This window comes from Rhizobium anhuiense (genome assembly GCF_003985145.1).
GTDB classification, from domain to species: Bacteria; Pseudomonadota; Alphaproteobacteria; order Rhizobiales; family Rhizobiaceae; genus Rhizobium; species Rhizobium anhuiense.
Window position 1 is genome coordinate 1 of sequence record NZ_ML133544.1, and the last position, 57671, is coordinate 57671.

The window sequence follows — 57671 nt, forward strand, 5'->3', positions numbered from 1 at the left end:
TGATCAACGGCGTGAAGTGGGCCTATAACCCTGAGGGCTCGTTGACGGGTATCACCGACGCTCCAAATGTGCCGGTAGAAAAAGCACTGGAGCCGATCGTCGAACGCGGCCCGAAACTACACCAAGCTGGCGAAGCCGGTTACCGCTGAGGACCTGAAACACCTTCCTTGGGCGCGGACGCCACGCGTGCGTTCGGCCCGGAAAACGCTGAGCTGACAGCCGTCGCTCACCATTTGGCAGGACCATCTGGCGCTCGTGAAAGACGACGGTTTGGTGCTGATGATTTCGATAAACGACTATGAGGACAAAAATGCGCTTGATCATTCTCGGAACCGGAGGATGGGCAAACACCCATGCCATGAATTTTTCCGAAATCGCCGACGTAAAAATTGTTGCTGCCGTCGATACGGACGAGGTCCGGCTGCGGGCCTTTGCGCTCAGGCATGATATCCCACTTACTTTCACGGCACTTGATGACGCCCTTGCCTGGGGAGAGTTTGACGCCGTGACCAATGTCACGCCGGATCGCGCGCATTATTCCACGACAATGAAGATACTCGGCGCCGGCAAACATGTCCTCTGCGAGAAGCCGCTGGCGGTTAACTACCGCGAAGCTAAAGAGATGGCCGACGCTGCTGCTGCGTCCGGCAAGGTTGCGATGGTAAACCTTACCTATCGCAATGTTGCGCCGCTGCAAGCAGCGCGCAAGATGGTGCTGGACGGACGCCTCGGCGCGATCCGCCACTTCGAAGCGTCCTATCTCCAGAGCTGGCTGGTCTCAAAGGCGTGGGGCGACTGGACCAAGGAATCGCAATGGCTGTGGCGGCTGTCGACAAAGCACGGATCCAATGGCGTGCTGGGCGATGTCGGTATTCATATTCTCGACTTCGCGGTTTTTGCCGCCGGAAGTGACGTCAAGGCAGCCGCATCGCATCTCAAGGTGTTCGACAAGAGCCCTGGAAATCGGATCGGGGAGTACGAGCTCGATGCAAATGACAGTTTCCTGATGATGGCTGAACTCGAAAACGGTGCCGCCGGTGTCATCCACGCAACGCGCTGGGCGACTGGTCATCTGAACGAATTGCGCCTGCGCCTGCATGGAGACAAGGGCGCGCTGGAGGTGGTGCACACGCCGGAAGGTTCGACGCTCAGGGCCTGTGAAGGTCCCGATGCCGACAAGGCAATCTGGCGTAAGATCGAGGTCGAACCGGTCATCACCAATTTCCAGCGATTTGCAAATGCCGTGCAAAAGGGGCAGCCGGATGAGCCTGGTTTCGGCCACGCCGCCAAGCTGCAATTCGTTCTTGATCACGCAGTGAAGACGGCAGGCGTTCTGGCTGAACTGTAAGCGAAGGCGCCGAGCTAGTGCCCACTTTTGCTGGTTGCTCGTCGTCTTAAGGCGACAGCACCGGCTGCGCGGCCTCGTTGGAACCGGCGCCGACAGCTCGCACAAATTCCTCGAAGGGGAAGTTGCAAAGGGACGTCGGCCGTCAGACTCGCCGGTTAAGCTCGTCTTCGCTAATCCCAAAGTGGTCGAGGATGATACCCACGTTTCGGCGATGAGACTTGAAATAGACGTCGAAGAGATCGCCGATCAGGGGAACCGTTCCGCCGGCGGCGTCGATCCCCAGATTGACGGCCATACGGGCGAGCTTGTGGGTGGGAATACCGAGGCGTCTCGCCTCATCGATGATGAAAAGGCCGATCAGGGATCCGGCAATGTCGCCGACGGCCGGGATAAGGCCGAGAATTGAGTCCGCGCCGATACGCACGCCGATGACAGGCAATCGGACTGCGGTATCCATCAGCCGCGCTATGCTGACAGCGCGCCGAATTCGTCCAAGTTCGATAGACGTCAGGTGTTTCGCGCTGGCGGAAGCTGGCATCAGCAGCCTTTTGGCGCGCGCGATCGCGCCGCCCCCTCGAGTAGGGGCGTGGGAGCGATTTGGTCGCATCGCCGCGAAATAGTCCGACGCAACGAAGGGCCGGCGCCATCATGATTTTCCATTGCCGTGAAACGCTGCAAACCCGATAAGGTTCGCCCGCGAAAGCAACGATCATCTCTCGTCGGGAACCACGACCAGTTTGCCGACGAAGTTCTTCGCCATGAAATCGGTCTGCGCGCGATGGAATTCCGACAGTGGATAGACGCCGCCGACGAGAGGCCGGATTTTCCGGCTTTCGATATAGCCGACGATCCGACGGAAGTCGGCGCGGCTGCCCTGGCTCGAGCCATGCAGTTCCAGCTGCTTCAGATACATGGTCCGCAAATCGAGCTGGACGACCGGGCCGGCGATGGCGCCAGCCGTCGAGTAGCGGCCTTCTGGACGCAGGATCTTCAGCAGGTCGTTGAACAGCGGTCCGCCGACGAGATCGGCGACCACATCGATCGGCTGGCCGTGGCTGGCGGCATGGACGGCTTCGACCAGGTCGCCCTTGCCGCGGGTCACCACCGCCTCGGCGCCGATATCGAGCATCGCCCCCTCCTTGCCGGGACCTGCGACGGCGATCGGGATCGCGCCGCGAGCGCGCGCGAGCTGGATGATCGCCGAGCCGACGCCGCCTGAAGCGCCGGTCACGAGCACGCGTTCGCCGGCCGACAGCCTTGCCCGTTCCAGCATGCGCTCGCCAGTCAGATAGGCGCAGCAGAAAGTGGCGAGTTCGATGTCGGTCAGATCGGTTGCGACGACATGGGCATTCTCAGCCGGCAGCGCCATATATTCGGCATAACCGCCGTCGCGGCCATGGCCCATGTAATCGATGTCGGCGAGGCTGTCGTCGTCCCGGTTGTAGATCGAAAAGTCGACCATGACGCGTTCACCGATACGTTTGGGATCAACGCCGGCGCCGACGGCGACGATATGACCGACCGTATCGGTGCCCTGGATGCGTGGAAACGTCAGCGTGTTGCCTTGCCTTCGCCACGTGGAGACCGCCGATGGATCGTCCTCGGTGCCGTAGGCGCCCTGGCGCACCCAGACGTCGGTATTGTTCATGCCGCAGGCCGTGACACGGATCAGAACCTCGCCATCGGCGGGCGTCGGGACGGGCACGTCCCTGTCATAGACGAGCTTGTCCAGACCGCCATGGTCGGTGAGCAAGACGGCTGCCATCTTTTCGGGGATCGTCATACCGATCTGCTCCTCAGATATTCTTGAAGACAGTTTCGATGGCGTCCGCTGCGGCCTTGACCACAATGTCGGCCTCCTCGCGCGTCAGGCAAAGCGGCGGGGCGAAGCCGAGGATATCGCCTTGCGGCATGGCGCGGCCGATGACGCCGCGTTCGAGCAGGGCGGATGCGACCTGAGGGCCGATCTTGCGGCCGGCATCGAAGAACGTGCTGTCGTCCTTGTCCTCGACGAATTCGATGGCCGCCATCAGCCCGTCACCGCGGACTTCGCCGACGTTGCGGTGGCCGCCGACCGCCTTTTCCAGTTCCGAACGGAAATAGGCGCCGGTCGTGCCGGCATTCTCGACAATGCCGAGTTCGTCGATCAGTTCGAGATTGGCAATGCCTGCCGCAGCACAGGTCGGATGGGCGGAATAGGTCCAGCCGTGACCGATCGCCCCCAGTTGATCGGACCCCTGTATCAGGACTTGCCACATCTTGTTCGAGACGATCGTGCCCGAAAGGGGAGCGTAGGCCGAGGTCAGCCCCTTGGCGATGGTGATCAGGTCCGGCTTCATGCCGTAATGGTCCGAGCCGAACATCGTGCCGAGACGGCCGAAGCCGGTGACCACTTCATCCGCGACGAGCAGGATGTCATATTTGTCGAGCACGGCCTGGATCTTCTGCCAGTAGCCGTTCGGCGGAGGCACGATGCCGCCGGTCCCAAGGATGGGTTCGCCGATGAAGGCGGCGATCGTTTCCGGGCCTTCGGTGATGATCATCTCCTCGAGCTTGTCGGCGCAATATTGCGAGAACTGCTCTTCGCTCATCGACCGGTCAGGGCGGCGGAAATAATAGGGCGCTTCGGTGTGCAGCACCGGTGCGCGCGGCAGGTCGAAGGCGTTGTGAAAGAGCGCCAGGCCGGTGAGGCTGCCGGTCATGACGCCGGAGCCGTGATAACCGCGCCAGCGCGAGATGATCTTCTTCTTGTCCGGACGGCCGAGGATGTTGTTGTAGTACCAGATGAGCTTGATGTTGGTCTCGTTGGCATCCGAGCCCGACAGACCGAAATAGACGCGGCTCATGCCGGCGGGCGCGCGGTCGATGATCATCTTCGACAGCGTAATCGAAGCTTCCGTGCCGTGGCCGACATAGGCGTGGTAATAGGCGAGGTTCTTCGCCTGCTCCGCGATCGCGTCGGCGATCTTCTGGCGGCCGTAGCCGACATTGACGCAATAGAGGCCGGCAAAGGCGTCGAGGCTTTTGCGGCCCGTCGTGTCGGTGATGTAGACGCCTTCGCCGCCGGCGATGACACGGGTCGGCGTCTCGCCGCGGGCATGCGCGCCCATATGGGTCGATGGGTGGAAGAAATGATCGCGGTCCCAGGCGGTGAGTTCGTTGCTTCTGTCGAGCATGTCGTAGCCTCTTTCTTGAAATGGAGCGGCTCAGGCGGCCGTGTCGATGCAGAGATATTTGAGCTCGGTGAAGGCCTCGAGCCCGTGGCGGGAGCCCTCGCGGCCGAGGCCGGACTGCTTCCAGCCGCCGAAGGGAATAGGCCCGCCGGTGATCTTGACGCGGTTGATCGCCACCATGCCGTATTCCAGCGCGCGGCCGAGCCGCAGCTGGCGGGCGCCATTTTCCGTGACGACATAGGCGACCAGACCACATTCGGTATCGTTGGCGCGGGCGATGACCTCTTCCTCCGTGTCGAAGGTGGCAACCGCCGCCACCGGCCCGAAGGTCTCCTCGCGCATGACCAGCGCATCCGCCGGCACGTCGGTCAGCAGCGTCGGCTCGTAAAAGAGCCGGCCTGTCGTGTGGCGTTTGCCGCCGGTGACCAGCTGTGCGCCACGCGCCAGCGCGTCGGAGACCTGCTCCTCGACCTTGGCGACGGCGCGTTCATGCATCAGCGGCCCGATCTCGGCGCCATCCTCGAGCCCCGCACCGAGCTTCAGTTCGGCAATGCGGTCTGCAAAGGCTTTGGTGAAGGCATCGGCGATGCGCCGCTGGACGAAAATGCGGTTGGCGGCGAGGCAATCCTGGCCTGACGTGGCAAACTTGGCGTTGACGGCGATCTCGACCGCCTTTGATATGTCGGCGTCATCGAAGATGATCAGCGGGGCGTGGCCGCCGAGTTCCATCACCAGCCGCTTCAGGGTCGGCGCGCACTGGGCGGCGATCAGACGTCCGATGCCGGTGGAGCCAGTGAAGCTCATGGCACGCAGGCGGATGTCGGCGCACATCCGCCCGACGATCGTTGCGGCGTGGCCGGTGACGACATTGAAGACGCCGGCCGGAATACCGGCGCGTTCGCCGAGCTCGGCAAGGGCAAGTGCTGAAAGCGGCGTCTCGGAGGAGGGGTGAGCAACGACCGCGCAACCGGCGGCGAGCGCGGCCGCAGCCTTTCGGGTGAGCATGGCAGAGGGAAAATTCCAGGGCGTGACGATGCCGACGACGCCGAGCGCCTCGCGGCGAACGATCATTTCCGCGTCGGGCAGGTGGCTGGTGACGCTCTCGGCGTTCAGCCGCTTGCCTTCCTCGGCATACCATTCGACGAAGGAGGCGGCGTAATCGATCTCGCCGCGTGATTCCGCGAGCGGTTTGCCCTGTTCGAGCGTCATGATCAGGGCCAGATCCTCCCTGGCCGCGAGCATCAGCTCAAACCATTTGCGCAGGATCGCCGCGCGGCTCTGCGGCAGCATTGCGCGCCAGGCGGCGAAAGCTTGCGACGCTGCATCGATTGCCACCGCCGTCTCGTCTGCGCCAAGGCTTGCCACCCAGGCCAGCGTCGCCGACGAGGCGGGATCGGTGACCTCGAAGCTTTTCCCTGATTTGCCGGCGACCCATCGGCCGCCGACATAGGCCAGATCGCGCAGGAGATGACGGTCGGCGAGCCGAGCCAGCGCGTCATGGTAGGCGGGGCGGGCAAAAACAGCGCTCATGTCCAATCTCCTCGTGGCGGTTGACGTCAGTCTTCCACGGGAGCTGGCGAGAGATTGTCTGTTGGCGGATGCAAAAAGAGAGAGATGGTCTAAAGAACGGCGGCCTGGCAGAGAGATTGTCTACGACGCGGTCTCTTCGCCGGCCGCAGTGAACGAAGAGATCGGAAGGACTGTTTCCTCCTTCACCGTCTTGGTGACGATGTAGGTGAAGTAGCGGTCGATGCCGAGTTCGCGGTCGAGAAGCCCGTCGACCAGCCGCTGATAGGCGTCGATATCGGGTGCGATGATCTTCAGGATGTAATCGACGCCGCCGCCGACCGACCAGCAGGCGACGATCTCCGGGATTGCGCTGATGGCGCGTTCGAAGCGTTCGAAATCCGCCTGGCGATGATTGGCGAGCGTCACTTCCATCATCACGCTGGCGACCGGCGCGATGCGTCGTGGCGCGACGCGTGCGTGATAACCGGTGATAACACCGGCCTTTTCGAGTTTGCGCAGCCGCATCCAGCAGGGCGTCGGCGACAGTCCGGCCTTTTCGGCCAGCGCCAGCTTGGTGATGCGGCCGTCGCGCTGGACGGCGTCGAGAATGCGCAGGTCGATGGCGTCGAGCTTCATGGTGCTTTCTTTAGAAAGAAATCATTTCAAACGCAGGGAAAAGACAATGGAAGCGCATTTTGGCATTGTCAATTGAACTGATTTTCAGCAGTGTTGAAATCATGACAAAGTGGCGCCCCGATCCCTCGCAACTCCGCCGGCCGGCCTATCTCTCGCTTGCCGAGCAGATCGCAAACGCGATCACAGACGGCAAGCTCTCCGACGGCACGCAATTGCCGCCGCACCGCAAGATGGCGGATGATCTGCATCTCTCGGTGCAGACGGTCAGCCGCGCCTATGACGAGCTGATCCGGCGGGGGCTGATATCAGGCGAGATTGGACGCGGCAGCTTCGTCCAGACGCGCCCGCGCGAGCCGGAACCGCCCTACCTGCCGGAACGGCTGGGCGAGCTGATCGATCTGTCGATCCTGAAACCGGTCTGCGAGCAGATCCATCTGGAAAGGCTGCGGCAGGCCTTCGGCTGGCTTTCGGAAAACCTGCCCTCCAGTTCGGCCCTTTCCTTCAGGCCGAACATGGTGTTTCCGCGCCACCGTACCGTCGCCACGGAATGGCTGGCGCGCTGCGGGCTGGAGGTATCGCCGCTGAACATCAGCCTGACGAACGGTGCGACGTCGGGCATGACGGTGGCGCTGATGAGCGTTGCCCCGCCCGGCTCGACGATTGCGACCGAAGCGATCAGCCACCATACGCTGGTTCCGCTCGCCACCTATCTCGGTCTGCATCTCGAAGGGCTGGCGATCGATGAGGAGGGCATGATCCCCGAGGCGCTGGATGAAGCCTGTCGGAAGGGACCGATCCGGGCAATTTTCCTGCAGCCCTCGGTGATCAATCCGATGGCGGCGCTGATGAGCGCGGAGCGCAGGCAGGCGCTCGCCACCGTCGCCGCCAAGCATGATATCGCGATCATCGAAAACGATATTCTCGGCCCGATGGTCGAGAACCGCGCGCCGCCGATGGCAGCCTTTGCGCCGGAGCGGACACTGTACGTCACGAGTTTCACCAAGATCACCGTTCCGGGTCTGCGGATCGGCTATCTCACCGCGCCCGACCGCTATGTCGCCGCCGTCGCCAACCGGCATCTCGTGTCCAACTGGATGGCGACGCCTGCCATGGCCGAGATCGCCACCCGCTGGGTCGGCGATGGCACGGCAATGGAACTCGTCAACTGGCAGCGCCGTGCGCTTTTGAGCCGGCACGCGATCGCGGCGGAGATGTTGGCCGGGCTTCCCTACCGGGCGCATCCGCAAAGCCTGCACGTCTGGCTGCCGCTCTCCGGCAATCATACGGAGGATGGGTTCGTATCGCAGGCAAGACTGCGCGGGGTGGCGATCGCGCCCGGCAAATCCTTCCATACCACCGATCAGGGCTGGACGCCGGCTGTGCGCATCTCGCTTGGTTCGACGACGGAAAGCGAGTTGCGGACCGGGCTTGGGATCGTCGCCTCATTGGCGCAAGGCAATCCGGAAGAGCTGCTGCTTGCGATCTGACGCAACTGCCTTGCGTTTGGGCATACGCAGAATAATTGTCATGATATTATTTTACGAATTGACATGATTTTGGTGGGCAGTCATCGTTAGGACATTGCTTGTCTCAACAGGGAGAGACATGAATGCTTCCGCCCATCATCCGCATCGACAACATCGTCAAGAAATACGGCCCACTGACCGTACTCGACAGCCTGTCGATGAATGTCATGCCGGGCGAGAAGCTGGCGCTGATCGGGCCGTCGGGCTCCGGCAAGACGACGATCCTGCGCATTCTGATGACGCTGGAGACGATCAGCGGCGGCCATATCGAGGTCGACGGCGAACAGCTCTACCATATGCCCGGCAGCAGTGGGCTGGTGCCGGCCGATGAGCGGCATCTGCACCGCATGCGCGAAAAGATCGGCATGGTCTTTCAACATTTCAATCTGTTCCCGCACAAATGCGTGCTCGACAATGTGACGCTGGCGCCGATGCTGACCAAGGGCATCAAGCGGCCGCAGGCCGAAAAACGGGCTATGGAGCTTCTCGACATGGTCGGCCTGGCCGACAAGGCGAGAAGTGTTCCGGCGCAGCTTTCTGGCGGGCAGAAGCAGCGCGTTGCTATTGCCCGAGCGCTGGCGCTGTCGCCGAAGATCATGCTGTTCGACGAGGTGACCTCGGCGCTCGACCCGGAGCTGGTCGAGGAGGTGCTGAACGTCATGCGGCGGCTGGCGTCCGAGACCGATATGACCATGCTTCTCGTCACCCATGAAATGGGCTTTGCCCATGATTTCGCCGACCGTGTCCTGTTCTTCGACCGCGGCAAGATCGTCGAGGAAGGCAAGCCGGGCGACATCTTTCGCAATCCGACGCAGGAGAGGACGCAGACCTTCCTGCGCAAGATCATTGCGGCGGGGCACCGCGTCTGAGCTCAGACATTGCCCGCAAGAACAAACTCAAGGAAAATCAGAGGAGTTGGGAACGATGAAAGCAGGATATTTTTTGAGCGCCGCCAGCCTGTCGGTGCTTCTGGTTGCAGCAGCTGCCCCGGCCTCGGCTGCCGATGACAAGCTCGAGCAGCTGAAGGAGCAGGGCTTTGCGCGTATTGCCATTGCCAACGAACCGCCGTTCACCGCCGTCGGCGCCGATGGCAAGGTGTCCGGCGCCGCACCCGATGTGGCGCGCGCCATCTTCGAAAAGCTCGGCGTCAAGGAAGTCGTCGCCTCGATTTCGGAATATGGCGCGATGATCCCCGGCCTGCAGGCCGGCCGCCACGATGCGATCACCGCGGGCCTCTTCATGAAGCCCGAGCGTTGCGCCGCCGTCGCCTATTCCGAACCGATCCTCTGCGACGCCGAAGCTTTCGCTCTCAAGAAGGGCAATCCGCTGAAACTGACCAGCTACAAGGACATCGCCGACAATCCGGACGCCAAGATCGGCGCGCCGGGCGGCGGGACCGAGGAGAAGCTGGCGCTTGAGGCCGGCGTGCCGCGCGACCGCGTCATCGTTGTTCCGGATGGCCAGAGCGGCATCAAGATGCTGCAGGACGGCCGCATCGACGTCTACTCGCTGCCGGTCCTGTCGATCCATGACCTGATGGCCAAGGCGAACGATCCGAACCTCGAAACCGTCGCTCCGGTCGTCAATGCGCCGGTCTATTGCGATGGCGCTGCATTCCGCAAGCAGGACGTCGCCCTGCGCGACGCCTTCGACGTCGAGCTGAAGAAGCTGAAGGAATCGGGCGAATTCGCCAAGATCATCGAGCCCTACGGCTTCTCGGCCAAGGCCGCGATGTCGACGAGCCGCGAAAAGCTCTGCGCCGCGGCGAAGTAATCGTGGCAGCCGGCCATGCCATCGGCATGGCCGGGTTGTCCCCGAACGATCTCCTAAAGCGTGTTGCGCTTTAGGTCCTTGTTTTTACGCATGTCGTCATCGCAAAACCGCTGCACAGTTTTGCGCGGCATGCTCTAGGAAGTGAGTTGCCGATGTCGGTATGGTCCGGCTATCTGACACTGATCCTTGAGGGCGCCCTGGTGACGCTCGAACTGACGGTCATGGGGTCTGCGCTGGCACTGGTGATGGCCTTCCTGGCGGGCCTCGGCCGGCTGTCGCGCTTCTTCGCCGTGCGGGCTCTGGCGACGGCCTATATCGAATTCTTCCGCGGCACCTCGATCTTCGTCCAGCTTTTCTGGGTCTATTTTGTGCTGCCTTTTGCGGGTTTGACCCTGACGCCGCTGCAGGCGGGCGTGCTGGCGCTCGGGCTGAATGTCGGTGCCTATGCGGCGGAGGTGGTGCGCGGCGCCGTCAAGGCCGTCGGGCGCGAACAGTCGGAAGCCTGCATCGCGCTTAACCTGTCGCGATACCAGCGCATGCGCCACGTCATCCTGCCGCAGGCGCTGCCGCTGATGCTGCCGACCTTCTGCAACAATGCGATCGAACTTCTCAAAGGCACGGCCGTCGTGTCGCTGATCTCGCTGACGGATATGACGTTCCAGGCGCAGGTCGTGCGGGCGCAGACCGGCAATACGCTGGTGCCCTTCGCGACGATCCTCATCCTCTATTTTCTCATGGCCTCGGCGATCTCCGCGACGATGCGCTGGCTGGAGCGGCGTATGGCGCGCAGCCTCGACGGCATAAGGACCTGATCGGATGGAATGGGATTGGGACTTCGTCTGGCAGATCATGCCGACCCTTCTCGAAGGGTTCCAGATCACCATTCTCGCGACCATCCTCGGCGCTGCCGTCGCGATGATCGTTGGCCTGGCTCTTGCGATTGCCCGGCGATCACCGGTCGCCGGCGTGTCCCGCACGGTCGGCTTCGTCTCGGAATTCATCCGCGGCACGCCGCTGCTGGTGCAGCTCTATTTCATCTTCTACGTGCTGCCCGATATCGGCATTCGGCTGGCGCCGCTGGTCGCAGGCGTGATCGGTATGGGCATTCACTATGCGACCTATACCGCCGAGGTCTATCGCGCCGGCATCGAGAATGTGCCGCGCGGACAATGGGAGGCGGCCAAGGCCACAAATCTGACGACGCGCCAGGCATGGATCCACGTGGTCCTGCCGCAGGCGATCCCGCCGATGATCCCGGCACTCGCCAATTATTTCATCGCCATGTTCAAGGAGACGCCGCTGCTTTCGGCGATCACCGTGCTCGAACTGATGAACCAGGCCAAGAGCATCGCCAACAGCAACTACCGCTACATCGAACCGATGACGCTGGTCGGCGTCTTCTTCCTCGTCATCAGCCTGATCTCCGTAGTGGGATTGCGCTGGCTTGAGGAACGCTACGCCAGGATGGATGACTGACCATGACCGTAGAGATTGAGATCATCCCTGCCGGCAGGCTGCCGCGACTGGAGAATCGGCCGCTGGAAAAGCGCATCGGCCTGATCATCCTCGCGACCGACCACACGACGGAAGTCGACTTCCAGCGCATGGTCGCCAGCGATCGCCTCGGCGTCTATGTCAGCCGCATCCACTACGCCAATCCGGTCACGGCCGAAAACCTCCTGAGGATGCAGCCGTCGCTGACGCAAGGCGCGGCACTGATCCTGCCGGACGAGGCGCTCGATGCCATCGTCTATTCCTGCACCTCCGCCTCGGTGGTGATCGGCGATCGCAACATCGAGGCGGCGATCCATGCGGCCAAGCCCGGGATTCCCGTCGTGACGCCGACGGCGGCCGCCGTGAAAGGTCTGAAAGCGCTTGGCGCCAGACGGATCTCGGTGCTGACGCCCTATACGGTCGAGACCAGTCGGCCGATGGCGGACTATTTTTCGGATCTCGGTTTTGCGATTGACCGCTTCACCTGTCTCGGCCTGACCGATGATCGCGAGATGGCGCGGATCGCACCGGAGGAGATCCTTGCCTTTGCGCGCCAGGCGCTGGCGCCGCAATCGGACGCGCTGTTCATCTCCTGTACGGCGGTGCGCGCAGCCCAGGTCGCTGCCCGCATCGAAAGTGAGACCGGCAAGCCGGTGGTGACCAGCAATCTGGCGACGGCCTGGTCCTGTCTGAGGCTTTGCGGCGATGATCGGGCGCGGCCCGAACTCGGTCAGTTGATGACCAAGTCCTATTGGGAAGGCTGAGATCATGGTGAGCACCTTGCCCGTTTCGCTGGAGGACATCCGTGCGGCGGCGCGACGGATTGCCGGCCGCGTGACCACCACTCCGATGGTGCAGTCCGCGTCGCTTGGCGAATTGGCCGGCGTGCCAGTGCATCTCAAGCTCGAACATCATCAGACGACCGGCAGCTTCAAGCTCCGTGGGGCGACCAATGCGGTGCTGTCCTTGTCGCCGGCGCAGCGCTTACGTGGCGTCGTCGCAGCCTCGACCGGAAATCACGGCCGTGCGCTTGCCTATGCGGCAAAGGCCGAAGGTGCCGTTGCGACCATCTGCATGTCGCGGCTGGTGCCGGAGAACAAGGTTTCGGAGATCCGCCGTCTCGGCGCCGATGTCCGCATCGTCGGCGTATCGCAGGACGAGGCGCAGCAGGAAGTCGACCGGTTGGTCCGCGAGGAAGGGTTGGTGATGGTGCCGCCCTTCGACCATCCCGATGTCGTGGCCGGGCAGGGGACGCTGGGGCTTGAAATCATCGACGACTTGCCGGAGGCGGCGAGCGTGCTGGTGCCGCTCTCAGGCGGCGGCCTTGCGGCGGGGGTTGCGGCCGCGGTCAAAGCCATCAGTCCGACGACCAAAGTGATCGGCCTGACCATGGAGAAGGGTGCCGCGATGAAGGCAAGCCTCGATGCCGGGCAGCCGGTGCAGGTCGAGGAAGTGGCGAGCCTTGCCGACTCGCTCGGCGGCGGCATTGGTCTCGACAACCGCGTCACCTTTGCCATGTGCCGCGAACTTCTCGACGACGTCATCCTGCTGACCGAGACGGAAATCGCCGCCGGCATGCGCCATGTCTATGCCTGCGAACGCCAGGTCGTCGAAGGCGCGGGCGCGGTCGGTATCGCCGCGCTGCTTGCCGGAAAAATCAGGGGCAGCGGTCCCATCGTCGCGATCTTGTCCGGGGCGAATGTCGACATGGGTCAGCACCTGCGGGTGATCAACGGGACGCAGCCGCTCTACGGCGAGGAGGGGCCATGAGCCGGATGATCATTCTTACGGAAGCGGAACTGAGGAAGGTCATCGGGCTTGATCGAGATGCGGTCGCCTGCGTCGAGGAGGCTTTCGCAGCGCTTGCGACCAAGGCCGTCGCCATGCCCCCGATCCTGCGGCTCGACATTCCGGAATATCGGGGCGAAGTCGATGTGAAGACGGCCTATGTGCCCGGCATCGAGGGCTTCGCGATCAAGATCAGCCCCGGTTTCTTCGACAACCCCCAGATCGGCCTGCCGAGCACCAACGGCATGATGGTGCTGCTGTCGAGCCGGACCGGACTGGTGCAGGCACTGCTGCTGGACAACGGCTATCTCACCGACGTGCGCACCGCAGCAGCCGGCGCTGTCGCGGCGCAACATCTGTCGCGCCAAAATGCGTCCGTGGCCACGATCTTCGGCGCCGGTATGCAGGCGCGGCTGCAGCTCGAAGCGCTGACGCTGGTGCGGCCGATCCGCGAAGCAAGGATATGGGCGCGCGATGCCGCCAAGGCGCAAGCCACGGCTGCGGAATTGGCCGGAAAACTCGGCTTTCCCGTAATCGCGACATCGGACGCCAGGGGAGCAGTGACCGGCGTCGACCTCATCGTCACCACCACGCCGTCGGAAATGCCGATCATCAAGGCGGGGTGGCTGGAACCCGGACAGCATCTGACGGCCATGGGCTCGGATGCCGAACACAAGAACGAGATCGATCCGGCCGCCATCGCCGGTGCCGGCCTCTACGTCGCCGACAGCCTGAAGCAGACACGGCGCCTCGGCGAGCTGCATCATGCAATCGATGCCGGCCTAGTCGCGGCCGATGCGGTCTTCGCCGAACTCGGCCAGATCGTCGCCGGCCGGGCGCCGGGGCGGACGAGCAACGACCAGATCACCATTGCGGACCTGACCGGGACCGGCATTCAGGACACCGCCATCGCCACCCTCGCCTTTGCCCGAGCCGGCGCGGCGAAGGCCGGGACCACGTTCGAAAGCTGACCGGCGCGGCGCCGGAAAAGAAGGGAAGAGACATGACCCAGCCCAACCTCAAATTCTCGCTCGGCGAATATGCCGCGCGGCTGGAAAAGACACGGCGTGCCATGGAGGCGAAGGGCGTCGACCTGCTGATCGTCAGCGACCCGTCGAACATGGCCTGGCTCACCGGCTATGATGGCTGGTCCTTCTATGTGCACCAGGCGGTGATCGTGCCGCCACAGGGAGAGCCGATCTGGTTCGGCCGCGGCCAGGATGCCAACGGCGCCAAGTTCACCGCCTATCTGAAGCATGACAACATCATTGGCTATCCCGATCACTATGTGCAATCGACCGAACGCCATCCGATGGATTATCTCTCGGGCATCTTGACCGAACGCGGCTTCGGCAAGCTGACGATCGGCGTCGAGATGGACAATTACTGGTTCTCGGCGGCGGCCTTCGCGGCGCTGCAGAAGCACCTGCCGAATGCGCGCTTCGTCGATACGACCGCCCTCGTCAACTGGCAGCGCGCGGTCAAGAGCGAGACCGAAATCAAGTATATGCGCAATGCCGCCCGCATCGTCGAGGCGATGCATGCCCGCATCTTCGACAAGATCGAGGTCGGCATGCGCAAATGCGATCTGGTCGCGGAAATCTATGATGCCGGCACCCGCGGCGTCGACGGCATCGGCGGCGATTATCCGGCGATCGTGCCGCTGCTGCCGTCTGGCGTCGAAGCATCCGCACCGCATCTGACCTGGGACGACCGGCCGATGAAGACGGGCGAGGGCACCTTCTTCGAGATCGCCGGCTGCTACAACCGTTATCACCTGCCGCTGTCGCGCACCGTCTTCCTCGGCAAGCCGACGCAGGCCTTTCTCGATGCCGAAAAGGCGACGCTGGAGGGCATGGAGGCCGGTCTTGCGGTCGCCAGACCCGGCAATAGCTGCGAGGATATCGCCAACGCCTTCTTCGCGGTGCTGAAAAAATACGGCATCGTCAAGGACAACCGCACCGGTTACCCGATCGGCCTTTCCTATCCGCCGGACTGGGGCGAGCGCACCATGAGCCTGCGACCGGGCGACCGGACGGAACTGAAGCCCGGCATGACCTTCCATTTCATGACCGGCCTCTGGCTCGACGACATGGGCTTCGAGACGACCGAGAGCATCCTCATCACCGAGAGCGGTGTCGAGTGCTTCGCGAACGTGCCGCGCAGGCTGATGGTCAAGGATTGAGGCTGCGATGACAGAGATTGGCTTGCGACCGTCGCCGATCAGCGCGACGGTCAATTTCGCCGCCGAGGGCGTCCAGCACGGCTTCCTGCGGTTGCCCTACAGCCGCGACGATTCCGCCTGGGGATCGGTGATGGTGCCGATAACGGTCATCAGGAACGGCAAGGGGTCAACGGCTCTTCTGACCGGCGGCAATCACGGCGACGAGTATGAAGGACCGATCGCGCTCTTCGATCTTGCCCGCACGCTGAAAGCCGAGGAGGTGAGCGGCACTGTCATCATCGTGCCGGCCATGAATTATCCGGCATTCCAGGCGGGAACCAGGACCTCGCCGATCGACAGGGGCAACATGAACCGCAGCTTCCCGGGCCGGCCGGACGGCACGGTGACGGAGAAAATCGCCGACTATTTCCAGCGGGTGCTTCTGCCGATGGCGGATCTCGTCCTCGACTTCCATTCCGGCGGCAAGACGCTCGATTTTCTGCCGTTCTGCGCGGCTCACATCCTGGCGAACAAGCAACAGGAGAAAAAGGCCTTCGAATTGGTGACGGCCTTTGCAGCTCCCTATTCGATGAAGATGCTCGAGATCGACGCGATCGGCATGTACGACACCGCGGCCGAGGAGATGGGCAAGATCTTCATCACCACGGAACTCGGCGGCGGCGGCACCGCCACGGCCAAAAGTGCGGCGATTGCCAAACGCGGCACCATCAACGTGCTGCGCCATGCGGGGATCGTCGCGGGCGCCGTCGAGACCGGCCCGACGAGCTGGCTCGATATGCCGGACGGCCGCTGCTTCTCTTTCGCAGAGGAGGGCGGGTTGATCGAGCCTGTCATTGATCTCGGTGAAGCCGTGGCCGAAGACGCCGTCGTCGCGCGCATCCATCCGATCGGCCGGACCGGAATGGCGCCCCGCGAGATCCGCGCCGGCATGAACGGCATTCTCTGTGCCCGGCATTTCCCGGGGCTGGTCAAAGCAGGCGACTGCGTTGCCGTCGTGGCGATCGTTACGGACTGAGGTGGGAAGGGCCCGGCCCTTCCCTTTGCCGCGGACGCGTCAGGCCGCTTTCTGCGTTCTTGACGGGCTGGCGGCCGCGTCGATCTGAAAGCGGCTGACGACCCCTTCCAATGTCTGCGTCTGGCTGCCGAGCGCTCGGCAGGCCGAGGCGGTTTCGACGGCCATGGCGGCGTTGCGTTGGGTGACCTGATCCAGAGCGTTGACGGAGGCGTTGATCTCGCCGATCGCCACCGCCTGCTCGGAGGACACCGAGACGATGCGGGCGATCAGACCAGCAACCTGCTCGACCTGTCCTTCGATTTCCAGAAGCGCCTTGCCGGTGCGGTTGACGAGCTGCACCCCGGTGGAGACCTGAGACGAGGAGGTGGAAATCAGCGCTCTGATCTCCTTGGCGGCGTTGGCCGAGCGCATGGCGAGTTCGCGCACTTCCTGGGCAACGACGGCGAAACCCTTGCCCGCGTCGCCCGCGCGGGCCGCCTCGACCCCGGCATTGAGCGCCAGAAGATTGGTCTGGAAGGCGATTTCATCGATGACATTGACGATGTCGCCGATCTGGGAGGACGAACCTTCGATCCGTTCCATGGCGGCGATCGCTTCGCGAACGACGGCCGCCGAATGTTCGGCGCTGGTGCGGGTCTCGGTCATCATGCCGGTTGCCTTGCCGGCATGATCGGAGGCGTCTTTCGCCTTGGCATTCATCTCGTCGAGCGCGGCTGTGGCCTCTTCGAGCATCGCGGCCTGCTGTTCCGTGCGCGAGGCAAGGCTGTCGGCGGCATCGGTGATGCCGGCCGAGGAACTGCCCACTTGCTTGGAGGTCTGGGCGATCTCGGCCATCGAAGCGCAAAGCGCATCCATGCTGTCGTTGAACTTTGCGCGCAAAGTTTCGTAGGCCGTGGCGAAGGGCGTCGTGATGCGGCAATCGAGATTGCCGTTCGATAGCTGTTCCAGGCCGTATGTCAGCTGGGCGATCACCGTTTCGCGGATCTGTTCCTCAGCGGCCTTTTCGGCCAGCTGGCTGCGCTCGCGCTCGAATTCCGCGTCGCGAAGTGCGGTCTCGCGCTTCTGCGCGTCCTGCCGTTCGAGCGCATTGCGGCGGAATACCGCGACGGCCTTGGACATGGCGCCGATCTCGTCGGAACGGTTGGCATAGGGAACTTCGGTCGAAAAATCGCCTTCGGCGAGGTTGCCCATATAGGCCTTCATACCGTCGAGCGGCACGATGGCGCGACGGCGCAGGAGATAGAGGCCGATCAGCAGCAGGCCGAACGAGCCGAAACCCGCAGCACCGGCATAGATCGTCCAGGTGACGATTTCCGAAGCGGCATTGCGCTCCTCGCCCTTCAGGAAGGCGTCGGAATTGGCAACGAGTTTCTCGACCGCATCCTGATGCGAATGGAAGGCAACGCGCAACTGCTCGATCGCACCATGCGCCTTGTCTTCATCCTTGGCATTCAAGGCGGGGATGATCTCGCGGTTCATCACCCCCCAGAATGCATCGCCCTTGGCGATGACATCGTTTTCAAGCTCGTCCTTCAACACCTGCGGCAGCCGGGTGGTTTTCCAATAGGCGCGGCGGTCGTCGTAAGCAGCCTTGAGATTGGCGATCTTGGCAAGATTGGTGTCTGTGAGTTCGGGAAATTTGCTCGCCTCGAAGGAGAGCATGTAGGATTCGACCACGAAGAGCGGCGGCGGTAGAATATCGGCAATCAAATCCTTGCCGTAGACGACCTGCTCGTAAACCGGACCGTTGACCTTCAGCCGTTCGAGCGCCGACTGCTGCAATCCGATCGACATGAAAAGACCTACTGAAACGGCGACGCCGAACGCCACCAGACTGCGAGCGATGGTGAATGCCAAGACTGTCTCCAAATAACTTTTGGCCTCTCTACTTCGAGAGACCTGATCTACGTACGGCATTATTTGGCAAGAACACTGAAATATGGTTAATTCTTATGAGGTCGGAGCTTAGCCAGCTCTTTCAGGTCTGGGGCAACCGTCCAAAATTGGGTTGATAGGTTGAAGCGGTGGTATCAAACCATCACCAGCCATCATGATGGCTCAAGGCGACATCACATTCATCGTGAAGGAGATCAGCTTGGCTGCCCTCAGCTTTCCGTACGAAGTGCAAAAGCGCGTGATCTTGCTCGCCGTGAAAACGGCTCGATAGCCGCCATAGTCACGCGGACCTTTGAATTGGACGAGATAGGCGAAGCTGGACGGGAACCGGCGGTGTCCTTCCATGCCAGGCTTTCGCGGGGACGGACATCGGTATTGAAGCCCCGATCAACGAAGGCCGGCAGCATTGGATGGGCATCGAGCTTTGAATCTTCTCGATACCAACGGTTCTGCGTTTCCATGAAAGCTGAACGCTTCAGGGGATGACATCCGCGGTGTCGAGCAGACCGAAGCCCAAGGATATCCTATCGCGGCGTCGAGGTTATCGCGGATAGCGTTGTCAAGCGATTAGCTTCTGAATGGGTCGATCGGCGCGCCGTCAAGCGTCTTTCAGGCCAATCGCATGAGCATTTCATTCAGGTCGCTGATCTGGCGGAGCAGTTCGACCAACTTGTCCGTATCATCTTGGCTGAGCCGGCCCGTTCCGGCGCTGCTCTGCCAAAGATGTTGAAATTGTTGGCTCGTCTGGCGCGCGCTGCTCATGATTTCGATGATTTGCGCGCGGTTTTCCCAGGTTGCAACGACGGTCGATTCGTTCATTTCCATCGACACGTCCGGTTCGCGTTCCAGCAAAAGCAATTCCTGATTCCTCTTGGCGACGGCGGGTTGGTTCGGCAGTCAGCAGCGATTGAAAATCAAACGATTGTCTGTCGGGTGTGGGGCGAACCCGATAGACAATCGGCAAGTCCTTCTTGGGAACCCAAATCAGGAATCGCAAGAGCAATAAATGGGAAATTTTCCCATATGTCAATCTGATTGATGGCGCGTTAGCGCGGAACTGGAGGATCCGTAGGCGGTGGACCGCGGCGCAAGGGGTCTTGCGGCGGCGGACCCCGCCTGTTCGGATCAGGATAATCTCCGCCAGGCCCGCCTCTGCCGAAAGACGGATGGCCACGCTCTGGCCCGTCTGGAGGACCATCCGGCGGGCGAGGACCAAAGCCGTCTGGGCCTTGCCTGTCCGCAAAGCCCGTCATTCTGCTTGAATCGCGAACGGTGACGTCGACAAATCCATGGCCATCGGGAGACATTCGCATCGAGCCGTAAGGCGCTGAGCCCCCAGGTCCTGCGCCAGCTCCGCCCTTTTCTGCGGGTTTGAAGGTCTCGACGTTGACGACACCTCGTTTCAGACCCGGCACCACAGGTTCGGCCTGAATGCGTATAATGACCGATCGATTGGCGTCCGTCCTGAGACGCACGACGGTTTGCTTGCCGACCAAATGTGCTTGCGCCTGCCCAAGCGAAAGGCCGCCGAGCAAGACGCGATTGCCGCTCCTTACGGGGACACCGCGAACATGGGCGCCATCGGAAACGGCGCGATGCTCGATGCGTCTGGCAATGATGGTGCCATCCGGTTTGCGGATGCCGAACACGGCGACCCGCTTGCCCTTTCGCAAGCCCTTCGTGACCAAACCGGTCGTGTCGACGGTTTGCGACAGGATGGTCATCCCGGTCTTACCCATCTCGTCGATGCGGCCCTGGACCTCGCTGACGATCGCGATGCGGGCAGCACGCTTTCCTGCCATCAGCACCCGGACGACATGACCGACCTTCATCGCGCTTGCAGGCGCGCGTCGTCCATCGATGTCGATCGGCGTCGTCGCACTGAACGGTATGTGGATGTTGTTGACGATGATGCTGCCAAAACCCTGGATGGTCCCGACGATGCCGGTTCCACCGATACCGTGGTCTTCGTTCTCTCCACCTCCAATGGAAAGACCGGAGCCTCCGATGCCATGATCGCCGGTGCCCGTCGGCTGCGCGGCTGTCATCGCTGGCATCAGAACCTGGAGCGCTATTCCGCCCAGGAGAAACTGTCTTCTCGAGATCGTTGACGGGCTCATGCGTCAGTCTCCGTCTCGGAAGCGGCTGCTGCCGGAGGAACTGCGTCACCCTCCTCGGTCATGACATAGACGCCCGTGATCCAGCGGCTGTTGCCGCCGGGATCGTCCTTGATGGCCTGATGGGCGATCTTGTTGAGCTTCAGGAGCAGCGCCATCCCTTCCTTGCGCCCAATCTCGTCGAGCCGGGCTGCCAGCGCTGGAGATATCCCGTCATAATGAACGGCGCGTTCGAAATAGGGAGGAGGGTCGTTCATCAGATTCATGACCGATGCCTGGACGTGGTCACGAAGGTTGCGGGTAAAATAATGCCGGCGGGCTTCGTCCCCGGCATTCGGGACGATCGATGAGAGGTTGAGCTGGATCCAACCGTTCTGATCGACAACGACAATGTCTCTGTCCAGCCAGTCGTCCAGGATCGAGCGAGGATGGACGTCCTTGGTGATGTCGCCCACCAGGCTTTCGAATGACGGACCGCCGTCGCTGGATGTGCGGCGCAGGGCGCTCGGCCTATCCTCCGCATCGCAATAGAGCGGATCGGCAAGCCATCTCGCAAGAATGCGGCTCGTCTGCGAAACACTCACGGTGAGAAAGGATGCCGTCAGGGCCTGTCCACGCAGCCGGTTGACGTCCTTGCGGTGGATGCCGGTCAGAAGCGAGATACGGCTATCCGTCTGCTGTTTGTTCGGCAGCGTAAATTCGTTCTCCGCAACCTCGATATAGAGGCGGCGAAGAATGGCCGAAAAAGCAGTGAAGTTGAAGCCGGAGGCGAGAGCGAGTTTGACCAGCGGGCGAAGCACGCGGACGAGCATGGCCTGCAAGGTCTCTTCGGAGAATGGAAGCTTCGCGCGCGGCTTTGACATCAACAATACACTCGGTCCCTGAAAGACCATTGCCGGCAGACTTCGACAGTCGCCCTCCATCTCCCTATGGCAAAGTCCAGACTGCCGCAACGGACAAGCCACATGCAAGACCAGCCTATGCCATGCTCCCGGGCGGCGCGGCCGTTGTCACGCCGCCTTCGAGACGAGATTTAGCGTGGTCCGTTAATGAGTTACCGGATGCGGCTCGGGTGAAAGCACCGCGCCATGGCGCCAGTCGATCAGCCGGTCGATACGTGCAATCTTGTGGAAAACCTCGAAGACATCGAATGACGCGCCTTTCTCGATATGGCCGGCCAAGAGCTCGCAAAGCTCGAATATTTCGGGCGGCGTGCCGGTCATCTCGACGCCGTCATCGGTGAAAACGCCTGATCGCGGCCATGCCCGCGGCTGTTGTTCGTCGAGTTTGCAGCCGACGAAAGGGATTGTATCGATGATGCCGGCAGCGAGCGCGAAGGCGGCTTCCGTCACGATTTCGGAGCAATCCGTGCTCGGCTGTTTGCTTAAGGCTGGTATCTGCAAGCGCTTGAACTCCTTCATGTCAGATCCGTCAGAGGTAGTTGACCAAACTCAGGCCCTGGAGTTTCGAGACGAGCGTATAGGCCGTTTCCAGTTGCGTTTGCAGTTGGTTGACGAGTGTCGACGCCTCATAGACATCCACGCCCTGGAGATCGACGAGCTTTCCCTGAAGCAGGGTTGATTGAGCGTCGAGGGCGTCATTTGCCTTTTCGACCCGCTCCTGCGAGAGGCCGAGCTCGCTTTGCTGCGTGACGATGCCGGCCGTTGCCTGCGCCGCATAAGCGATAGCCTTGGATGCAACGGTGCTCTGCGCATCGGATGCGAGATCCTGACCGAAGAGGGACGACACGACGACGGATGCAAGCGCGAGATAACGCATGCCTTCCGAATTCGCGTTGGTGGACGAGGTGATGGTTTCCGATCCGCTGATCCGGCTTGTCATGTCGGTGCTCGAGGCAGTCGACCAGCCGTCTGCAGAGTCCGTCCAGGCGCTCTCGGAAAACATCGGCTCGACCGTGTCGGTGATGAATGTGCCGATTTCCTCGCCCGTCAGCTCGTTCACGTCTTTTCCGAGGCCGGTTGCATAGTCGCTCAGCGCCGTCACGATCGTATCCGAGACCGTGGAAGTTTGGTCGGTCAGGGGCTGGCTGTCGAGGTTTGTCCCGCCAAACAGGAACTCGCCGTTGACGGCCGTATTCGCCGTCGAGATCAGTTGCGAGACCGTGGAGCTCGCTGTCTGCAAGGCGACGGCGATACTCGTCGTATCCTGGCTCGCCTGAAGCGCGGTCAGGTTCGAAACCAGGCTGTCGCCGGCATCCTTGAGGTTTGAAAGGGCCGTCTGCGACGCGTCCATGCGCAATGCGACGACGGAATTGCTCGTTTGAAACGACGCGGCCTGGTTGATGGCGCTGGTGAAGTTGAGCGACTTTGCAGCGCCGGCACCAAGGGCCGTACCGATATCGCTGTAGGTTCCCGTCGTTGCCTCTGTCGAAGCGCTCTGCAGCTTGGACTGGGACTGGCTGATGGTCAGCTTGAGAACGTTTTGCATCGCCGATGATGAGACAAAAGATGCTTTCATGACTAGCTCGCTATGTCGAGGAGCGACTTGAACATGTCGTCGATGACGTTCAGGATTTTCGTCGCCGCTTTGTAGGATTGTTCGATGTCGAGAAGCAGCGTCAGCTCCTCGTCGAGGTTCACGCCCGCTTCATTGGAATAAGCCTCGTCGGAGCGCGACAGGGCCGCCGAAGTGGTTTCGGAGGCCGTCGTCGCATCGCTGCGATATTGCTCGAGCCAGCCGATGGAGGCGCTGGCATAGTCCGTCAGGCTTTGCGTCGTGGAGAGGCCGGCATCGGAAGAGAAGGAGCGCTGTTCCGTCAATGCCTCGTACAGGGCGTCGAGATTGTCCGAGAAGCCGCTGTCTCCCGACGTGTTGAGATCGGTGATGCCGCTGATCGTTCCATCGCGCAGCTTCGTCGCATCGCCGCCGTCGCTCGTGACGACGGCTGTATTGACCGAGATGGTGGACGCGATCCCGGTGATATCGTCGGTGTCGGACGGCGTTGTCCCGGTTGCGCCCGATGCTGTCGTCCACACGAAAAGTCCGGGTGCGCTCGTGCTGCCGTCGGTTTCGGAGAAGATCTGGACGAGCGATTTGGCGATCTCGTCGAGCTGGGCCTGGAAGGTCGGGGCGACCTCGTCGCGAAGCTGCAGCAATGACTGCAGGCTGCCCGAGGCAGTGGTCGTCGATCCTTCGCCGGCGTCGAGCGCAACCCCGTCTATGTAGACGGAATTGCCCTCCGTTCCCGCGACATAGGTTGCTGTCGAGGTGAATGAGACGGTGCGCGGTACGGTCTCGAACAGCACGGTGCCATCCGAGGTGTAGAGCGCCATGTCGTTATTGCTGCGGACGACGGAATTGACGCCGACGATCGAGGAGATCTGCTTCAAGAGCTTTTCGCGCTCGTCGAGCGCCGAGGATGTATCCGCGCCGGTCGATGTCGCCAGTTTGACTGCGTTGTTTGCCGTCTCGAACTGCGACAGCAGCGTATTCAGCGTCGAGACCTGCGTGGCGATTTCCGCGTCGGCGTCGGTTCTGATCGACTGAACGCCGTCGCTTGCGGTATTCAGCGAATTGGCAAGATCCTGCGCGGCGGTGACGGCCGATTGTGCCGCGGTCGTGCTGCTCGGCGAGGTGCCGAACGTCTGGAGCGCCTGCTGGAATGCCGCGAGATAAGTGCTTGGCGAGGTCTCGTAGTCATTGCCGCCCACCAGCGACTTCAAGCTTTCAAGGCCGGTCAGAAGCGTTTGCTGGGCGCTGTCCTTGGAATTCGTCTGCAGGTACTGAGACAGAAGCGCGGTTTCCTGCGCCCGGCTGATGCTGACGACCTGTGCGCCGGAAAGGGATGTCGTGATCGACGCTTCCCGTCTCACATAGTCGGAGTTTCCTGCATTGGCGATGTTCGTCGAGACGACGCTGCTTTGCTGGCCGGTATTGTTGAAGATGCTTTGTGCGCTGTTTAAGGCGGAGGTGAGCGACATGCCGACGCCCTCCCTATCGTTTCAGATTGACGAGGACATCCATGATATCGGAGCCGGTCTGGAACACCTTCGAATTGGCGGTATAGCTGCGCTGCGCTTCGATCATCTCCGTCAGTTCGCCGGCGAGATCGACGTTCGAGCTTTCGAGAGCGCCGGACTGGATGGAGCCGAGGCCGTTGGTCTGCGGGAAGCCGGTTACCGTCACGCCGGACATTCCGTTGGCGGTGTAGACGTTGCCGCTGAGCAGCGTCAGATTGTCGGGGCTTGCGACCGTCGCGAGAGGAATCTGGTAGAGAGACTTCGTCGTGCCGTTGGCATAGGAGACCGACACCACACCATCCGTGCCGATCGAGACCGCACTCACAGCGCTCGCGGCCTGGCCGTCGGCCGAGCCCGTCGCCGAGAAGTCGGAGGCGAGCTGGGTGAAATCCGAATAGTCCATGGTGATCGTCTGTGCCGTCGTCGGATCGACGATATCCGTGTCGGTCGCCGAGGTGAGCTGTCCGTCGGCGTCGAAGGAGAGCGTCGCGACGCTGACGGCGTCGGAGGAGTAGGGGAAGGACGTCGTGCCGCCGGTGGTTGCGTCGGCATTGCGATAAACCGCGACCTCCCAGGTGCTTCCGGTGACCGCGCCGCTCGAATCCGTCGTCACACCGGTTTTGGTGAAATAGTAGTCGTATTGGACGGTAGCGCCGAGGCTGTCATAGGCAACCAGCGACATTTTCTGCGTGTCGTCGGTAACGCTCGACGTGTTGGCGCTCGGCAAAGTCGTCGTATCGGTAACGACGGTCGCTTCGGAGTTCAGGTTGCCGCTGAAATAGGCGCTGCTCGAGGCAACGGCGCTCAATCCCGACTGGGACACGTTGACCGGCACCAGGCCGTCAAAACCGTTGACGACCACCGCCGGCACGCCGGAATCATAGGAATATCCCATCAGCGTGTAGCCGGCGCCGTTGACGAGATTGCCGTCGCTGTCGACAGAGAAGTCGCCGGCCCGGGTGAGCACCGGCGTGCCGTCGGCACCTTGCACGATGAAGAACCCGTCTCCCGAGATCGCCAGGTCGTAATCGGAGGTCGTGTAGGAGATGTCGCCCTGTTCGGAAATCGCCTGGCGCACGGAAGTCTGGACGCCGCCGGAATTGTAATTACCCGACGAAGACGGCAGGACCAGCGACGAGAAGGACGTGGAAACGGCCTTGTAGCCGGTGGTGTTGGCATTGGCGATATTGTCGGAAACCGTGCTGAGCCGGTTTGCCTGGGCGCTCATGCCGGAGACGGCGGTTTTCATGCTTCCAAAAATGCTCATGGCTCGATCCTTTAAGGTTTGGGAACATGCCATGTGACGAAAGGCTTCCAGAGCCCGGATGGCGGGCGCACGACATCGCTGGCGCCGGGCAAAAGCCGACACCGGTCGATGATCTGATTGTCTGGACTGACCCCGTGATGGCGATAGGCGCTTCGGCTCATCCGCGCGCTGGTTATCCGTGCGCCTGTGACGGCGCACACTTCGAACGTTTCCATATTTCGGAAGCGACCCGACTGAAGGCTCTGCCGGCTCAACTGCCGGGTCGCTTAAAACCGTCTCATTGCAGATCCTCCAGCGACCGCAATGGCGACGGCTTAACGACCGTCAGCTCGTGGACTGTGCAGACAATGAACCGGCGCCTGACGTGTCGAGCAGACTAAAGAGCTGGCTCGCCTGGCTTTCGGTGACGTCATCCGGCTTACCCGCCATGAATTCGTCCAATGTCACGAGCCCGTCGCCGTCCGTATCGAGATCGGAGAGCAGGGATGCAAACTGGTCGTCGTCATCGTCACTGGACGACGGCGGCGGTCCTTCGGGGCGTTCCGACTGCTGAGCGGACATGGCCTCGGTCAGCGTATCGATCGATAGCGAGCCGGCACCTTCGCTGTCGAAGCTGTCGAACAGCGTGCCGGCCTGCTCCTCGCTCACATCGGACGGCCGACCTGCAACGAATTCGGCTTTGCTTACCTGCCCGTCGCCGTCGGTATCGAGATCGGAGAGCAGGGATGCAAGATCGTCATCGTCGGAAGGTGGCGGGGGTGGCGGCCCCTCGGCACGTTCCGACTGCTGGGCGGACATGGCTTCGGTCAGCGCATCGACCGATAGCGAGCCGGCACCTTCGCTGTCGAAGCTGTCGAACAGCGTGCCGGCTTGATCCTCCGACACATCGGACGGCCGGGCTGCGACGAACTCGGCCTTGCTGACGTAGCCGTCGCCGTCGCTGTCCAGCTGCGCAACGTCCATGTCTGCGCCGCCGTCCTGCTGCTCGCTGGAAGCGGACTGATCGGCGAGGCCGTTCATCGTCAGCGACATCAACTGCGACATGAGTTTCTCAGCGCTGTTGGCCGCGTCTTCGCTGAGCTGCTGGGTTGTGGTTGATTTTTTTGCCGAAACCGTATTACAGGATAGGACGTCCTGGGACGCTGACGTCGAACTCTTGCTATAGGAATAGGAAGACATTGACGTTGCGGCGGAAATGGTCGTCATAAGCGCTCCATCGCTAGAGGGTGGGGATGCAACGCATTACAGAACTGATGAGTTCTCTAAATCGAAATTACTAATGCCACAACCGAAAAAATCGTCCCTCAGAAATCGTAGTCTCCTTTCTGCGGGCGTCGGCTTGTGCTTCGATGAGGCGGTCTAGATCATCATGGATGTTGCCGACGATCCCGCAGATGAGCCGCGCAAACGGGGCCGGCCGAAAGTCTCCAGCGATGATGACAAGCGCGTGCATATCGTCGAGATTGCCCGCCGCGTTTTTGTAAAATACGGCTACGCCGGAAGCACGACCGCGGTCGTCGCCACCGAGGCGGGTGTTTCGAAACAGACGCTCTACAAGCTGTTTCAGAGCAAGGAAGAGCTGTTTGCCGCCGTGGTCGGTGCTCATCGGCGCATGATGCTCGACCTGCCACGGCCTCCAGAAGATCTCTCGATCGCCGAGAGCCTTGAACGCATCTTCATGATCGACATGGATGAGGACAAGGATGCCGATCGTGCCGGTTTCCTGCAACTCGTCTTTCGCGAAGCGGGGCAGTTTCCCGAACTCGTCGACATTCTGCAGCGCGAAGGCATGCGTGCCAGCCGGCAGCAGCTTGCCGACTGGCTGAGCGACCGCAGGGCCGAAGGCAGGCTGTCGCTTGATGATCCGACCAGCGGAGCCCGCATGCTGATGGATATGATCTTCGGTGGCATGGGGCCGCCGGAAGGGCGTGCTCAGGCCTGGCCCGACCGGGCGGCACTGCTTGCCCATCTCCGGCGCTGCATTGCAATCTTTGCCGCGGGCGTCGGCGCCGCGTGACCCGATAAAGCCGCGATCCCTCGGCTTTCGACGTCCTGTTGCATTTTCGAAGAATTATAGTACCATGTGGTTCTATTAAATTGATTCGGCCGCATGAATGCGGTCCGTCAGCGCCATGAACGGCGGCAACATCTCAGCAAACATGAAAAGTTTCAACCGTGGCGGCCGGCAGGCTTTCGCGCGCGCATGCTCATGAAAGGGACAGGCGTTGGTTTCCACCTATGTGAGCTACCTCTCGGTCGCCAGAAATCTGAGCGCCAGTCTCTCGAGTGTGGCTTCACAGGCAACGGTTTCCCGCGACAGTGACTACTACAAGGAAAACATCGACAAGGTCACGACGGTCGATGAATTCATGGGCGATTACAAACTCTACTCCTATGCCATGAAGGCATACGGGCTAGAGGACATGACCTATGCCAAGGCCTTCATGAAGAAGGTGCTGGAAAGCGACCTCAGCGATTCATCGAGTTTCGCCAACACTTTGAGCGATAGCCGCTATGCCGAATTCGCCGCCGCCTTCAAATTCGGGGGCGAGACGAAGACGGCGCAGTCAGACGTGCAGCGGGACAATCTGCTCGATGCCTATGAGGAATCCTTCGACACCGAGGCGGACGACATCACGGATGAGACGGATTATTTCGAAGAGAATATCTCGTCGATCACCTCGGTCGATGATTTCCTGTCGAGCTCCAGACTGAAGAACTATGCGCTTACGGCCTTCGGCCTCAGCACCGAATACACGTCCAGCAGCTTCCTGAAGCAGGTTTTGACGAGCGATCTGGATGATGCCGACAGTTTCGTCAACCAGCTCGGCGACGACGTCTATGTCAGCCTGGCAAAGGCCTTCAACTTCAACGAGGATGGCTCGACCGACGGCGATGTGATGTCGGAAGACCAGATCTCGCTGGTGACGAGTGGCTATGCGGTGGCCTCGTCGACGATCGCGTCCACGGAAACCGGGGAGGCCTACGACACCTATTTCGCTGCTGAAATTGGCAACATCACCTCCGTCGACCAATTGATGAGCGACGACAAGCTGGTCGGCTATCTCAGGATTGCCTACGGTCTTTCCGACGACGAATCCGACAGCTACATTTCGGCGGCCCTGAAAAGCGCCGACATCGCCGAAGCGATCGGCTTGTCCGACCTGCACGAGGCCTTCAATTTCGACGAGGACGGCGCGCTTGCCGATGGCGACACCGCCCAGACCTCGGACCAGACCGCCACGACCACGGCAGCCTTCGATGAAAATTATGAAGTGCTGGTCGCCAATACCAGCACGGAAGACGCCACCGACAACTATACGACGCGCATCGCCAGCGTCACCTCGATCGATGATTTCCTCGTGTCGAATGCCGATGACGACGATGACGACAACGACGATCTCCCCGAACTGTGGGAAATGGCGTTGCGCGCCTATGATATAGACCCCGACAGCGTTTCGAGAAGCGAGGTCCGGAAAATTCTCGAAAGCGATCCCACGGACTCGAAAAGCTATGTCAACAGCCTGAAGGACGACCGGTTCGTAGCCTTTCGCAAAGCATTCAACTTCGACGACAATGGCGACGTCACCGTTCCCTTGCAGGCCATGTCGGAATCCGTCGTCGACGACTACGCCGCCTATTACAAGCAGAACAAGATCCGATACCTTGAAGGCGACGAGCTGACCGAGGCGACCGACGCGGCGAATGACGAGATCACCTATTTTCGCGAGCAGATGGCGACGATCACGACGGCCAGCGAATTCCTGGCCGACGATCGCCTGGTTAGCTTCGCGCTTGAGGCGAAGGGGCTCGATCCGGACGATGTCACGTCGGACGAACTGAAGAAGATGTTCTCTTCCGATCTCGACGACGAAGATAGTTACGTCAACAAGCAGGACGACAATCGTTTCGCCGAACTCGTCGGCTCGTTCAATTTCGATCAGGACGGCAATATTTCCGCCGATCCGACCGGGACCGTGCAGCAGCGCGGTGACGTGCTGGAAACGATCGACTCCTATGTCAGGCTGACGCTCGAAGACGATCAGGGCGACAGCAACACCGGCGTGCGCCTTGCCCTCTATTTCGAACGCAAGGCGCCGGAGATCTCGAACGCCTATGATATTCTGGGCGACAGCGCGCTCTTCGAGTTCTTTACGACGACCTTCAACCTGTCCAGTTACGTCTCGAATATGGACGTCGAGAAGCAAGCCGAGATGGTCAACAATTTCATCGACATGGAGGATCTGTCGGATCCTGACAAAGTCGACGATCTGATCCAACGCTTCACCGCCATGTATGACATGGCCAACGGTACGGGCACCACGTCGTCAGCCCTTTCGATCCTGACCGGCTCGTCGACAATAAGCGCTGACACGCTGCTTGCGGTGGCGCAGTTGAAAAGCAGCTGAGCGGCCCGCAGTGCGCCGTTCCCGGGGAGGCTGCATCGCTGCCCGCGGCAGGGCGGGCCGCCGGCTGTCTTTGCCCCCGGATGCGCCTGATGAATGCAGCGCTGGTTGAAAATAAATTATACTGCACGTCACATTCATAATTAAATCCCCGTTAATGAGCATGAGCGAATATTCGCAAAATGGCTGGATCGACAGCGATGAATCTAGGAGGATTTGCGAGTGAATATTCTTGATCGTGGTGCAAATGCTGTCGCTGTTCTGGCGGCTCTATCGAATTCGCAAGCCATGATCGAGTTTGATTTGTCGGGCAAAATCCTCACCGCAAACGAAAACTTCTGCAGGGCGCTTGGTTACGAGTTGAGGGAGATCGTCGGAAAACATCACAGCATGTTTGTCGAACCTGCCTATGCATCCTCGGCAGAATACAAGGCTTTCTGGACGAAGCTGTCAGCAGGAAAATTCGATCAACAACAGTATAAACGGCTCGGCAAAGGCGGGCGCGAGGTCTGGATCGAAGCGTCCTACAATCCGGTGTTCCGTCGCGGGAAGCCGGTCAAGGTCATCAAGATTGCAACCGATATCACCGCGCAGAAGCTGATATCTGCCGAGCATGCGGGCAAGATCGACGCATTGTCCCGGGCTCAGGCGATCATCGAATTCACGCCGGCCGGCGAAATCCTGACCGCAAACGACAATTTCCTGACCGCTCTTGGTTATTCGCTTGCCGAAATCCAGGGCAAGCATCACTCGATGTTCTGCGAAAGCGACTATTCCAAGTCGGAGGCCTACAAGGAATTCTGGCGGAAACTTGCGGGCGGCCAACTGGTTGCCGACGAATTCATGCGTGTGGGCAAGGGCGGACGGAAGGTTTACATCCAGGCTTCCTATAATCCGATCTTCGACCTGAACGGCAAAGTGTTCAAAGTCGTGAAGTTCGCAACCGATGTCACGGCGCGTGTCGAGAATGTTGAACAGCTCGCCCGTTGCCTGACGAATTTTGCAGATGGCGACCTGTCGCAGACGATCCAGAAGCCTTTCATTCCTTCGCTGGAACGGCTGCGCACCGACTTCAACAGCGCTTCGGAAAAGTTGAAGGACGCGATGGCAACGGTGGCCGAAAATGCCAAGGCGATCTCGGCCGGTTCCAACGAAATCCGCACCGCCGCCGACGACCTGGCAAAGCGTACCGAGCAGCAGGCGGCATCCGTCGAAGAGACGGCGGCCGCCCTTGAGGAAATCACGACGACGGTCAAGGATTCGAGCCGCCGCGCCGAGGAGGCCGGTCAACTCGTCTCCCGCACCAAAGACCACGCGGAACATTCCGGCCAGGTGGTTCGTGATGCGATCGGAGCGATGGACCAGATCGAAACCTCGTCGCGCGAAATTTCCAATATCATCGGCGTCATCGATGAGATTGCCTTCCAGACGAACCTCTTGGCGCTCAATGCCGGCGTAGAGGCGGCACGGGCAGGGGAGGCCGGCAAGGGTTTTGCGGTCGTTGCTCAGGAGGTCCGGGAGTTGGCGCAGCGGTCGGCGAAAGCTGCAAAGGAGATAAAGAGCCTGATTACAGCCTCCGGTTCTCACGTCGCAAAGGGCGTCGCCCTCGTCACGAATGCCGGATCCGCGCTTCAGGAAATCGCCAGTCAGGTTCACGACATCAACACCAATGTCACGGCGATCGTGGAGGCGGCGCGCGAGCAATCGACGGCGCTCGGCGAGATCAACCAGGCCATCAACACCGTCGACCAGGGAACGCAGCAGAATGCCGCGATGGTCGAGGAACAGACGGCTGCGAGCCATGGCCTCGCACGCGAGGCCGCCGCACTTTTCAAGCTTCTTGAACAGTTCCGTTTCGACGATGCTCCGATATCGAGACTTTCATCCACGCAGGCGGATCGTCATGTGCCCGCACCGACGGCTTTGAAAGTTGTTCGTACGTCGCCCGCCGCGTCCGTCCAGCGCGGGTCGGCCGCCGCCGCGCTGAAGTCTGATTGGGAAGAATTCTGATCAACCCAGAAATTGCTGTCGGCGGCAAGTTCGTCCGCTTCCATGATCCATGAAGGGTCTCACTCCGCGTCACGCAGCACTGCGAGGAGTAAGGTCGCATGTCCCTTACCGAAGATGAAAGATTGAACCTTCTCTACGAGGCAAGCATTCTCGATACACCGCCGACGACAGAGTTCGACGCTATCGTCCGTCTGGCCTGCAATATATTCAACATGCCGATGGCATTGGTTTCGTTCGTCGACGAGCAGCGGCAGTGGTTCAAGGCCCAGCAAGGCTTCACTTTGAAAGAGGCGTCACGCGAGCATTCCTTTTGCGGCCATGTTGTGGAAACAGGGTTGCCGCTCGTCGTTGAAGATGCCGGCAAAGATTCCCGCTTTTGGGAAAACACATTCGTGAACGAGTGTTCCGTCCAATTCTACGCGGGCGTTCCGCTTTTGGAAGGGGAGACCTGCTACGGCAGTTTTTGTGTCCTCGATACGAAGACCCGCCGTTTCGGCGATCGGGATATCGAACAGCTCCGTAACTTGGCAAGCGTCATCGTGGGCCTGATTCGGGAGCATCGTCAGCAAAGCCAGCTGAAAGAGCAGCAACGTGAACTGGAGTTGAAGCAGGCTCGGTTCGAACAGACCGAGCGCTCTGCCAAAGTCGGTGGCTTTGAGATGGATCTCAACACCGGTACGATCATCTGGTCGGACCAGATTTATCGCACTGTCGGATTGCCGGTCGGTAAACGAATGACCTCGGAGGAGGTGATCGGCTGCTATGCTCCGGAAGAGCGCGACGGCGTCAGTCGCAGGATTCGCGGTCTCCTGAATGGCTCGGAGATCGGCGTTGACAAAGAGTATCGCATCATAACGCCAGAAGGCGAAGAACGATGGATTCGCGTGGTCAGCGATATCGAACACCTGCACGGTGAGCCAAAACGTTTGTTCGGCATCGTTCAGGATGTTTCCGAAAAAGTGCGCTACGAGCAACGCTTGCTGCAGGCGGCAAATGCCGATCCCCTGACCGGGCTTGCCAACCGGGCGGCATACAATGCTCACATGGCGAGGCTCACAGCGACGGATGCCGCCTCCATTGGTTTGCTGCTGGTCGACGTCGATCGCCTGAAGCAGGTGAACGATATCCTGGGCCATGCGACCGGTGACCTGCTGCTGAAAGGCGTGGCATCTCGTCTGGACGAGCGCTTGGGAAAGCGCGGAAAGGTCTTTCGCCTCGGCGGCGACGAATTCTCGGTTGTTCTGGACGCACCCGCAAACGCGCGGGTAATGCGTTCACTCGCGCGACACCTGATTGAATATATCGGCCGCCCTCTGGAGGTCGCGGGATCAACGATAAATCCCACGATAACCGTGGGAGGCGCGATTTCGGAAGGTGAAATGGATGCGGCGACGCTTTCGCAAAACGCAGACTTCGCCCTGTATCACGCCAAGGAAACACGGCGTGGAAGCTACGTTCAATATGAGCCCAGCCTGCGTTCGAGGATAGCCCATCGCATTCAGATCGTCCGAGAGGTGGAGTTGGCGCTTACCGAGCATCGAATGGTGCCGCATTATCAGCCAATCGTGAGCTGCGCCGACGGTCAGGTATGGGCGTTTGAAGCGCTGGTGAGAATGCAACGTCCCGATGGATCAGTCGTATCGGCGGCGCAATTTCATGAAGCCTTCACGGACTCGAGTGTTTCCCATCACATTACGACATGCATGCTCGATCATGTCGCGACCGATATCTGCAAATGGATGGACCGGGGGCTGAGTTTCGGACGGGTTGGCATCAATGTCAGCGCCTCTGATTTCATGAGGGGTGACCTGGAAAGCCGCATCGTTGGTGCGTTCGCGTCGAGAGGCATTCCGCTCGATAAGCTCGTGCTCGAAGTGACGGAAACCGTCTTCCTGCAGGGCTTGGAAGACACTGTTGCAACAACGCTGCAACGTTTGCGGAAAAGAGGCTTGGCCGTGGCGCTCGATGATTTCGGGACGGGCTATGCATCGCTGACACATTTGCGGAGCCTGCCCGTCGATATCATCAAAATCGACAAGAGCTTCATCGACACCATGCTCGTGGATGAATCGAGCCTCGCAATCGTAGAACTGGTGCTCAACCTGGCGCGGAAGCTCGACATGAAGGTCACGGCGGAGGGCGTCGAAAGCCATCGGCAGGCGATGTGCTTGCTGGAAATGGGCTGCACCACCCTCCAGGGCTATTTGTTTAACAAGCCGATGGACCGCGAACACGTGGGCAGCTACCTATCTGCATCAAAACCACATTGTACGGAGAATTCAGGAGAATCGCGGACGGGTCTGCTGCTCTTCGGATAGTCATCAAGATGGCGTGTCGAAGGTGGTGCGGGGCCTTCCCCGCGCTCCTTTGCGCCATCGGGACGGGCCTGCGTCCACATCAGCAGATCAGCGTGCTTCGAGCTTGTCCAGGTTGGTATGGATGATCTTCAGCGCCGATTTCAGCCAGGCCACCTCCGCCTCGCTGAACGTCTCGACGCCGACCGCCTCGAATTCTGCTGCGAGCGGCATCAATTTCTGCACCAGCGCATCGCCCGAGGGGGTCAGCGCAATCGAAACCGTGCGGCCGTCGTCGGGCCGGGTGCGCGACACCAGTTCTTTCTTCTTCATCACAGTGACCAGGCGCGACAGGGTGGAGAGCTCGACCGTAACCATGGGGCTCAGATCTGTCAGCCTTTGCGGTCCCTCCTGCTTCAGGATCGCAAGGACGCGGTACATGGGCAAGGTAACGTCAAAATCGTGCAGCCGCTCCGAAAAAAGCTCCCCCATGCGCACGCCGACGCGATTGAGAAGGTAGGGAAAGGATCCGGTAAATCGATAGGACATTTTCGCTCACAACTATTGCATCCGCACTGAATAGCCTTAGGCGAGAGCATGTGCAATCAAAAGTCGCGTTCGTCAGGACAAATGAAAGCCGGCCTCATCGAGGCCGGCCATGGTCGCGGGCGTGCTTGCCTTAGCTAGTCAGTGCACGACGACGTCTCCCTTTTCGGTCGTGCCATGGAGGAAGGTGAGGGCCGTCAAAGCGCAGCCGACCACGGCCGCTATGGCGAAGATGTAGAAGTTCCACTCCGGTGCGAGCCCCCGCTGCAGCACTGCGCCGCCGATCAGCGGCCCGGCCATGCCACCAAGGCGGCCGACCGCGAGCGAAAATCCGAGCCCGGTTCCGCGGATCTGGACTGGATAGAAGCGGCCAACCAGAACATTCGAGAGGATCTGGGTGCCGATCGTTCCAGCGCCGGCAAGAGCGACAAGCGCGTACATGAAAACACCCTGCTTCAGTGTGAGCATGTAGATCGCCCCAGCGCCGATGGCGAACAGCACGGCGACAGTCATCTTCACATGGCCCCTATCGGCAATCCGGCCGGCAATGACGATACCGATGGCGGCGCCGACATTGAGCATGATTGCAAACAGCAGCGCCGAACTGATGTCGTAGCCCATTTTGTTCATGATGGTCGGCAGCCAGTTCACCATGCCGAAAGTCAGCAACAGAGAGCAGAAGTGAATCGCCCAGGCATTCAGCGTCAGCGCAAGCCGCCCTTCCGCAAACAGCGCCCGTACGCCCTGTTTTTCCGAAGTTGTCGGCTGGTGCGGAACCCGTTCCAGGCCAAAGCTGTCGCAAACCGCGTCGGCCTCGGCGCGGCGGCCCTTGGCGGCGAGCCAGTCGGGCGATTCGGGCAGTGATTTGATCAGGAACGGCAGTGCCAGCAAAGGCGCGCCGCCAATGATCATCAGGGGGCGCCAGCCGTAATGCTCAAGAAGAAGCATGCCGAGAATGCCGGAAAGGATGCCGCCCAGCAGATAGCCCATGAAGGACAGGGAGTTGGCCAGGGCCTTCCGTTTGGCGGGCGAAAATTCGAGAATGAGCGCGGTTACGGTCGGCAGAAGTGCGCCGAGCCCGAGCCCGCTCAGGAAACGCGTGGCTGCGAAGACCGGGAAGTTCGGAGCAAGCCCGCTGGCGATCATCATGAAGGAAAAACTGGCGAGGCTGCCGAGAACGACTTTTTTCCGGCCGATGCGATCGGCGAGCGTCCCGGCGATTGCCGCACCCAGCAGCATGCCGAACAGGGTCAAGGCGGCGGCACGGCCGACGAGGGATGGATCCAGCGCCCATTCCGCCTGTTTGAGTAGCGCTGGTGCGATTACCCCATAGACGACCAGGTCATAGCCGTCGAACAATATCATGAAGCCGCACATGGCAATGACACTTGCCGTCGTTTTGGTCTGCGCCACCATGGCGCTCATTTCCTGCGAAGACATGGCTCCTCCTCCGTGATCTCGCTTTGAAAAAGGCTTCAGCTGTCCTGGAGCCTAGAAAATCAAAGATTACCTCCGTCGTCATCGGGCTTCTGAACGGCGCGCTAGGCACGCTGCCCGATAATCCTCTCCCACCCGATACGTAAGACAATAGAATATTGCAAATGCAAATATTGCAATAGAAAATATGGTGCGATCAAAATTATCTTCGGCAGGCGGTGGGAACGCATCTGCAGGTTATCCAATCGCAGCTCTCGTCATCACGAACGGAAAATTATTTGCGTTGACAATAATTGCAAATGCAAATAAATGATGGAAATCGGAATGGGAGAGAGATCATGCAGATTTTATCCGATGGAGTGGTCGGCGCGAATTTTCGTGCCGCAATGCGCAAATTTCCAGCGACAGTGACCGTGATCACGGCGGTGAAGGACGGTGTCGACCATGGCATGACGGTCACGGCGGTCACCTCCGTTTCCATGGATCCGCCCTCGCTTGTGGTCTGTCTCAACAACAGGACCCTGCTGCACGAAATGCTGCTTTGTCAGCCGGATTTCGCGGTGAATGTCCTCAGTCACGCGCAGCGGCCGCTGTCTGAGGCATTCGCCGGCAAAGTCGAGCCGCATGCGCGCTTCGGACTGGCGAACTGGCGGCGGCACGAAGCCGGAATGCAGCTCCTCGACGGCGCCAACGCCAATGTCGTCTGCCGCCGCATGGCTGCCGTGCCCTATGGCACTCACACACTTTTCATCGGGCAGGTCGTTCACGCGACCGTCGACCCCAACACCATACCGCTCATCTACGAGGACGCCCGCTACTGCGTCTCGCAGCCGGCGGCTTGATCCCGCCAAGGAGGAGAATATGAAGCTTGAGATCATCGAAGGCGGTGCCGATAATATCGCACGCCCCATTCGCGGCGCTGTACTGAAGGACCGCATCCTGCCGCTCCTGCCGGCCTTCAAGGACCGTGCGCAGGCAACCGAAAAGGCACGCCGGGTACCGGCGGAAAACATCGCAGCTCTTCGCGCTGCCGGTTATTTCGATGCGGTCAAGCCGGCCGCTTATGGTGGCGCGCCCGGGCCTTTCGCCGATCTCGTCGACGCCAATCTCGAACTGGCCTCGGCCTGTGCCTCGACCGGCTGGGTCGCGGGTCTTCTTGCAGCCCATCAATGGCTGCTCGCAATGTTTCCGAAGGCCGCGCAGGATGACGTCTGGGGCAAAAATCCGGATGCGCTTCTCTGCGGCTCCTATGCGCCCGCCTCCTTGGCCGAGGCCACCGAAGACGGTTATCGGCTGAACGGCCGCTGGGCTTTTGCCAGCGGCTGCGAGAATGCCGACTGGTCGCTCTGCGCCGCCGTCCTGCCCGCTGAAGGTGCCAGCAAGCCGGTTCCGGCCTTCCTGCTGGTGCCTGCGACGCAGTATGAAATCGAAGACACATGGGATGTCGCGGGACTGGCGGGCACCGGCTCCAAGACCCTCATTCTCGCCAATGTCGTTGTGCCGAAGCATCGCGTGCTCACTTTCCCGGAGGCCACCAGCGGCCGGACGCCGGGCGCCGGCCTCTATGCCGACAAGGGCCTTTTCAACATGCCGCTTCTCACCGGCATTCCGTCCTGCCTCGCTTCCGCCGCTGTCGGCGCCGCGAAAGGCGCGTTGGAAAGCTATGTCGCATCAACAGGTAGCCGTGTGACCCGGGGGGCGGTCGCGGGCGGCAACAGCCGCATGGCAGAATTTGCGACAATCCAGCTCAGGGTGGCGGATGCCGCTGCCAGCGTCGACGCAGCCCGCGAGATCCTGCTCCGGGATGTGGCGCGCGCCGAGGAGCTGGCGGGTTCAGGACGAGAATTCACCATCGAGGACAGATTGCTCAGCCGGCGCGGCCAGTCCTTTGCCGTCACCCTGGCGCTCCGGGCCGTCGAAGCCCTGAACGCTTCCACCGGCGGACTTGGCCTCAACATGGACAATCCGGTTCAGCGCGCCTGGCGCGACGCCAATGCCGTCGGCCGTCATATCAGCATGAACTGGGACGCCGTCGGCACGATGGTCGGCCAGCACATGCTCGGCCTCGAGCCCAAGGGTCAATATTAAAACGAGAAAGTTGGAGGAGAAACATGCAAGGCAAGATCGCGCTCGAAGAGCATTTCGCCATTCCCGAGACGCTGATGGATTCGGCGGGTTTCGTCCCGGGAGACTACTGGACAGAGCTTCAGTCCCGATTGCTCGACATTCAGGACAAACGACTGAAGCTGATGGATGCGCACGGGATCGAGACCATGATCCTGTCGCTCAACGCACCGGCCGTCCAGGCAATCGCCGAAACCGGACGGGCCATAGATATTGCCCGCCGCGCCAACGATGCGCTGGCCGAAGAATGCGCCAAACGTCCCGACCGCTTTCGCGCCTTTGCGGCCCTGCCGCTCCAGGATCCCGAGGCCGCCGCACGGGAGCTGGAACGGTGCGTGAAGGACATGGGCTTCGTCGGAGCCCTGGTCAACGGCTTCAGCCAGCGCGCCGATACCAATGCGCTGCTCTATTACGACCTGCCGCAATATCGCGGCTTCTGGGCGACGGTCGCCGCGCTCGATGTGCCCTTCTATCTGCACCCGCGCAATCCGCTGGCTGAGGACAGCCGCATCTATGAGGGCCACCCCTGGCTGATGGGGCCGACCTGGGCCTTCGCCCAGGAGACGGCGGTCCACGCGTTGCGCCTCATGGGATCGGGACTTTTCGACGAACACCCGAACCTCCGTATCATCCTCGGCCATATGGGCGAAGGTCTGCCCTACATGATGTGGCGCATCGACAATCGTAACGCCTGGGTCAAGGTGCCGCCGAAATATCCGGCCAAACGCCGCATCGCCGACTATTTCAACGAGAATTTCTACATCACGACTTCAGGCAATTTCCGCACCCAGACGCTGATCGATGCCATGCTGGAAATCGGCGCCGACCGGATCCTGTTTTCGACCGATTGGCCGTTCGAGAATATCGATCATGCCGCCGATTGGTTCGACACCACGACGATTGCGGAGGCGGACAGGGTGAAAATCGGCCGGACAAATGCCAAACTGCTCTTCGGCATTTGATGGAGGGTGAGATGGCTGCGACGAAGTACCCGCTTTTCACCGAAGAAAACTCGGTCGAGGCCGTCAATGCGCGCATGGGCGGGGATATCGATCCCCGCCTGCGTGAGATCATGTCGGTTCTCGTGCGGCATCTCCATGCTGCAGTGAAAGAGATCGAGCCGACTCATGAGGAATGGCTGACGGCGATCGACTTTCTCACCAGAACTGGCCAGATGTGCAATGAATGGCGGCAGGAATACATTCTGCTCTCAGATGTGCTGGGTGTTTCGATGCTGGTCGATGCGATCAACCATCGCCGGCCTTCCGGCGCGACGGAAAACACCATTCTCGGTCCGTTCTACGTGCCGGAAGCACCGCGTTATGCACGGGGAGCGAATATCTGCCTCGACGGCAAGGGCGAGCCGCTCGTGGTCGGCGGCTTCGTCAGGGATACCGCTGGCAATCCGATCGAGCACGCATTGATCGACGTCTGGCAGACCAATGACGACGGCTTCTATGACGTCCAGCAAAAGGGCACGCAGCCGGACTGGAACCTGCGTGGTGTCTTCACGACGGACGGCGAGGGCAGCTATCGGTTCCGCTCCGTCAAGCCGCGCTATTATCCCATCCCCGACGACGGGCCGGTGGGCAAGCTTCTGGGCCGCCTGGGCCGGCATCCGAACCGCGCGGCGCATATCCATTTCATCGTCAGCGCCGAGGGGTATGATCCCGTTGTCACCCATATGTTCCCCCCTGATTGCCAATATCTGGATCAGGATGCGGTGTTCGGAGTGAAGGAGAGTCTCATCGCCGATTTCCGGACGCAGCAGGAGGACGCCGTGGGCGAGGACGAGGGCCTCAAGGCGCCTTATTGGCAGGTGGACTGGGATTTCGTGCTGACAAAAAGGGCTGAGATCTGAGATGGAGGACTTCGTCTATACCGGATTGGCAACGCGCGTGATTTTCGGCACCGGCACGCTCAAACAGCTTGCCGATGAGGCCAAGCGGCTCGGCATGTCCCGGCCGCTGGTCCTCTCGACGCCGCATCAGGTGAGCGAGGCGGAAAGAGTGGCGGGCCTGATCGGACCCCAGGCCGCGGTCTTTTCCGGCGCCGTCATGCATACTCCCGTCGAGGTGACGATGGAGGCGATGAAGGTCGCTGCGGAAGCCGGCGCCGACGGCGTGATCGCGATTGGCGGCGGCTCGACCACCGGTCTTTCCAAAGCGATCGCGCTTCGCACGGATTTGCCGCAGCTCATCGTGCCCACGACCTATGCAGGGTCGGAAATGACACCCATTCTCGGACAGACCGAAAATGGCAGCAAGACAACGCTTCGGGACAATCGCGTGCTGCCGGAAACGGTGATCTATGATGTCTCGCTGACATTGGGGCTGCCAGTGGGTCTATCTGCGGTCAGCGGCCTCAACGCGATCGCGCATGCGGTTGAAGCGCTCTATGCTCGCGACCGCAATCCGGTGACCGATCTGATGGCAGAGGACGGGATCCGCGCCCTGGCGCGGGCATTGCCGCGTATCGGCCGCGATGGCCTGGATGTGGAGGCCCGCTCGGATGCTCTCTACGGCGCATGGCTCTGCGGCATCAGCCTGGGTTGCGTCGGCATGGCGCTCCATCACAAGCTTTGCCACACGCTGGGCGGCATGTTCGACCTGCCGCATGCCGAAACCCACAGCGTGATCCTGCCTTACGTGATGCGGTATAATATGCAGGCCGCTCCCGATGCGGCCCAGAAGGTCGCGCGGGCACTCCGAGCGGACAATGCCGCAACCGGGCTTCGCAACCTCGCACAGGAGATCGGGGCACCCCTGTCACTTGCGCAGATCGGAATGCCGGCCGAAGGCATAGGGACGGCGGCCATCGAGGCAACTTCCAATCCCTATTGGAACCCGGCGCCCGTCACCGAACCGGCCATTCGCGCGCTGTTGACGGACGCATTCGACGGCGTTTGGCCCGACTGACTGTTTTCGGGCTGCGCGATAGCTGTCGATCCTCAAATGTGGAGCGTCAAAGGACCGAAATCATGCCGCCATGGCAACACGGCGGCATCAGAGCGACATCAAAGACCGGCGGCGCTGGTTGGCCGCCAGCAAGTTAGTCCTCCGCCGGACCGTAGAGCCCGAGTTGGTCGAGCAGCGCCCGCTGCCGGTCGGCGCTTTCGACGAGCAGGGCGGTGTAGCGATCGATGAGCCGGCTGCGATGGCAGGGATCCGAAACGGCCGAGAGCCCGCCCAGGATCGCCGCGACCTTCATCGAGGTCTGCTGCAACTCGTTGAGGATCTCCGTCTTGCCGCCGGCCTCCGCGACTGCCTGCTTCGTTACCCGGCCGATGCCTGCCGGCGTGCGGCTGCCGGCCGACACGTAACCCTCCGGCAGGTCGCCCTTGAGATTGGTGACCGATTTGAAGCGGATGACGTCGAAGATCTGGTCGACCGCCTGCTTGGCGCCGTTCACCCGTGAGGGATGGTCGGTGTCGGCGGCGGCGTGCGGCAGCAGTTCCAGCTTGCCCTTATGGCGCTCTTCGAGTGGCAGGTAAGGAAGTATCGGCCCGCTGAGCTTGCCGGTCGCGGCGTCCTTGAAGAGGTCGGCGTCGATCGCCGCATGAGCAATCTTGCCCGACGACAGGGCCTCGTCGAGCGCGGCGACATCGACGACCTCGCCCCGATCGTAGTTGACCAGCACCGCGCCATCCTTCATAGCGCCGAGCACCTTCGCATCGACAGTGCCGGCGTTGGAATAGACGCCGGTTGACCCGTCCAGGCGGCCGAGACCGATATGGACGGAGAGTATGTCGGCGCCGCTCGCCGCTTCAACCGGAGTCTTGGCGTAGTCGAAGCCTTCCGCCTCAATCCAGCGCTGGTGATGCTGGCGGGCGTAGATCGCCACCTTCATGCCGAAAGCCTTGGCGAGCTTGGCGACTTCGCGGCCGATATTGCCATAGCCGAGAATGGCGATTTTCCGGCCTTCGAGCTTGGCGGTCGGAAAATCCTTGAGCTGGCGGCCTGTATCGAAGTCGCCCCCGGCGACCATCCGATGCAGCCTGTCGACCGGCAGATCGGGCACGACCTTCAGGATCGCCTTGATCGCCATCTGAGCGGTCGCCCGGCTGTTGATGCCCGGCGTATTCATCAGCGGCGCGTTGCCGCCCTCGCCATTGCCGCCACCCCAGGAGGCCGAGCCCATATTGCCGGTGCCCGCACCGATGCGCACGCCGCCGAACGGGAATACGGAGGCTTTTGGAACGAAGGTCGCCGCCGCGATCAGCGCGTCGTACTGGCCCTTGTCGGTTTGCGGCAGGATCTCTGCCTCCGTGCTCAGGTTCGGCTGATAGAAGAAATGGACGCGGCCCTTCTCGAGCGCCGAGCGATCGCTTAGCGCCCTGAGGTGGAAGACGCCACCCTTTTCCTCGATATAGGCCTTGATCTCGCTGTGATCCGGCTGACCGCCAGCGTCGAAGCGCAGGCCGACCAGGTCGGCGATCAGCACGGTATAGGCGCGCGCCGGATCGTCCTTGCGGGCCGTTGCACCAGCGCCGGCAGGCGCCTCGAACGTGACGCCCTCCTTCGCCAACTCCTCTTCGAGAACGACGATCTTGGCGCGCAGATAGGCGTATTGCAGATTCTCCAGCAGTGCGACGACATCATCCGGCTCGCGGATGCCGCCAACCCAGGCGCGGTAGTCGCCGGGTGTGCCTGGGAAAGCATTGACGTAGCGGGCGGCGTCGAGGCCGGGCTCGTATTCGCCGTTCGGATGGGTCATGCCCTCATAGCCGAGCAGTTGTTTCGAACGCGCGATGATGCGGGCATGGATGTCGGCATCGGCGATGCCGACATCCTCGACCTTCAGAAGCGTCACCGCCGCGCCGCGCCGCTCGGCATCGGTGACGGTCAGCGACAGAAGCGGATGCGACTTGACCCAGTCGTCGATCACGTTGCGATTGGCGGCAGAGCGGCGATTGAGCTCGACGACGGAGCCGACCCGGGCCTCCGACTGCAACAGGCCGAAGGTGGTCTCGGCAAAAGCGAGCGCGCTGTAGGTGTTGATGACGCCGCCGAGCATGCGGTCTTCGGCAGCATCGTAGAACGGCCCTGCATCGACGGAGCGCTTCGCCGAAAACGGCCGCCTCGGATCGATCGGCGGTGCGATCTTCAACTGGCGTGGGATCGCCCAGGCCGGATCCTGCTGGTTCTTCTCGATCAATGCCAAAGCATGCGGCGTGAAGGAGGCGACGAAATAGCCGGAAACCCCGCCGATCGCCTTCTGGAACGGCATGAACAGGCAGCACTTCGCCATGACGGCGCTGACCAGTTCGGGCTCCCACGGCATGGCGCCGAGCATCGAGGTGGCATCGAACACCGCATGGCGATTTGCCGGGTCGCCATCGAGCCAGTTCAAAAGCTCGCGGATCTCACGGCTGGTATAGGCATTGGCGCCGGTCGTTTCGTGACCGACGCCGACGAAGATCGAAACGCCCAGGGCTGACAGCTCCGCTGCCGTCGGGATCACGCCTTCGGAGGCGGCAAAATGAATGCGGCTCTCGCAGCCCTTTTCGGCGAAGCGCTGCATCTCGATCAACTGCGTGGCCCAAGACTGGCGGAAGAAACCGGCCGCCCTGGAGGGATCGCTCTCTGGCCGCGGCGTATCGACATAGACATGCTGGGTCGCGTCGTTGGCGTTCATCAGATGCTGGATGCAGACCGTGTAGCCGCTGTGGCCGCCGCCGAGTCCCACTGCCATGCGGTTCGTCTTCGGAAAGCCGAAATAGCGATGGATCGCCCGCATCATGTCGGTCAGGATTTTGTCTGCGGGATAGCCGCGATGCATGCTCCGGGAAATCTCGGCGGTCGTAAAGCCGCCGATGTCGTTACCCCTGTCATCGAACTTGCGATAGGTCTTCTCGATCCACGCGTCGAAGGCCGCGCTCCGAAGACGGCTGTCCACTTCGTCGGTGGTCGCATCCGTGATCGGACCGACGCCGAAGAACGGGTTGGAAGGCCGCTTCGGTGCGCCCGATCCGGTCAATTCGAGCGCCTTCAGTCGCTGTTCCTGCATCTGCGCGATATTCATCATTGTTTGCCTATCTGTGCTTGAGCCGGGGCATGGTGCCGATAATGAAGCGAACGCCTGGGAAAGATGATGGCATATGCGTCGAACAGCAGGCGGAATGCGTCATCCATACGCCTGCGTGACGTAATGCGACGAATAAGGGCGAGGGGCATGGTCGGTAACCCCGCAAATCACATTCGAAGCTGATTTGAAGATGACCATGGACTGGGCTTTGGGTGACTATGGCTCACGCATTCATGAACCAGATTGATAACCGTATGCAACGGAAAGGGCCTAATCAAAGGACGGAGTTGCACTACCTCTGCTGACGGCGTCGACCCGCGCCTATGTCCAACGAGCAAGGTGGAACAGTTCATGCCAAGCCAGACACAACTGGAACTTTCCCGTCGAGATTTGCTTATCTCGTCGGCCGCAACGATCGCGGTCACCGGAGCCGTCACTCCCGCGGCGGCACAGTCCCCAGGAAATGAAATGGCGCATACATCGAAAGTTTCCTTCACGGTCAACGGCGAAAGACGTGATCTTGAGGTCGACAACAGAACTTCGCTGCTCGACGCGCTGCGCGAGCACCTGCATCTCACAGGCACGAAAAAGGGATGCGATCACGGTCAATGCGGCGCCTGCACCGTCATGGTCGACGGCCACCGGATCAACTCCTGTCTGACGTTGGCGGTCATGCACGAAGGCGATCGGATCACTACCATCGAAGGTCTCGGCCAACCCGGAAATCTTCATCCGATGCAGGCTGCGTTCGTGAAGCATGACGGGTTTCAGTGCGGCTACTGCACGCCGGGACAGATCTGTTCCTCCGTGGCGGTGCTCGAGGAGATCAAGGCCAACATACCAAGCCACGTCACCGGCGACCTTACGGCACAGGCGGTCGTCACTCCCGTCGAGATCCGCGAACGCATGAGCGGCAATATCTGTCGATGCGGCGCCTACTCCAACATTCTCGATGCCATTTCGGAAGTCGCGGGGATAAAAGCATGAGAGCCTTCACCTATGAACGCGCCTCGTCGGTCGAGGCCGCGGCCAAGGCGGTCGCCTCCAATCCCGAAACAAAATTCATCGCCGGCGGCACCAACCTCCTCGACCTGATGAAGCTCGAGATCGAGACACCGACGCATCTGATCGACATCAACGGTCTCGGCCTCGACAGGATCGAATCCACCCCCGAGGGCGGGCTGCGCATCGGAGCCTTGGTCCGCAACACCGACCTTGCCGCCCATGAGACCGTTCGCCGTGACTATGGCTTGCTCTCCAGGGCGCTCGTTGCGGGCGCCTCCGGGCAGTTGCGCAACAAGGCGACGACGGCCGGCAACCTCCTGCAGCGCACGCGCTGTCCCTATTTTTATGACCCGAACCAGCCGTGCAACAAGCGGCAGCCGGGCAGCGGCTGTTCCGCTATCGGCGGTTTCAGCCGTCAGCATGCGGTGGTCGGCGTGAGCGAGAGCTGTATCGCCACGCATCCGAGCGACATGGCCATCGCGATGCGGGCGCTCGATGCCGTCATCGAGACGGTAAAGGCGGACGGCAGCCGCCGCTCGGTACCTATTGCCGACTTTCATCGGCTGCCCGGCGACACGCCTGATATCGAGACTGTTCTCGAGCGTGGCGAATTCATCACCGCGGTCCTGCTGCCGCCGCCGATCGGCGGCAACCACATCTATCGCAAGGTCCGCGACCGCGCCTCCTATGCCTTCGCGCTGGTCTCGGTCGGCGCCGTTATCCAGTCGGACGGCACAGGACGCATCGCCGTCGGTGGCGTCGCTCACAAGCCGTGGCGCATCGAGGCAGCTGAAGCTGAATTGCCGAAAGGTGCGCGGGCGGCGGCGGGCGTTCTTCTTGCCGATGCCCATCCTACAGAACAGAACCGTTTCAAGGTCGACCTGGTCGAGCGCACGCTCGGCGCGGTCATCGCCGAAGCAAGGGGGTGAGCCATGCAGTTCGACACACCAGCGACAACCAACCCGATCGACAATCTGAAGGTCGTCGGCCAGCCGATCCACCGCATCGACGGTCAGCTCAAGACGACCGGCCGGGCGATGTACGCCTATGAGTGGCATGACCCGAACATGCGCTATGCCTATGGCTATCCCGTCGGCTCGGCCATCGCCAAGGGCCGCATCACGTCGATGGATGTCTCCGCCGCCAAGAGGTCTCCCGGGGTGCTTGCTGTCGTGACGACGCTCGACATCGGCGAGCGGAAGAAGGGCAAGTTCAACACCGCCAAGCTTTTCGGCGGCGACGAGGTTCAGCACTATCACCAGGCAATCGCGGTCGTCGTCGCCGAAACCTTCGAACAGGCGCGCGCCGCAGCCGCGCTGGTCAAGGTCGACTATGCCGAGGAAAAGGGTGTATTCGACCTCGGTGAGGCAAAGGTCTCAGCGGTCAAGCCGGATGAATCGCAGCAGCCCGATACCGCGACCGGCGATTTCGAGACTGCCTTCAGCGCAGTTCCCGTCACTCTGGACGAGACTTACACCACGCCCGACCAATCGCATGCGATGATGGAGCCGCATGCATCGATCGCCGCCTGGAACGGCGATGAGGTGACGGTCTGGACATCAAGCCAGATGATCGATTGGTGGCGGTCCGATCTTGCAACGACACTCGACATCGACAAGGAGAAGATCCACCTGATGTCGCCCTTCATCGGCGGCGGCTTCGGTGGCAAGCTGTTTCTGCGGGCGGATGCCGTGCTTGCCGTTGTCGGCGCGCGTGCGATTGGACGCCCCGTCAAGGTTGCCTTGCCGCGCCCGTTCATGATGAACAACACGACCCACCGGCCGGCGACGATCCAGCGAATTCGCATTGGAACCGAGCGTGACGGCAAGATAACCGCCATTGCCCACGAAAGCTGGTCCGGGGACCTTCCCGGCGGAGGCCTGGAGACCGCCGTCAACCAGACCCGTCTTCTCTACGCCGGCGCGAACCGGATGACGGCGATGCGGCTGGCGACGCTTCACCTCCCCGAGGGCAACGCCATGCGCGCTCCCGGCGAGGCGCCGGGACTGATGGCGCTCGAAATCGCCATCGACGAGATTGCCGAAAAAGTTGGTATGGATCCTGTTCAGTTCCGGATCGTCAACGACACGCAGATCGATCCCGAGAAACCGCAGCGGCCTTTTTCCCAGCGCAATCTCATCGGCTGCCTCAGGCTCGGTGCGGAGCGGTTTGGTTGGAGTGAACGGGGAAGGCCGGGTTCCAAACGGGACGGCAACTGGCTGGTCGGCATGGGTGTTGCCGCTGCCGTCCGCAACAACCTCGTGCTTCCCTCCGGCGCTCGGGTAAAGCTCGACCGGGAAGGCGTCGTGACGGTTGAAACCGACATGACCGACATCGGGACGGGCAGCTATACGATCATCGCGCAGACGGCCGCCGAAATGATGGGGGTTACGATCGACAAGGTCGCTGTCCAATTGGGCGACTCGCGTTTTCCTGTTTCGGCGGGCTCCGGCGGACAGTTCGGCGCCAATTCTTCCACCTCGGGCGTCTACGCAGCCTGTGTCAAGCTGCGTGAGGCCGTCGCCAAAAAGCTCGGCTTCAACTCAGGAGACATCGTCTTCGAGAATGGAGAGGTCCGCTCGGGCGATCGTTCAGTGCCTCTTGCCGAGGCCACCGGTCCAGATGGTCTTGTCGGCGAGGACACGATCACATGGGGCGATCTCACCGACACGCATCAGCAATCGACGTTCGGAGCGCATTTCGTGGAGGTTGGCGTCGACATCGCCACCGGTGAAAGCCGCATTCGCAGGATGCTCGCAGTCTGCGCGGCGGGCCGCATCCTCAACCCGATCACCGCCCGCAGCCAGGTCATCGGCGCAATGACGATGGGGGCCGGCGGAGCGCTCTCCGAGGAACTCGTGGTCGATACCCGTCGCGGCTTCTTCGTCAACCACGATCTCGCCAGCTACGAAGTGGCGGTGCATGCCGATATTCCGCACCAGGAGGTGATCTTCATGGACGAAACCGATCCGATGTCGTCGCCGATGAAAGCCAAGGGCGTCGGCGAGCTTGGCCTTTGCGGCGTCGCGGCAGCGATCGCCAACGCCGTCTACAACGCGACCGGCGTGAGGGTCCGGCATTATCCGCTCACGCTCGACAAGCTGATCGGCGGCCTGCCGGACGTGGCCTGATGATTTCGACGGCGGTCTCGAAGTGGGCTCGCCGTCGCTTCCTGTAGGATTGTCCATGAATCAGATAATCGCGCCGATAATGGCGCCAATTCCCGTCAGAGCCTCGTCCAGCGACGATCCTGCGGAACTGCTTCGCTTCGCAATAGACGCCCATGGTGTTGGTGCGGCAGCACTCGCCACCCTGGTCGAAATCCGGGGCGGGGCCGCGCGCGCGCTCGGCGCGCATGTGGCGGTTGCCGCAGACGGGCGCTTCTGCGGCTATGTCTCCGGCGGATGCGTCGAAGCCGCAGTCGCTTCCGAAGCGCTTCTGGCAATGGCGGAAGGACACGACCGCACGGTGAAGTTCGGCGAAGGCTCGCCCTTCTTCGACATCGTCCTTCCTTGCGGCGGAGGAATCTCCGTTGCGATCCATGTTCTAAGGGAAGTCGGCGCTTTGCAGCATGTTCTGGATCGTCTTCGACGAAGGCGGGCCGCCGGCCTTGTATATTCGCCGGCGCGGCAGACGATCGAACCGGTCGGCCCACCGCCACGGGCATGCTGGCTCGGGCGAGAATTCGTGGGCGTCTATCGTCCGCGCACCCGCGTCGTTCTTTCCGGGCAGACGATCGAAGCACAGGCCGTCGCGCGACTGGCCGAGGCTTCCAGCTACGACGTAATCGTCCGGGAGCAGGGCGAGAAGGGCAGGGTCGCAGCCGACACCATCGATCCTTTCACGGCCGTTGTACTCCTGCATCATGACCTCGACGCCGAAGCCGCCATTCTCGAGACCGCGCTTGCCTCGCCCGGCTTCTACATCGGCGCGCTCGGGAGCACCCGGACGCATCGCCGGCGCATCGAGCGGTTGACGGCCATGGCTTTCGCAGAGGACGACATCCGCCGTATCAAAGCGCCGATCGGACTGTTCGGCCCGACACGGGATGCAACGTCGCTGGCGCTATCGGTGCTGGCGGATATCGCTGCGGCAAGACTGGTGGCTTTTGCTTAAGGCGTCGGTGGCGATCGTCATTCTCGCCGCCGGCCGGGCAAGCCGGATGGGCGAGGGCGGAAAACACAAGCTGCTGGCCGAGTTCGACGGCGTTTCGCTCGTGCGGCGGACAGCAATGACCGCGTTCGGGTCGGACGCAGCCTCTGTCGTCGTTGTCACGGGCCATCGCCGGCGCGAGATCGAGGCCGCGCTCGCTGGGATTGATCTCACTCTCGTCGATAATCCCGATTATGCGGAAGGCATGGCGAGCTCGCTCGTCGCGGGGGTGTCATCAAGGCACGCTCACAGTGCCGACGGCATTCTCGTCATGCTGGCCGATATGCCCGGCATTTCGACCGCCCACCTCGATGCCTTGATTGTCGCCTTTCGCAATGCGGGCGGCCAAGCCGTCGTGCGCGCCGTCTCGCGCGGCAAGCCCGGCAATCCTGTCATTCTGCCGCGTTCTCTCCATCCCGCGATCCTGCGACTTGAAGGCGACGTCGGTGCGCGCGGTATCATCGCCACGTCAGGCCTGCCCGTGCTCGATGTCGAAATTGGCGACGCAGCTTGCCTCGACGTCGACACGCCGGACGATATCGGGGCTGCCGGCGGCACGATAAAGAACTAAAGCGCGGGGATCTGCACCGGGCAGCTGAACGGCGCGGCTGTGGCCAGGCCTGCCGACTTTACCGCAGCGAGTGTCGTTCGACAGTCCAGCTGAAGGCAATCTCGCGGCGCGATCCGACGTGGGACTATCTGCGCAATAGCGCGACCAGCGATGTCGGCATCTCGACCGCGAAAAAATCCATCACCGCACCGATAATCACCGCCCACACGACCATCAGGAAAATGAGCGCTGCGATCCTGATTTCTACTGGTTGCACTATTCGTTCCGCCCCAGCATATGCCTCCCCCGAGACAAAACCTTGTTATCCCTCGCGTAAATCCGCTAGCGCGAGGGATGATGTGCGACCGTGGAGAGCATGGGCGCGTGCAGCGCCGAAGTCTTGGCTTTCTCAAAGCTGATGTCGCTTTGACCGATCAAGTCGCCGGACGCAGCGCTGTTGCTGCGTTCGAGATAATGGCCAGCAAGGAAGGAGCGGTAGGCGTCTGCGATACCCTCCTCAAGGCCTATCTTAGGAAACCAGCCGAGAGCGCGAAGCTTGTCGACGTTCAAGAGTTTACGTGGCGTGCCATCTGGCTTGGTGAGATCACACGTGATCTTGCCTTCGAAACCGACGACCTTGGAGACGAGATATCCCAATTCGAGGATGGTAATGTCTTCGCCAGAACCTACGTTCACATGACTTTCGGCGGAATAGGTCTTCATGAGATGGATGCAGGCGTCGGCGCAATCGTCAACATGCAGGAATTCGCGCCGCGGCGTGCCAGTACCCCAGATGCATATCTCTTGCTGCTGGTTGATCTTGGCCTCATGCGCCTTGCGTATGAGCGCCGGCATGACATGGCTTGACCCCAGGTCAAAATTGTCCTCTGGACCATAAAGATTGGTAGGCATGGCCGAGATGAAATCTCTACCGTGCTGGTTGCGATAGGCCTGGCAGAGTTTTAATCCGGCAATTTTGGCGATCGCATACCATTCATTCGTGGGCTCGAGCGATCCTGTCAGAAGTGAGTCCTCAACGATCGGCTGATCGGCGAATTTCGGATAGATGCAGGACGATCCCAGAAACATCAGTTTTTCGACCTGAGCCTTATGGGCTGCGTGGATGATGTTCGCCTGGAGAATCAAGTTGTCGTAAAGGAAGTCGGCCGGATAGGTGGCGTTCGCGAGAATGCCGCCGACCCTCGCAGCAGCCAGGAAGACAGCGTCGGGACGATTCTTACTCATCCAGGTCTCCACCTGCTCTTGCCGTCTGAGATCGACCTCGGCGCGGGTGGCCGTCAAAATCTCGCAGCCCTCGGAAGCGAGACGCCGCACGATCGCAGAGCCCACCATGCCGCGGTGGCCCGCGACATAGACCCTCTTTCCGGCAAGGCCGTAGATCACCTCAGGCATAGGCAAAACCTTTCGTGACACCGACCGACGGGACATTTCGTGCCATGACTTTCAAATCTTCGCGAACCATCTCCGTCACCAGCTGATCAAGACTGGTCTCATGTTTCCAGCCAAGCTTCGTGTGCGCCTTCGTCGGATCGCCAATCAGAAGATCAACCTCAGTCGGACGGAAGTAAGCTGGATCGATCTCCACCACACACTGGCCTGATGTCTTGTCGTATCCCTTTTCTTCAACCCCGTTCCCACGCCAATCAATCGGCATGCCCACCTTGGCAAAGGCCTTGTCGACAAAGGAACGAACCGAGTGCGTTTCGCCGGTCGCAAGCACATAGTCCTCCGGTTCGTCCTGTTGCAGCATCAGCCACATGCCGCGAACATATTCTCGTGCGTGTCCCCAGTCGCGCTTGGCATCCAAATTGCCGAGATAGAGCCTTTCCTGCAGTCCAAGATGGATCGCCGCCGCCGCCCGGGTGATTTTACGCGTCACGAATGTTTCGCCGCGGATCGGGCTTTCATGATTGAACAGAATGCCGTTCGAGGCGTGCATGCCGTATGCCTCGCGATAATTGACCACTATCCAATAGGCGTAGAGCTTGGCCGCCGCGTAGGGTGATCGAGGGTAGAACGGTGTCGTTTCACTCTGCGGGACTTCCTGGACTTTGCCGTAGAGTTCTGAGGTGGACGCCTGATAGAAGCGGGTCTTCTTGGTCAACCCCAGGAGTCGAATAGCTTCAAGTAGCCGAAGGGTGCCGGTTCCATCGGCGTTGGCCGTATATTCCGGCGTCTCGAAAGAGACTTGAACGTGGCTCTGTGCGGCGAGATTATAGATCTCGTCCGGCTGCGTTTCCTGAACGACACGGATGAGATTCGTTGAATCCGTCATGTCGCCGAAATGCAGAATAAACCGAGGATTCTCGACATGGGGATCCTCGTATAGATGCTCGATGCGGCTGGTGTTGAAGGACGATGAGCGTCGCTTGAGGCCGTGAACAATATAGCCCTTCTCCAAGAGCAACTCGGCCAAATACGCACCGTCTTGGCCTGTTATGCCGGTAATTAGCGCGACTTTTCGGTTCTTTGTCATTCCCATATCCATGGTTGCCCTCCAACTCGAATACCAATGCAGAAGTATATGATGCTGTTCATGTCGTACGGTATCACAAAAATGAAAGCGCATCTCCTAATATATTAAGTATTCATGCCTTGAAGCTATAGTATTTCATCAAAGATTTCGAAAATAATTCCGAGTCACTGAAATTATAAAGCGCGTGGTTTTTGGGATTTACATTGTTGATTGCGACAACAATTTCCGAGTTTCGCGAGCTTTTCATTTGCTGCAGGCTGAACTCGACCGCGCGGCGGCTCGTCTTTCCCCATCTAACAACTGCCAGTGTTCTTTCCGCCAGGGCGGTCAAATGCACGGTATCTGTCGAGGCGAGCACAGGCGCGCTGTCGAAGATGACAATCTGGCCGGCCGCGCCCGCCATCTCGATGATTTCTGCCAGGCCGTTCGAACGGACGCGCCGCTGAAGACTGAATTTGCCAGATGGAATGAAATCGATACCGCTTGGGTGGCGGTAGACGATGTCGCGGACATCGGCCCGACCATTCAGGAATTCGTTCAGTCCGTGCACTAGACCCGACCTGAAAAACGAATTGAGTTTTCCCCGTTTGAGGTCGCCGTCAACCAGCAGCACCGGAATTGCGGCGGCGGCAAGTTCGATAGCCAGCGATCTCGCGACCAGCGACTTGCCTTCTCCGCTGTGAGCCGACGTAACGACGATACTGTTCGGCAACTTGCCGCCATTGGACTGCTTGAGTGAAAGCACCACGGTACGGATTGCTTCGTCAAACATCGGGACCGGCATATGTTCGAACATCGTTTTCGAATTTTCCCACCGCGCCAGACGCGGGATAAGTCCAGCCGGTATCGTACGCGCCATCGCAGCTATCTGGTCGAAACTCCGGACCGTCCGGTCCGACATTTCGATCACGAAAGCGGCCGTTACGGCTCCCGAGATTGCGGCCAGGAGGGCGCCCACCAGATAGAAAAGCCGTCCACGTCCCTGTGACGCGAGCGGCACTGAAGCCGGTGACAAAACTTCCAATTCCGCCCCCGGCAGCATGGCCTTCGCGGCGAGGTCGCGGCGCTGGTCCTCAAGCTTGTCGAGTGCCGTTTGTTCCTTGTCGGCGATATGCTGCAGCCGCGTCAATTCCGTCTGCACCATGGCATCGCGTGTGCGTTTTTCATGAGCCTCAGCCAAGATGGATTGTATTGCCTCCGCTTCGTGATCGAGTGCGGCGAGCTTGGCACGCATTGTTCGGAGATATTGCTTGGTCGCAAGGTTGAGATCGGCACGGGATTGCTCGATCTTCCCACGCAGATCCACCACGGCCTCGGCATTGCCGTCATATGTCTGAAGAAGACGGGCGAGATCTTGCTCCTGTGCGCGAAGATCGCGTTGTTTTGTGGCAATGTTGTCGGGGACGGCGATATTCTCCGCGGCGACCGAAGCGTTATCCGTTGCTTCCAGCGTGGATATCGTCGCCTTTACCTCAAGCCGGCTTTCTTCGATTTTCCCTTCGCGGCCAGTGACTTCTATGAGTGACTTGATCCGTTCATCCTGAGCATCCTCTTTCGAGACGACGTCCATCGATTCTTGATAGTTGCGCGCAGCTTCGCGAGCAATATCCGCGCGGGCCTGCTGTTCGGTGATGCGCTGTCGGATCCATTCTTGCGCTGAATCCAGGCGGCCACTGACACTGAACTTCCGTTCATCGAGGTAAACGCTGATGACCCGGTTCGGGACTGCGGCTGCGAGTTGAGGATCATAGGAAGTGAAGCTGACCTGGATAACGTCACTCTTATCTTCGTGCCACACGCCGAGCGCCCTATAATATTCCGGGATGATGGCGTCGACGCTGTCCCGTGACGGCGAGGTGGGTTTTTCCGTGTCGAACAGGCCGCGCAACTTTGCCCGGATACTGTCAACGAGCGAGACCTCGCGCAGCGCTGGATTGAATTCCGGCCGCAGGTTAAACCGCAGTTCGCGGACGACTCGCTCTGCGATGCTTCTGGATAGAAGCCGCTCAGTCTCCGATTTTGCGTCAAGTAGATCACTGCGGCTGCTGTCGTCGGCACCAAGTGATGTTGCGAGAGGCTGGTGGACGATCAATCGGGCCCAGGCCTGATACGTGGGCTTCAACCCAGCGATAATAATCACCGTGGGCGTCATCAGCAGCACGGTTATCGCGATGATCATGATCATTCTTCGCCGGACGAGACGGAAGGCGGATGCCAGATCGAAGTTGTCCGCCTTGGTCTCCACCTGAAAGCGAGGGTCATAGCGCATCGGCGAGATGGGAAGGTTGCGGTCCGGCGGAACAGTGGAAATCGTCATCGTGCGCCAACCATTGCTTGAGGTTTCGCGGAAACGGTCTCGTAGAGGTTCTCGAGCGATCGCATATAGGCCATCATGCTGAAATGGTTGAGATAATGTGCGCGCCCCTGGACCGAGAGGCGGATGCAGATTTCCGGATCGGACACCAGCTTCGCCAGGGCTGCAGCCAGGGCATCCTGGTCTCCGACTGGGACGAAGATGCCGGTTTCGCCGTCGGTAATGACTTCGTCATGGGCCCCAACACGCGTGGTGACGACGGCGAGGCCGTGGGACAGCCCTTCGAGCACGGCCATTGCCAGACCTTCGGCGTGCGAAGGCAAGACCAGGATATCTGCATGCGCACACAGGGCTCGCGCCTCTCCGGCGTCAAGCCAGCCGGGCATCTCTACCAGGTTTGAAAGCGCCATGGCGTCAGCCTGACGGCGATATTCCTCGACAGGTCCGTCGCCTGCCAGTACAGCCCGCCACTGGAGTTCTTTCATGATCGGGTGGCTCAGGGCCAACAGAAGCTCCGTGACCCCCTTGCGTTCGCTCAGCCGGCCAAGGAATACGATCAACGGCGTCTGACCGACGCGAATATCGTGCGCCCCGGGATCGGGGACGCAATTGTGAGCAACGACCGTGCGGCGCTCGTCAACGCCCAAAAGTGTCGTCAGCGTCATGCGATCGCGCCGGCCGAGCGCCACAACGCAATCGGCATTCTGAAACATCCGACGGATGAGCCGTTGTTGGCGCGGCGAGCGTTTCTCGAAGTCGCCGGCGTAGTCGTAGTCGTGCAGGTGCAATATATGGCAGCACCCGAACAAACGGGCAGCCTCGGTCAGGATCAGCTTTCGGGAGGTGCTGCCGCGGCCGGCGATATGGATATGGTGAATGCGGGCTGGCGCAACAATCCGGTCCTTTGCCATCGTCAGGATGGCCCCGAGCAGCCGTGCGGGTGACGTCACCTTGGACCATCGAGCCCCTCTGGTATCGGTGACGAAATGTTTCGTGCCGGTCTCTTTGGCTGTTTCTGTGATATAGCCGACCAGCCTGCCAATGCCGCCACCGTTCTCGCAGCCGCCCGGAACATAGTGGCGGACGCTAGCCGCGCTCCGTGCCGCCACTCGAATTCTGTCCGTGAGGGCCTCTGTCAGCATGACCCGACCACCTCCCGATAAACGGCCGCGGCCTGGGCGCCGACGCGTTCAGGCGAATTCGGCCCTTTGGCCCATTCGAGTGCATTGGCACCGAAATTGTTTCTAAGCTCGCCGTTGTCTGCCAATGTCCTGATAGCTGCCGCGAGCTCTTTGGGATCCCCGGGAGGGACCACCATTCCCAACCCATTGGGCTGAACAGTGCCCCGCAACTCGCCGACATCCGTCACGATGACCGGTTTGCCAAATGCGGCGGCAAGGTTGAGCACACCGCTTTGGGATGCTTCCGTATAGGGAAGCACGACGATGTCGGCGTCCAGGAAAAGCTGGGCGACCTCTGCATCCTCGATAAAACGATTGCGAATATCGTAGCGGCCGGCATCCCCCATGAGCGGCTGGAATATCATCGGATTGTCGCCACGGCCTGCGACAGTGATGCGCAGGTTGGGAAGTGCGTCCTTGAGCATCGCCTCGGCCCGGACCAGATGTTCCAGGCCCTTGTAGGCAAAAATCCGTCCGAAGAGCAGGACGCGTATAGTTCCATCCGCTTCGCGCGGCGCCATCTTCTGTTGCCGGGCGAGTTCCGCATAGCGAAGGATGGAAGGATGCGACAGGACATGGACGCAGTCCGGCGATTTTGAATATCGATCGAGGACCAACCGCTTCAGTCCCTCGCCGTGGACGACAAGATGTCCGGATTGTTTCACCATCAATTCGGGGGCCCAGCCGGGCAGCGTTCGCGTATCGGAATCGCCGGGATGGATTTGCACGTCATGAACGGTGGTCACGAGCGGGATCGGGCGCCAGAACGGCACGGCGAGGTTCAGCCAAAGTGTAGAATTGCTGAGGAGATGAATGAGGTTCGGCCGTTCCCGCCGGATCAGACGCGTAAGCTGGTACAGAAACCAGGGATTGGAGAGAGAACGGTGTCTCGGCCAGTCCAGAAGGTGCAGGTCGACAGCCGGATCAATGGAAGAGGCGAGATGTGCATAGCGCCGGCGCGGTACGGCAAGCACAACGTTTAGGTGTTGGGCAACGCCGCTGGCAAATGAGATGGTATAGTCTTCCAGTTCGGAAACTAACAGCAGCGCCTTCATTTTGCTGCCTCCGACAAGCCGACGTCCAGACCGAGCCGTGACAGGCCGCGCACCGAGCGCAAACTATCGCGCGTCCGCCTGACAAGGTTTGGTTCGCCGGCAAAGAAGAGGCCTTCGACGGCAAGCTTGAACCGGGTGCGCGCATCGGCTCCCTGCAGCTTTGCCGACGCGATGCGATAGGGATAGTGATCCGTCAGATGTAGTCTTGCCGGCAGTTGATGGGTTGAGAGAAACAGGTTCGTCGCTTCAACGGTATGCTGCCAGTGCGTCATCCGCCTCCTCAGCGTGGTCGCATCCTCGGTCGAGCGATACCAGTTGTTATTGTGGATGCGGTAGAATCCAAGCGGATCCGGCAGGGCAATGACG

49 protein-coding genes and 2 pseudogenes (1 of these 51 running past the window's edge) are annotated in these 57671 nt (G+C 60.9%); 27 read left to right on the plus strand and 24 right to left on the minus strand.

Going from position 1 to position 57671, the window contains the following annotated elements:
- Both EEQ99_RS32590 and EEQ99_RS32595 read left to right on the plus strand, forming a co-directional pair.
- Positions 1 to 149, plus strand: a pseudogene (locus tag EEQ99_RS32590) (ThuA domain-containing protein); the annotation flags it as partial.
- A 161-nt stretch (positions 150 to 310) separates the two neighbouring features.
- A complete protein-coding gene (locus EEQ99_RS32595) occupies positions 311 to 1348 on the plus strand; it encodes a Gfo/Idh/MocA family protein (RefSeq protein ID WP_127431828.1) in 1038 nt (345 codons plus the stop codon).
- 142 nt (positions 1349 to 1490) lie between these two features.
- Here EEQ99_RS32595 and EEQ99_RS32600 read toward each other — a convergent pair whose 3' ends face one another.
- From EEQ99_RS32600 to EEQ99_RS32620, 5 genes are all read right to left on the minus strand, one after another.
- Entirely contained in the window at positions 1491 to 1886 is a 396-nt protein-coding gene (locus EEQ99_RS32600; RefSeq protein ID WP_028758816.1) for a DUF4112 domain-containing protein, read from the minus strand.
- Positions 1887 to 2057: 171 nt separating this feature from the next.
- Positions 2058 to 3131, minus strand: coding sequence for an alcohol dehydrogenase family protein (locus EEQ99_RS32605; RefSeq protein ID WP_127431829.1), 1074 nt, complete (start codon positions 3129 to 3131; stop codon positions 2058 to 2060).
- 13 nt (positions 3132 to 3144) lie between these two features.
- A complete protein-coding gene (locus tag EEQ99_RS32610; RefSeq protein ID WP_127431830.1) occupies positions 3145 to 4524 on the minus strand; it encodes an aspartate aminotransferase family protein in 1380 nt (459 codons plus the stop codon).
- A 30-nt stretch (positions 4525 to 4554) separates the two neighbouring features.
- Positions 4555 to 6051 (minus strand): NAD-dependent succinate-semialdehyde dehydrogenase, encoded by a 1497-nt coding sequence (locus tag EEQ99_RS32615; RefSeq protein WP_127431831.1) that lies wholly within the window; start codon positions 6049 to 6051, stop codon positions 4555 to 4557.
- 120 nt (positions 6052 to 6171) lie between these two features.
- Positions 6172 to 6666 carry an Lrp/AsnC family transcriptional regulator gene (locus tag EEQ99_RS32620; protein WP_127431832.1) on the minus strand — a complete coding sequence of 165 codons (495 nt, stop codon included), beginning with the start codon at positions 6664 to 6666 and terminating at the stop codon, positions 6172 to 6174.
- A gap of 101 nt (positions 6667 to 6767) precedes the next feature.
- On the opposite strand from EEQ99_RS32620, the gene ehuR reads away from it, so the two are divergent.
- The 10 genes from ehuR (at position 6768) to doeB (ending at position 16447) form a co-directional block, all read left to right on the plus strand.
- Entirely contained in the window at positions 6768 to 8153 is a 1386-nt protein-coding gene (gene ehuR, locus EEQ99_RS32625) for a MocR-like ectoine utilization transcription factor EhuR (RefSeq protein WP_127431833.1), read from the plus strand.
- Between the two features lie 122 nt (positions 8154 to 8275).
- Positions 8276 to 9061: an ectoine/hydroxyectoine ABC transporter ATP-binding protein EhuA gene (gene ehuA / locus EEQ99_RS32630; protein ID WP_127431834.1), complete on the plus strand. Its 786-nt coding sequence runs from the start codon at positions 8276 to 8278 to the stop codon at positions 9059 to 9061.
- 55 nt (positions 9062 to 9116) lie between these two features.
- Positions 9117 to 9965: an ectoine/hydroxyectoine ABC transporter substrate-binding protein EhuB gene (gene ehuB / locus EEQ99_RS32635; protein WP_047619777.1), complete on the plus strand. Its 849-nt coding sequence runs from the start codon at positions 9117 to 9119 to the stop codon at positions 9963 to 9965.
- 152 nt (positions 9966 to 10117) lie between these two features.
- Positions 10118 to 10777 carry an ectoine/hydroxyectoine ABC transporter permease subunit EhuC gene (ehuC, locus tag EEQ99_RS32640; RefSeq protein ID WP_047619689.1) on the plus strand — a complete coding sequence of 220 codons (660 nt, stop codon included), beginning with the start codon at positions 10118 to 10120 and terminating at the stop codon, positions 10775 to 10777.
- A 4-nt stretch (positions 10778 to 10781) separates the two neighbouring features.
- A complete protein-coding gene (gene ehuD, locus EEQ99_RS32645; RefSeq protein WP_097545047.1) occupies positions 10782 to 11441 on the plus strand; it encodes an ectoine/hydroxyectoine ABC transporter permease subunit EhuD in 660 nt (219 codons plus the stop codon).
- A gap of 2 nt (positions 11442 to 11443) precedes the next feature.
- The gene (gene eutA / locus EEQ99_RS32650; protein ID WP_097545049.1) at positions 11444 to 12223 is read left to right on the plus strand and encodes an ectoine utilization protein EutA; all 780 of its coding nucleotides are present in this window, start codon (positions 11444 to 11446) and stop codon (positions 12221 to 12223) included.
- A gap of 4 nt (positions 12224 to 12227) precedes the next feature.
- Positions 12228 to 13229 (plus strand): hydroxyectoine utilization dehydratase EutB, encoded by a 1002-nt coding sequence (eutB, locus tag EEQ99_RS32655; protein ID WP_127431835.1) that lies wholly within the window; start codon positions 12228 to 12230, stop codon positions 13227 to 13229.
- On the plus strand, positions 13226 to 14218 hold the full coding sequence (gene eutC, locus EEQ99_RS32660) for an ectoine utilization protein EutC (RefSeq protein WP_127431836.1): 993 nt from the start codon (positions 13226 to 13228) through the stop codon (positions 14216 to 14218). The genes eutB and eutC overlap by 4 nt, the downstream gene beginning before the upstream one ends.
- A gap of 32 nt (positions 14219 to 14250) precedes the next feature.
- Complete coding sequence (doeA, locus tag EEQ99_RS32665; RefSeq protein WP_097596214.1) at positions 14251 to 15432, plus strand: ectoine hydrolase DoeA; 1182 nt, start codon at positions 14251 to 14253, stop codon at positions 15430 to 15432.
- 7 nt (positions 15433 to 15439) lie between these two features.
- Positions 15440 to 16447: a N(2)-acetyl-L-2,4-diaminobutanoate deacetylase DoeB gene (gene doeB / locus EEQ99_RS32670; protein ID WP_047619701.1), complete on the plus strand. Its 1008-nt coding sequence runs from the start codon at positions 15440 to 15442 to the stop codon at positions 16445 to 16447.
- A gap of 39 nt (positions 16448 to 16486) precedes the next feature.
- On the opposite strand, the gene EEQ99_RS32675 is transcribed toward doeB, so the two are convergent.
- The gene (locus EEQ99_RS32675) at positions 16487 to 18304 is read right to left on the minus strand and encodes a methyl-accepting chemotaxis protein (RefSeq protein WP_127431837.1); all 1818 of its coding nucleotides are present in this window, start codon (positions 18302 to 18304) and stop codon (positions 16487 to 16489) included.
- A 216-nt stretch (positions 18305 to 18520) separates the two neighbouring features.
- Here EEQ99_RS32675 and EEQ99_RS35305 point away from each other — a divergent pair.
- Positions 18521 to 18771, plus strand: a pseudogene (locus tag EEQ99_RS35305) (plasmid stabilization protein).
- A gap of 181 nt (positions 18772 to 18952) precedes the next feature.
- Here EEQ99_RS35305 and EEQ99_RS32685 read toward each other — a convergent pair.
- The 8 genes from EEQ99_RS32685 to EEQ99_RS32720 all read right to left on the minus strand — a co-directional run bounded on the left by EEQ99_RS32685 (position 18953) and on the right by EEQ99_RS32720 (position 26913).
- On the minus strand, positions 18953 to 19201 hold the full coding sequence (locus tag EEQ99_RS32685; RefSeq protein WP_047619707.1) for a hypothetical protein: 249 nt from the start codon (positions 19199 to 19201) through the stop codon (positions 18953 to 18955).
- Positions 19202 to 19389: 188 nt separating this feature from the next.
- Positions 19390 to 20463 carry a DUF5666 domain-containing protein gene (locus EEQ99_RS35310; protein ID WP_063473691.1) on the minus strand — a complete coding sequence of 358 codons (1074 nt, stop codon included), beginning with the start codon at positions 20461 to 20463 and terminating at the stop codon, positions 19390 to 19392.
- Entirely contained in the window at positions 20460 to 21353 is an 894-nt protein-coding gene (locus tag EEQ99_RS32695; protein WP_127431838.1) for a DUF6502 family protein, read from the minus strand. Before EEQ99_RS32695 ends, EEQ99_RS35310 begins: the two co-directional genes overlap by 4 nt.
- A gap of 153 nt (positions 21354 to 21506) precedes the next feature.
- Positions 21507 to 21881: a hypothetical protein gene (locus EEQ99_RS32700; protein WP_063473689.1), complete on the minus strand. Its 375-nt coding sequence runs from the start codon at positions 21879 to 21881 to the stop codon at positions 21507 to 21509.
- A 10-nt stretch (positions 21882 to 21891) separates the two neighbouring features.
- Entirely contained in the window at positions 21892 to 22938 is a 1047-nt protein-coding gene (locus tag EEQ99_RS32705; protein WP_063473688.1) for a flagellar hook-associated family protein, read from the minus strand.
- 2 nt (positions 22939 to 22940) lie between these two features.
- Positions 22941 to 24401 carry a flagellar hook-associated protein FlgK gene (flgK, locus tag EEQ99_RS32710; protein ID WP_047619722.1) on the minus strand — a complete coding sequence of 487 codons (1461 nt, stop codon included), beginning with the start codon at positions 24399 to 24401 and terminating at the stop codon, positions 22941 to 22943.
- Between the two features lie 13 nt (positions 24402 to 24414).
- Positions 24415 to 25707: a flagellar hook protein FlgE gene (locus EEQ99_RS32715; RefSeq protein ID WP_127431839.1), complete on the minus strand. Its 1293-nt coding sequence runs from the start codon at positions 25705 to 25707 to the stop codon at positions 24415 to 24417.
- A 324-nt stretch (positions 25708 to 26031) separates the two neighbouring features.
- The gene (locus tag EEQ99_RS32720) at positions 26032 to 26913 is read right to left on the minus strand and encodes an EF-hand domain-containing protein (RefSeq protein ID WP_127431840.1); all 882 of its coding nucleotides are present in this window, start codon (positions 26911 to 26913) and stop codon (positions 26032 to 26034) included.
- Between the two features lie 163 nt (positions 26914 to 27076).
- On the opposite strand from EEQ99_RS32720, the gene EEQ99_RS32725 reads away from it, so the two are divergent.
- From EEQ99_RS32725 to EEQ99_RS32740, 4 genes are all read left to right on the plus strand, one after another.
- Positions 27077 to 27724 (plus strand): TetR/AcrR family transcriptional regulator, encoded by a 648-nt coding sequence (locus EEQ99_RS32725; RefSeq protein ID WP_063473686.1) that lies wholly within the window; start codon positions 27077 to 27079, stop codon positions 27722 to 27724.
- Positions 27725 to 27932: 208 nt separating this feature from the next.
- Positions 27933 to 30116 carry a DUF1217 domain-containing protein gene (locus EEQ99_RS32730; RefSeq protein ID WP_063473685.1) on the plus strand — a complete coding sequence of 728 codons (2184 nt, stop codon included), beginning with the start codon at positions 27933 to 27935 and terminating at the stop codon, positions 30114 to 30116.
- 219 nt (positions 30117 to 30335) lie between these two features.
- A complete protein-coding gene (locus EEQ99_RS32735; protein ID WP_127431841.1) occupies positions 30336 to 32123 on the plus strand; it encodes a methyl-accepting chemotaxis protein in 1788 nt (595 codons plus the stop codon).
- Positions 32124 to 32221: 98 nt separating this feature from the next.
- Positions 32222 to 34441, plus strand: coding sequence for an EAL domain-containing protein (locus EEQ99_RS32740; protein WP_127431842.1), 2220 nt, complete (start codon positions 32222 to 32224; stop codon positions 34439 to 34441).
- Positions 34442 to 34528: 87 nt separating this feature from the next.
- On the opposite strand, the gene EEQ99_RS32745 is transcribed toward EEQ99_RS32740, so the two are convergent.
- Together EEQ99_RS32745 and EEQ99_RS32750 are read right to left on the minus strand one after the other, a co-directional pair.
- Positions 34529 to 34966, minus strand: coding sequence for a MarR family winged helix-turn-helix transcriptional regulator (locus EEQ99_RS32745; RefSeq protein WP_047619733.1), 438 nt, complete (start codon positions 34964 to 34966; stop codon positions 34529 to 34531).
- 138 nt (positions 34967 to 35104) lie between these two features.
- A complete protein-coding gene (locus EEQ99_RS32750; RefSeq protein ID WP_047619734.1) occupies positions 35105 to 36403 on the minus strand; it encodes an MFS transporter in 1299 nt (432 codons plus the stop codon).
- A gap of 335 nt (positions 36404 to 36738) precedes the next feature.
- Here EEQ99_RS32750 and EEQ99_RS32755 point away from each other — a divergent pair, with 335 nt between their 5' ends.
- The 5 genes from EEQ99_RS32755 to EEQ99_RS32775 are packed head-to-tail and all read left to right on the plus strand — an operon-like array spanning position 36739 to position 41442.
- Complete coding sequence (locus tag EEQ99_RS32755; protein WP_047619736.1) at positions 36739 to 37242, plus strand: flavin reductase family protein; 504 nt, start codon at positions 36739 to 36741, stop codon at positions 37240 to 37242.
- 19 nt (positions 37243 to 37261) lie between these two features.
- Complete coding sequence (locus EEQ99_RS32760; RefSeq protein WP_052213517.1) at positions 37262 to 38488, plus strand: acyl-CoA dehydrogenase family protein; 1227 nt, start codon at positions 37262 to 37264, stop codon at positions 38486 to 38488.
- A gap of 23 nt (positions 38489 to 38511) precedes the next feature.
- Entirely contained in the window at positions 38512 to 39486 is a 975-nt protein-coding gene (gene tsdA, locus EEQ99_RS32765) for a gamma-resorcylate decarboxylase (protein WP_047619739.1), read from the plus strand.
- An 11-nt stretch (positions 39487 to 39497) separates the two neighbouring features.
- Positions 39498 to 40385 carry an intradiol ring-cleavage dioxygenase gene (locus EEQ99_RS32770; protein WP_127431843.1) on the plus strand — a complete coding sequence of 296 codons (888 nt, stop codon included), beginning with the start codon at positions 39498 to 39500 and terminating at the stop codon, positions 40383 to 40385.
- Position 40386: 1 nt separating this feature from the next.
- Positions 40387 to 41442: a maleylacetate reductase gene (locus tag EEQ99_RS32775; protein ID WP_048338505.1), complete on the plus strand. Its 1056-nt coding sequence runs from the start codon at positions 40387 to 40389 to the stop codon at positions 41440 to 41442.
- 133 nt (positions 41443 to 41575) lie between these two features.
- On the opposite strand, the gene EEQ99_RS32780 is transcribed toward EEQ99_RS32775, so the two are convergent.
- Positions 41576 to 44551: an NAD(P)-dependent oxidoreductase gene (locus tag EEQ99_RS32780; RefSeq protein WP_097545079.1), complete on the minus strand. Its 2976-nt coding sequence runs from the start codon at positions 44549 to 44551 to the stop codon at positions 41576 to 41578.
- A gap of 339 nt (positions 44552 to 44890) precedes the next feature.
- On the opposite strand from EEQ99_RS32780, the gene paoA reads away from it, so the two are divergent.
- Genes paoA through EEQ99_RS32805 form a run of 5 tightly spaced genes read left to right on the plus strand, consistent with a single transcriptional unit; the run spans position 44891 to position 50279 of the window.
- Entirely contained in the window at positions 44891 to 45538 is a 648-nt protein-coding gene (gene paoA, locus EEQ99_RS32785; protein ID WP_097545080.1) for an aldehyde dehydrogenase iron-sulfur subunit PaoA, read from the plus strand.
- Positions 45535 to 46485, plus strand: a complete 951-nt coding sequence (locus tag EEQ99_RS32790) for an FAD binding domain-containing protein (RefSeq protein ID WP_127431844.1) — start codon at positions 45535 to 45537, stop codon at positions 46483 to 46485. Before paoA ends, EEQ99_RS32790 begins: the two co-directional genes overlap by 4 nt.
- Positions 46486 to 46488: 3 nt before the next feature.
- A complete protein-coding gene (paoC, locus tag EEQ99_RS32795) occupies positions 46489 to 48687 on the plus strand; it encodes an aldehyde oxidoreductase molybdenum-binding subunit PaoC (RefSeq protein ID WP_097545084.1) in 2199 nt (732 codons plus the stop codon).
- Positions 48688 to 48742: 55 nt separating this feature from the next.
- Complete coding sequence (locus EEQ99_RS32800; RefSeq protein WP_097545086.1) at positions 48743 to 49672, plus strand: XdhC family protein; 930 nt, start codon at positions 48743 to 48745, stop codon at positions 49670 to 49672.
- Complete coding sequence (locus tag EEQ99_RS32805; protein WP_097545088.1) at positions 49665 to 50279, plus strand: nucleotidyltransferase family protein; 615 nt, start codon at positions 49665 to 49667, stop codon at positions 50277 to 50279. Before EEQ99_RS32800 ends, EEQ99_RS32805 begins: the two co-directional genes overlap by 8 nt.
- A gap of 124 nt (positions 50280 to 50403) precedes the next feature.
- Here the strand turns inward: EEQ99_RS32805 and EEQ99_RS35430 are convergent, their stop codons facing one another.
- The 7 genes from EEQ99_RS35430 to EEQ99_RS32835 all read right to left on the minus strand — a co-directional run.
- Positions 50404 to 50535, minus strand: coding sequence for a hypothetical protein (locus tag EEQ99_RS35430; protein ID WP_254962596.1), 132 nt, complete (start codon positions 50533 to 50535; stop codon positions 50404 to 50406).
- Between the two features lie 65 nt (positions 50536 to 50600).
- Positions 50601 to 51671, minus strand: a complete 1071-nt coding sequence (gene fcl / locus EEQ99_RS32810; protein ID WP_127431845.1) for a GDP-L-fucose synthase — start codon at positions 51669 to 51671, stop codon at positions 50601 to 50603.
- The gene (gene gmd, locus EEQ99_RS32815) at positions 51664 to 52767 is read right to left on the minus strand and encodes a GDP-mannose 4,6-dehydratase (protein WP_047619747.1); all 1104 of its coding nucleotides are present in this window, start codon (positions 52765 to 52767) and stop codon (positions 51664 to 51666) included. The genes fcl and gmd overlap by 8 nt, the downstream gene beginning before the upstream one ends.
- Positions 52768 to 52867: 100 nt before the next feature.
- Positions 52868 to 55072, minus strand: a complete 2205-nt coding sequence (locus EEQ99_RS32820) for a GumC family protein (RefSeq protein WP_028757627.1) — start codon at positions 55070 to 55072, stop codon at positions 52868 to 52870.
- Entirely contained in the window at positions 55069 to 56211 is a 1143-nt protein-coding gene (locus tag EEQ99_RS32825; protein ID WP_097545092.1) for a glycosyltransferase family 4 protein, read from the minus strand. Before EEQ99_RS32825 ends, EEQ99_RS32820 begins: the two co-directional genes overlap by 4 nt.
- Positions 56205 to 57305 carry a glycosyltransferase family 4 protein gene (locus EEQ99_RS32830; RefSeq protein WP_097545093.1) on the minus strand — a complete coding sequence of 367 codons (1101 nt, stop codon included), beginning with the start codon at positions 57303 to 57305 and terminating at the stop codon, positions 56205 to 56207. Before EEQ99_RS32830 ends, EEQ99_RS32825 begins: the two co-directional genes overlap by 7 nt.
- On the minus strand, positions 57302 to 57671 hold the 3' end of the coding sequence (locus tag EEQ99_RS32835) for a glycosyltransferase family 2 protein (protein WP_028757676.1). It continues 581 nt past the right edge of the window; only the last 370 of its 951 coding nucleotides appear in the window; its start codon lies beyond the right edge, outside the window; the stop codon is at positions 57302 to 57304. Before EEQ99_RS32835 ends, EEQ99_RS32830 begins: the two co-directional genes overlap by 4 nt.

Coding starts and splice junctions, on each gene's coding strand:
- EEQ99_RS32750 (WP_047619734.1), bottom strand. CDS start 36,403: ATGTCTTCGCAGGAAATGAGCGCCATGGTGGCGCAGACCAAAACGACG.
- EEQ99_RS32770 (WP_127431843.1), top strand. CDS start 39,498: ATGGCTGCGACGAAGTACCCGCTTTTCACCGAAGAAAACTCGGTCGAG.
- EEQ99_RS32605 (WP_127431829.1), bottom strand. CDS start 3,131: ATGACGATCCCCGAAAAGATGGCAGCCGTCTTGCTCACCGACCATGGC.
- ehuA (WP_127431834.1), top strand. CDS start 8,276: ATGCTTCCGCCCATCATCCGCATCGACAACATCGTCAAGAAATACGGC.
- EEQ99_RS32725 (WP_063473686.1), top strand. CDS start 27,077: ATGGATGTTGCCGACGATCCCGCAGATGAGCCGCGCAAACGGGGCCGG.
- gmd (WP_047619747.1), bottom strand. CDS start 52,767: ATGGATATGGGAATGACAAAGAACCGAAAAGTCGCGCTAATTACCGGC.
- eutA (WP_097545049.1), top strand. CDS start 11,444: ATGACCGTAGAGATTGAGATCATCCCTGCCGGCAGGCTGCCGCGACTG.
- EEQ99_RS32740 (WP_127431842.1), top strand. CDS start 32,222: ATGTCCCTTACCGAAGATGAAAGATTGAACCTTCTCTACGAGGCAAGC.
- EEQ99_RS32780 (WP_097545079.1), bottom strand. CDS start 44,551: ATGATGAATATCGCGCAGATGCAGGAACAGCGACTGAAGGCGCTCGAA.
- ehuD (WP_097545047.1), top strand. CDS start 10,782: ATGGAATGGGATTGGGACTTCGTCTGGCAGATCATGCCGACCCTTCTC.
- EEQ99_RS32760 (WP_052213517.1), top strand. CDS start 37,262: ATGAAGCTTGAGATCATCGAAGGCGGTGCCGATAATATCGCACGCCCC.
- EEQ99_RS32610 (WP_127431830.1), bottom strand. CDS start 4,524: ATGCTCGACAGAAGCAACGAACTCACCGCCTGGGACCGCGATCATTTC.
- eutB (WP_127431835.1), top strand. CDS start 12,228: ATGGTGAGCACCTTGCCCGTTTCGCTGGAGGACATCCGTGCGGCGGCG.
- ehuR (WP_127431833.1), top strand. CDS start 6,768: ATGACAAAGTGGCGCCCCGATCCCTCGCAACTCCGCCGGCCGGCCTAT.
- EEQ99_RS32600 (WP_028758816.1), bottom strand. CDS start 1,886: ATGCCAGCTTCCGCCAGCGCGAAACACCTGACGTCTATCGAACTTGGA.
- fcl (WP_127431845.1), bottom strand. CDS start 51,671: ATGCCTGAGGTGATCTACGGCCTTGCCGGAAAGAGGGTCTATGTCGCG.
- EEQ99_RS32715 (WP_127431839.1), bottom strand. CDS start 25,707: ATGAGCATTTTTGGAAGCATGAAAACCGCCGTCTCCGGCATGAGCGCC.
- paoC (WP_097545084.1), top strand. CDS start 46,489: ATGCAGTTCGACACACCAGCGACAACCAACCCGATCGACAATCTGAAG.
- EEQ99_RS32695 (WP_127431838.1), bottom strand. CDS start 21,353: ATGGTCTTTCAGGGACCGAGTGTATTGTTGATGTCAAAGCCGCGCGCG.
- EEQ99_RS32745 (WP_047619733.1), bottom strand. CDS start 34,966: ATGTCCTATCGATTTACCGGATCCTTTCCCTACCTTCTCAATCGCGTC.
- EEQ99_RS32775 (WP_048338505.1), top strand. CDS start 40,387: ATGGAGGACTTCGTCTATACCGGATTGGCAACGCGCGTGATTTTCGGC.
- doeB (WP_047619701.1), top strand. CDS start 15,440: ATGACAGAGATTGGCTTGCGACCGTCGCCGATCAGCGCGACGGTCAAT.
- ehuC (WP_047619689.1), top strand. CDS start 10,118: ATGTCGGTATGGTCCGGCTATCTGACACTGATCCTTGAGGGCGCCCTG.
- EEQ99_RS32620 (WP_127431832.1), bottom strand. CDS start 6,666: ATGAAGCTCGACGCCATCGACCTGCGCATTCTCGACGCCGTCCAGCGC.
- EEQ99_RS35310 (WP_063473691.1), bottom strand. CDS start 20,463: ATGAGCCCGTCAACGATCTCGAGAAGACAGTTTCTCCTGGGCGGAATA.
- EEQ99_RS32825 (WP_097545092.1), bottom strand. CDS start 56,211: ATGCTGACAGAGGCCCTCACGGACAGAATTCGAGTGGCGGCACGGAGC.
- eutC (WP_127431836.1), top strand. CDS start 13,226: ATGAGCCGGATGATCATTCTTACGGAAGCGGAACTGAGGAAGGTCATC.
- EEQ99_RS32700 (WP_063473689.1), bottom strand. CDS start 21,881: ATGAAGGAGTTCAAGCGCTTGCAGATACCAGCCTTAAGCAAACAGCCG.
- EEQ99_RS32755 (WP_047619736.1), top strand. CDS start 36,739: ATGCAGATTTTATCCGATGGAGTGGTCGGCGCGAATTTTCGTGCCGCA.
- EEQ99_RS32830 (WP_097545093.1), bottom strand. CDS start 57,305: ATGAAGGCGCTGCTGTTAGTTTCCGAACTGGAAGACTATACCATCTCA.
- EEQ99_RS32615 (WP_127431831.1), bottom strand. CDS start 6,051: ATGAGCGCTGTTTTTGCCCGCCCCGCCTACCATGACGCGCTGGCTCGG.
- EEQ99_RS32790 (WP_127431844.1), top strand. CDS start 45,535: ATGAGAGCCTTCACCTATGAACGCGCCTCGTCGGTCGAGGCCGCGGCC.
- EEQ99_RS32820 (WP_028757627.1), bottom strand. CDS start 55,072: ATGACGATTTCCACTGTTCCGCCGGACCGCAACCTTCCCATCTCGCCG.
- ehuB (WP_047619777.1), top strand. CDS start 9,117: ATGAAAGCAGGATATTTTTTGAGCGCCGCCAGCCTGTCGGTGCTTCTG.
- flgK (WP_047619722.1), bottom strand. CDS start 24,401: ATGTCGCTCACCTCCGCCTTAAACAGCGCACAAAGCATCTTCAACAAT.
- tsdA (WP_047619739.1), top strand. CDS start 38,512: ATGCAAGGCAAGATCGCGCTCGAAGAGCATTTCGCCATTCCCGAGACG.
- EEQ99_RS32720 (WP_127431840.1), bottom strand. CDS start 26,913: ATGACGACCATTTCCGCCGCAACGTCAATGTCTTCCTATTCCTATAGC.
- EEQ99_RS32595 (WP_127431828.1), top strand. CDS start 311: ATGCGCTTGATCATTCTCGGAACCGGAGGATGGGCAAACACCCATGCC.
- EEQ99_RS32800 (WP_097545086.1), top strand. CDS start 48,743: ATGAATCAGATAATCGCGCCGATAATGGCGCCAATTCCCGTCAGAGCC.
- EEQ99_RS32705 (WP_063473688.1), bottom strand. CDS start 22,938: ATGAAAGCATCTTTTGTCTCATCATCGGCGATGCAAAACGTTCTCAAG.
- doeA (WP_097596214.1), top strand. CDS start 14,251: ATGACCCAGCCCAACCTCAAATTCTCGCTCGGCGAATATGCCGCGCGG.